Origin of the sequence: Flavobacterium sp. YJ01 (assembly GCF_029320955.1) — a bacterium.
Taxonomy (GTDB): domain Bacteria; phylum Bacteroidota; class Bacteroidia; order Flavobacteriales; family Flavobacteriaceae; genus Flavobacterium.
The window spans coordinates 2,595,215-2,652,885 of record NZ_CP119757.1 but is presented as its reverse complement, the minus strand read 5'-3'; the positions used below and the strand labels follow the sequence as shown (position 1 = coordinate 2,652,885).

The window sequence follows — 57,671 nt, the reverse complement described above, 5'->3', positions numbered from 1 at the left end:
AAATATTTACGAAATTTATAACGTTATCGTAAAATTTAATTTTTTCTAAAATACCAGTAAAACCAGTGCTTCAGCGCTGGTTTTTTCTTTTTATATCTTTTTCCAATGTTAAGTTTTTACTCAATGTTATCAAATTGTTAAGCAAAAGTTTTTTTAATGTAAACTATTAACTATATTTGATAACAATTTGGTAACATTCAATAACATTTAATACCTAAAGATATGAAAAAGTGTGTGATTTTAGCGGCTGTGTTATTCTCTGGAATTTTAACAGCACAAGAAGGTACTCCTGAGTTAGAAACTGTTGGAAATAAAGTAAAAGCTACTTATTATTATGACAATGGTAAAATACAGCAGGAAGGCTTTTTTAAAGATGGAAAATTGGACGGTGTTTGGGTATCTTATGATGAAAGAGGAAATAAAACTGTAGAAGGTGAATATACTGAAGGATTAAAAACTGGAAAATGGATGTTTTTCAATGATAAAAATCTTACTGAGGTAGCTTTCGCTGACAGTAAAGTGAGTTCCGTTAAGAATATACAAAAAAACGCTGTTGCCAACAGAAACTAATTAAGAGAATTTCTTAGATAAGTTAAAACCGTTCTTCTTCAGAACGGTTTTTTTTATGCTTTAACTTTTTTGTTTTTGAAATTTCTTCCATACCAAATGATAAATCCTGTCACTGGAAGTGCGGCAGCAAATAAACTCACGATAAAAGCAATAATTTTTCCGGGTAAATCTAATACTTGGCCAGTATGAATTCCATAATTCATTTCTACAACTTGCAAACCGAGACTTTTATTTTCAAAAGGTTGTTTCTGAATTAGTTTTCCATCATTTGGGTGAAAATAATAATTGCTTTGATGATCATAACGTAACGTATGCGGATATGCGCCTGTACTTATAATATCACCTTTCTGCTGCGGAATTAAAACAAACATCATTTCTGCATTTGGTTGTAGTTTTTGAGTTTGAATAAAAGCAAGATCAATTGCATTTGTAGCATTTGTTTTGAATTTTGTGGTGTCAACAACAGGAATTTTAGTTTCCAAAGCTTTGTCACCTCCAAAATTAAAGGATTTATAAATTCCGTCGCCAACCCATTCGTATGTAAAGGTAAGCCCAGTTATGGCTAAAATTAAGGCAATAGTAGAAATGTAAAAGCCAGAAGTATTGTGCCAATCGTAATTAACACGACGCCATTTTGCAGACCATTTTACAGTTAAGCTTCTTTTTAAATCAGCTCTTTTTTTAGGCCACCATTGTATAATTCCAGAAATTAATAAAAGGATAAAAATTATGGTCGCGCCGCCAATAATATGTTTTCCGATATAATCGGGAAGGAGTAAGTACAAATGAATATATTCAACAATAATGAAAAAATCAGTTTCTGGATTTTCGGTTTTTAAATATTTTCCTGTGTAAGGATTGAAATACAGATATAAGTTTTCAGAATCAGAATATGTGTAGACAATCGCAGAACGGTTTTTTCCATAATAAGAAACCATACTGATTTTATTTTTCGGAAGAATTTCTTTTGCTTTTTCTTCTAAAACGGAAGGAAGAAGAAAAGGTTTATTTTGAGGTTCAACCAAACGCCATTCTTTTCTGGTAATGTCTTTTATTTCATCATGAAAACAGAAAATGCAGCCCGTAACACTGATTATAAAAACAATAAGCCCAGAAATTAACCCGAGCCATTTATGCAGAAAACGTATTTTAGTTTTGAACCCCATTTTTTGATTAAAAGCGTAAAAGTATACGCAAAATCAATATAGGGCAAATTATTTATGCTAATTTTAATTTATTACTCAAAGAGTAAAAAAGTTAGCCACGAATTTCGCAAATTTCCACAAATTTAATTCGTGCAAATTCGTGAGATTTGTGGCAAAAAAAACAATTAAGCAACAGTTTTTTTAGGTTTTAAATGATAGGCAACATATAAAGATATTGAAGCCAAGAAAATCCAGAAAACATCAATAAAGAAAATCTGAATTTTATTTTCCATAAAAGAAGTCCAAAACCAATCTCCTGACACAATTCCGTTTGTAATTGGAATCAAGAATCCTAAAATACTTCCAGAAATCAAGCAAGCTTTATTGGTAAACGAATCGTTCTTTTTTAGGATAAAGAAGATTGTTAGCAATAACCATCCGCCAAAATAAAGCGTAAATAGATTTGATTGACTTAATGGATAGAAAATTTTACTTCCGATAAAAGCCAAAGCAGTAATTGGGTACATGCTTAAACAAATAGCCAAATAAATACGAACAACCGCTGCATTAAAACGTCTTTTCTTTTCTGGCATATTATTTTTCTGTCTGGCAACCAGCCAAATCATAACTCCGGAAATGATTACAAAACAAGTTATAATTCCTAAAATGAAACTTACGATTTTTAAAGCATATCCGCCATAATCTCCAAAATGAATTCTGTATAAAACATTTTTTACAACATCTAAATAACTCGTTTGTGCGATTGGATCTTTTTTAGCGATTTCTTTTCCGTCAGAGATTCGATAAACCACTTTTCCGATTCCGGTAAATTTTTTGTGGCTTAATAATTCACCTTCCACTAAAACGTGCATATTAGCGTCGCCGTAGTTTTGAATGAAAACACGCGTAATTTCAAAATCAGACCAATTCTTTTTTGTTTTAGCAACCAATTCGTCAATATTAAATGGATTGGCTAATTTTTTATTTTCAAATTTATAATCTGGATCGGTGTATTCTAATTCTTTATATAATTTATCTTGATCGCCATTGTATAAAGCCATTACGGCTGGCGCGACAATTAGAAGTTTGATCATGAAAAATGCACCAGTAACCGCATATACAAATTGAAAAGGCAAACCAATCATTCCTAAAGCTGTGTGTGCATCAGTCCAAAGTGTTTTTAGTTTTTCTTTTGGACGGAAAATATAAAAGTTTGAAACAATTTTATTCCAGTGCAATAAAACTCCAGTTACAATCGCGAACAAGAAAAACAAAGCCACAAATCCAGATAAATAATAGCCAATCGGATACGGAATTTGGGCAAGAAAATGAAGACGATACAAAAGTTCTCCTAACGAATAAGATTCTTCATAAGTAAAAGATTTATAGTTTGTAGGATTTAAATAGAAAAACTGACCTTCTTTTTGTTTTGCTGGAGCCAAAGTATCTTTGGTTCCTTCCATATAAACGCCAACTCTTTCTTCTATAGAAGGTTTAGAAATAGTGATGTTTCTGCCGTGCAATACATATTTTTCATCAAGATGTTTTAGCGCTTTATCATAGTCCAATTGAATTTCTCTTGTGATTGCTGTAGATTCACTTCTTTCCCAATTGATGATTTCATCTCTAAAAAAAGAAAAAGATCCAGCAAAGAAAATTACAAATAGAACTACACTGATAACGATTCCGCTTACGGTATGAGTGTGAAAATAGATGTTATAATGACGGTTGTTCATATATTATTTCGCCGTGTTATAGGTTTGACCAAGATAGATTAGAAGACAGAAAAGTAAAGTTAAAAGAATGTATACTCCCCATATTTTCCAGCCGCTTTTAGCTAAAAATGCAATTACCATTAAAGCAACCCAAAGAATAAAACCGCTGAAAGCCATTGTTATAAGCACATTTGCACGATTAAACCAAGAAGCTAAAGCCAAATGAAAAGTAACAGAAACAAAGTAACCTCCTAAAATTGCCGCTGTAATTTTAGAAAAGCGTGGCCAAAATGCTGGATTTAAATATTTTGAATTTGCTGGCATATTGTAAAAAAATCTTAATGATAATAAAACTCTAATAGTGCAATTATAATCAGCAAGGCTAAAAGTGCTTTACTGTTTACTTTTTTTAATGGTTGAAGAATAACGATTAAACTTCCGATTGTCATTAATTGAATAAAAAACATCAAAGTGCCACAGCCTAGAGATTGTGTAAAAAGCCACATTAAGTATGCTGTTAACAATAAGAATAGTCCAATAAATTTTGTTGGTTTTGGATTGTTTTTCATCCATTTTTCAAAACCTAAATCATACGACAATACAGCTCTTTTTGAGGTATAGTAAAGTGTATAAAAAGCTAAAAAAACAATAAGACTGGCAATTGTAATCATAATCTTTAAAATTTAAAAAACACCTTTCCTGTTGAAGAAAGGTGTTTTTAATGATTTTTTATTAGAATCTATACGAGAAGTTTGCCGCAACAGTTCTCATATTTCTTGGATGAATTGTTGACCAACCATCGTAAGTATCAACATTAGCAATATTGTCTAATTTTAATGTCAATGTGTATTTTTCTGTACCGTAGAAAATTGAAGAATTTAAAACAGTATAAGAAGGTAATGCAAACTGACCTACAACATTTCTGTTCATAATTAAGTTTTTGTCAGCATAGTTCCCTCCAAAACCTAAACCAAAGCCTTGTAAATCTCCTTCTGGGAATTTATAACTTGCCCAAAGATTTGCTAAGTTTCTTGGGCCAGAACTTTCTGGTCTATGTCCTACAAAAGAAGGATCTCCAGCGTTTAATACAGCATCAACATAGCTATAACCTGCAACGATGTTTAAACCTGCAACTGGATTTGCAATAAACTCTGCTTCAAAACCTTTATTTCTTTGCGCTCCATCTTGAAATGCTGTTTGAGTTGTTGCAGTATAAACTACATAAACTTGATCTTTTACTTGAATATCGTAGTAGCTGAATGTAGCATAAAGTTTATCTCTAAAGATGTTTAATTTTGTTCCAATTTCGAATTGGTTAGCGTGCTCTGGTTTAAAAGTTCTTGGACGACTAGTTCCGTCTTGTAAAATTTCTGTTACCGGAGCAGAATTTGCAAAACCATCCATGTAGTTTGCAAAAATCGAAACTTTATCCAAGATTGGCTGATATACTAAACCGAATTTAGGAGAAAAAGCAGTTTGGTTAAAGTCGTCATCTTTTGTCGCTACATTACCAGCAGTCATAAAACGGTCAACACGTAAACTTGCCATTGCAGACAAAGCAGGAGTAAAGTTGAATACATCAGAAACGTATGCGCTATAAACTTCTTGTTTTGTTCTGTTGTTGCTCATACCAGCAGAAGCGATAAGAGCATCAGTTCCAGCTTTAGTTAGATTTCCGTTATCTCCGTTTGTAATATATTTAGCTGGATCTGTAATTCCGTAAAGATTTTCGTTTACAGTTTTTAAATCTAGATTACCAATATAAATATTACCATTCGATACATAATTAGAACTGTTGTCAATTACTCCTCTATTAAAGTAATCCAAACCAGCAACAATTCTATTTCTCATGTTTCCAATTTTGAAATCACCAATAAAGTTTTGTTGAATATCTGTTGTAAGCGTTGTAGAATTTTGATAATTCATAAAACGTCCTAAAACAATTCCTTGGTTGATTGCAGCTGGAGCGTATTGTGTGCCTTCATAGATATAAGAATAATATCCGTCAGATGAAGAAGAACCTCTTGAAACTACAGTCTGAGAACTCCATTGATCATTGAATTTATAATTCATCTGAGCTTGTAAGTTGTATGAAGGAGTTTCGATTGCCAATTCGTTACTTGTGTAAGAACGTTTATTATCATAACCTAATTCATCCATATTATGAACTCTTAATGGCGCACCTCTATCTAAGAATAACATAGTAGCATTAGTCTGCTTGTTATTCATGAATTCTGTATTAACAAAAAACGATAGTTTATCATTTACTTGGTAAGATAATGATGGAGCAAAAAAGAATGATTTTTTGAATCCAGCATCTTGAAAACTATTTTCTGTGTGGTAAGCTGTGTTTACACGGAAATTAATTTTGTGTTCATCATCAACAGGAGTATTAACATCGGCAGTAACTCTGTTTAAACCGTTGCTTCCTGCAGTATAACTAACCTCTCCGCCAAAATGATCGTAAGGTTTTTTAGTTGTTAAGTTGATTAAACCTCCGTAAGAGATCAAACTACTTCCGAATAAAGTTCCAGATGGTCCTTTAATTACTTCAATTTTATCGATGTTAGCAGGATCTAAACCTCCGTTTGATAATCCTGGTAATCCGTTAATCATAGTTGGCTGTACAGCAAATCCTCTTAAAGAGAAATATCCAGCTCCGTCACCTCCACGTCCTGTAGAAGCCCAAAGCGGAGTTAAACCTGGAGCATTTTTAAGTGCATCGTCAATGTTTGTAACAACTTGTTCTTTTAAAAGTTCCGCAGTAATAGTAGTGTAAACTTGTGGGTTTTCAAGATTTTTAAGAGGCAATCTTGATACTTGCTGTGTTTCTTTACGAGCTAATGGATTTTTTTTGTTTCCATTTACCACGATTTCATTTAATTCTTGAGAATTTTCACTAATTCTAAAATCTTCAATAATTGAATCGCCGCCATTTAAACTAACACTTTTCTCTTTAGAAGAATATCCAATTCCAGAAACTTTAATTACATAGTTGCCTGGTTTGATGTTTTTAATTTCATAGAAACCATTTGCATCTGTACTAGTTCCTATTTTTGTTCCCTTTAATACCACAGAAACATTGTCTGCAGCTTGATTATTCGTTAAGCTAATTTGACCTTTAATAGTTGCTTTTTCTTGTGCAAGTGCAGATACGCTTGTCAATAAAGCAAAACAAAAACTCAAAAAAGAAATTGTAAATCTATATTTCATTTTATTTAGAATTGATTTTAATAGCGCAAATGTAACAGTTGAATGCTAATAATACAAGTTATCCTTATTTATTCTAAATAAAATTTTTTTTAAAGGGTAAAATTTACGTTTATTTAAAAAATTAACATCTTAAGCTAAAATTAAGACGATATTAAGAAAAAAAAGCCTGTTCAAACAAATGAACAGGCTTTTAAGTATTGTTGAAAATTATTACAATTACAATTCTAAAGCACGTTTAGCATCGCCATTCATTAATAATTCTACTGGATTTTCTAGAGCTTCTTTTACAGCAACTAAGAAACCAACAGACTCACGTCCGTCGATAATTCTGTGGTCATAAGAAAGCGCAACGTACATCATTGGGTGAATCTCCACTTTTCCGTTTACTGCAATCGGGCGCTCAATAATGTTGTGCATTCCTAAGATTCCTGATTGAGGAGGGTTGATGATTGGAGTAGATAACATACTTCCGAAAACACCACCGTTTGTGATTGTGAAAGTTCCGCCAGTCATATCGTCAACTGTAATTTGACCATCGCGAGCTCTTAAAGCTAATCTTTTGATTTCAGCTTCAATTCCACGGAAAGTTAACAATTCAGCATTACGAACAACAGGAACCATTAATCCTTTTGGTCCAGAAACTGCGATTGAGATGTCAGCAAAATCGTAAGCGATTTTGTAATCACCATCCATCATTGAGTTTACATCTGGATATAATTCTAAAGCTCTTGTAACTGCTTTTGTAAAGAATGACATGAAACCTAAACCTAAACCACCGTGTTTAGCTTTGAAAGCATCTTTATATTCGTTACGAATTTGGTTGATTGGCGTCATGTTTACTTCGTTAAAAGTAGTAAGCATAGCTGTTTCGTTTTTAGCCGAAACTAATCTTTCTGCTACTTTACGACGTAACATTGATAATTTTGTGCGCTCAGTTCCACGGCTTCCACCAGTTGGAGTTCCCATTGACGGTACTGCATTTACAGCATCATCTTTAGTGATTCTTCCTCCTTTACCAGTTCCTGAAACTGTTGCCGGAGCTATATTTTTTTCGTCTAATATTTTTCTTGCTGCTGGAGATGGAGTTCCTGCTGCATAACTTGTAGCTGCTGGAGCTGCTTTTGGAGCCTCAGCTTTTACTTCTGCCTTTGGAGCTTCAGCTTTCGGTGCTTCAGCTTTTGGAGCCTCAGCTGCTGGAGCTGCTGGTGCATCACCTGCAGGTTTTGCAGCATCAGTATCTATTAAACAAACTACAGCACCAACTGCAACTGTATCACCTTCTTCAGCTTTTAGTGTAATTACACCGCTCATTTCAGCAGGTAATTCAAGAGTAGCTTTGTCTGAATCAACTTCAGCAATTGCCTGATCTTTTTCTACATAATCTCCGTCTTTTACTAACCAAGTTGCAATTTCAACTTCTTTTATTGATTCCCCTGGTGATGGGACTTTCATTTCTAAAATCATCTTGTTTTTGTTTAAGGTTTTTATGGTTTCATGTTTTATGATTCAGGTTGTTACACTTGAAACTTGAAACATGAAACTTGAAACATTTTTTTAATTATCTAAATAAGTTTTTATCGAATACCATTCTAATTGCATCTGCGTGACGACGTTTTGCACGTGTGTAACTTCCTGATGCAGGAGCAGAATATGCTTTTAATGATGCCAATCTCCATTTTACAAGGTCAAAGTTCATTAACATAAAGCTGTAAGCTCCCATGTTTTTAGGTTCTTCTTGCGCCCAAACATAGTCATCAGCATTTGGATATTGTGCAATGATTTCTTTGATCTGCTCAACTGGGAAAGGGAATAATTGCTCAATACGAACAACTGCAACGTCATTTCTTCCGTTATTTTCTCTTTCGGCAACAATATCATAGTAGAATTTACCAGTAACAAAAACTAGTGTTTTTACTTTCTTTTTATCTACTGTATTGTCATCAATTGTTTCTTGGAAACTTCCGCTTGCGATTTCTTCAACTGTAGATACACATCTTGGATCACGCAATAAACTTTTTGGAGAGAAAACAACCAAAGGTTTACGGAAATTCGTTTTCATTTGTCTTCTTAACAAGTGGAAGAAGTTAGCTGGAGTTGTACAGTCTGCAACATACATATTATGTCTTGCGCAAAGTTGTAAATAACGCTCCATTCTTGCAGAAGAGTGTTCTGCACCTTGTCCTTCGTATCCGTGAGGTAATAATAAAACAATACCGTTTTGGTTGTTCCATTTATCTTCTCCACAAGAAATATATTGGTCAATCATGATTTGGGCTCCGTTAGAGAAATCTCCAAATTGTGCTTCCCAGATTGTTAAGGCTTTTGGGTTTGCTAATGCATATCCGTAATCAAAACCTAAAACACCATATTCTGATAATAAAGAGTTGAATACACCAAAGTTTCCTTTTTTGTTTTCAATAGCATCTAATAGAATTACTTCTTCTTCAGAATCTTCTACTTTAACAACGGCATGACGGTGAGAGAAAGTTCCTCTTTCAACATCCTGACCAGAAATACGAACATCAAATCCTTCTGTTAAAAGCGAACCGTAAGCTAAAGCTTCTGCAGTTCCCCAATCAACAGTATTGTTATCGTAACCAGTTTTTCTGTCTGTAACAATTTTAGTTATTTTATTGATAAACTTTTTATCTTCTGGTAAAGTTGAGATTGTATTGATAATAGAATCTAATCCTTCTTTAGCAAAAGTAGTATCCACTTTTTGAAGCATTTGCGTATCAGTTACTTGAACAAATCCATCCCATTCGTTTTTCATAAATGGAGTAATGATTGTCAAATCTTTTTTACGAGAAGCTTCTAAGTTTTCTTCTAAAGCAGTTTTGTATTGCTTTTCTAAACCGTTTACATAAGATGCATCGATTACGCCTTCAGAAAGTAATTTCTCAGCATAGATGTCTCTTGGGTTTTTATGTTTAGCAATAATTTTATATAAAACTGGTTGAGTGAAACGAGGTTCATCACCTTCGTTGTGACCGTATTTTCTATATCCTAATAAGTCGATAAATACGTCACGTCCAAATTGCATTCTATAATCTAATGCAAAAGATACAGCGTGTACGACAGCTTCAGCATCGTCAGCATTTACGTGTAATACTGGAGATAAAGTTACTTTAGCAACGTCTGTACAATAAGTAGAAGAACGAGCGTCTAAGTAGTTAGTTGTAAATCCGACTTGATTGTTGATTACAATATGGATTGTTCCTCCAGTTTTGTAACCATCAAGTTGCGCCATTTGAATAATTTCGTATAAAATACCTTGACCTGCAATTGCAGCATCTCCGTGTACCGCGATTGGCAATACTTTAGAGAAATCGTCAGCATAATATTTATCTTGTTTTGCTCTTGTGATACCTTCAATTACAGCTCCAACCGTTTCTAAGTGAGAAGGGTTTGGTGCTAAATTGATGTTGATGCTTTTTCCAGATCTTGTTTTTTTGTCGGCAGTAAGACCTAAGTGGTATTTTACGTCACCGTCAAAATATTCCTGATCGTAATCTTTTCCGTCAAACTCACCAAAGATATCTTGAGTAGATTTGTTAAAGATATTTGCTAAAACGTTCAAACGACCACGGTGAGCCATTCCCATTACGAATTGTTCAACACCTTTTTCTGCAGCTTGCTCGATTAAAGCATCTAAAGCTGGAATGATAGATTCTCCACCTTCTAATGAGAAACGTTTTTGTCCAACATATTTAGTATGAAGGAAATTCTCAAAAGATACAGCTTCGTTTAATTTATTTAAGATTGTTTTCTTTTCTTCTGAAGAGAAATTTGGCTGATTAACATTTACAGCTAATTTATCTTGAATCCATTTTACAACGCCAGGATTTCTAATATACATATATTCAATACCGATGTGCTGGCAGTAAATAGCTTTAAGGCGATTTACGATATCTTGTAAAGAAGAAGGAGCCAGTCCAATTGTTTGAGCAGCATCAAACACTGTAGAAAGATCAGCAGTCGTTAATCCGAAGTTTTCAATGTCCAAAGTTGGAGATGAAGTTCTACGGTCACGAACTGGATTTGTTTTTGTGAATAAATGTCCGCGCGTACGGTATCCGTCAATTAATTTTAAAACGTTGAATTCTTTCTTTAGTTTTTCTGAAACTTGACTGTAATCTGTATTGTCGCTAGTCACGTACTCAACGATCGTTTGCACAGGGTTTTCGTCGTTATAAGTTGTTTGTCCAAAGTCAAAACCTTGAAAGAAACTTCTCCAGCTAGGCTCAACGCTGTCTGGGTTTACTAAATATTGATCGTATAATTGTGCAAAAAACTCGGTATGCGCTGCGTTTAAAAATGAAAACCTATCCATAATATGAGTGAATATACTTTTTGTTATATAGAAAGGCAAAAGTACAACAATCACATTTATTTAAATCTTTTTTTTACGTACTTTTACGTAAAAATTTGTTAAAATAAACGTTAACTATGAATAAAATTCATTTTTCAATCGATTGCAGATATTATTTTGTGATTTTGACCGTCTTTTTCTCAAGTTATTCCTTTGCACAGCAAAATTATGTCATAGACAACAGTAGCCATTTCTGGGATAAAGTTCAGTTTGGAGGAGGTTTAGGTCTCGGATTTGGTTCTGGTTATACAGATATTTCTGTAATGCCGAGTGCAATTTACAATGTTAACGAAATTGTTGCCGTTGGTGTCGGTTTACAATTTGGTTACTTAAACTCAAGAAATTATTATGAATCGTATGTTTATGGAGGAAGTTTAATAACGCTTGTAAACCCGATTCCAGAAATTCAATTATCGGCAGAATTAGAGCAAGTTCGAGTAGATACCAGATACGAGTCCAATTTTAATAGACCTTCTTATTCTGATAGTTATTGGAACACTGCGCTTTATCTAGGAGCAGGTTACAGAACTGGAAGTGTAACAATCGGCGCACGTTACGATGTTTTGTATAATCCGAACAAAAGTCTTTATGGTTCTGGATTTATGCCTTTTGTGAGGGTTTACTTTTAGAAGGTTCAAAGGTACAGAGTTGCAAAGGTTCAAAGGTTTATAATTTGATTTTAAAGTTGATCTCAAAGAAAGAAAACCTCTGTAGCTTTGCAACTCTGTACCTTTGTACCTTTTCTATTTATAATAATTTCGAAACCACACTTTCTGCCATTCTCTTTTTAAAATCAAAAACGCAACTTGTTCTGCTAAAATAACTAAATCAGATCCATCAAGACTTTTTATCTCATTTTCAGGAACATCAATAATATATAGAAGATTTAAATATTCAGCAAATTTGTACTGAATCATTCTGTAGATTTTTTCGTGAAGCTGGATTTTTAATTCATCTGGCGAAATGCTTAATGGAAAATCAATTCCTTCATTGGCAAGATTAAAATCTTTATTAATCTGCTCAATTAGGTTTAAATATAAAGTCTCTGCTTGCGCTTGCGCTAATAAAGCTTCGGTATTTATGGGTGCTACAAACATGAGATTTTAGATTTTAGATTGCTGATTTATGATTGTAGATTTTTTTTTCTGAATACTTTTTTTCTGAAAACTGAACACTAAACCTTACGTCCCATTAAATTCTCTCCGAAAGTTCTCAAAACATCTTTCTTTTCAGAATTAATTTCCATTTTTTCTAAAGTTTCAAAAGCTTTAAAAGTGTACATTTCGATAGCTTCTTGCGTTGCTTTTGAAGCACCAGATTCATTAAAAATAGTTTTAGCTGTTTCTATTTTTTCGATATTATTTTCTAATTGAAGCGTAAATAATTGCTCTAATTCTGAGGCTTTTTCTTTAGAAGAAAATTCTAAAGCTTTAAGATATAAATATGTCTTTTTATTTTCTATAATATCGCCTCCAACTTGTTTTCCAAAAGTTTCTGGATCTCCAAAAGCATCTAAATAATCGTCTTGCAATTGGAAAGCTAAACCTAAATTCAGTCCGAAATCGTAAATTAAATCAGCTTCTTTTTCAGAAGTTTTGGCAACAATTGCACCCATTTTCATAGCAGCAGCAACCAAAACGGCTGTTTTATACTCAATCATTTTCAAATATTCCGGAATCGTAACATCTTTACGAGTTTCGAAATCAACATCCCATTGTTGTCCTTCGCAAACTTCAAGAGCTGTTTTACTGAATAATTTGGCTAGGTTTCTAAAAACATTTGGTTCGTATTGTTCAAAATATTGATACGCCAAGATCAACATGGCATCGCCAGAAAGGATTCCGGTGTTTAGATTCCATTTTTCATGAACCGTTACTTGACCTCTTCTCAAAGGCGCATCATCCATTATATCATCATGAACAAGAGAAAAATTATGGAAAACTTCAACAGCCATTGCCGCGGGAAGCGCAGTAGTGTAATCAGTATTAAAAACTTCTGCAGCCATTAAAGTCAAAACCGGACGAATGCGTTTTCCGCCAAGTCCTAAAATATATTCAATCGGCTCATAAAGGTTTATAGGCTCTTTGTGAATATTTTGCTTTTTTAAATAATCAATAAAAAAATCCTGGTACTGACTAATATCGTGCATAAAATGAAATTCTGATTTACGAGGCTCAAAGATACAATTCAATTATGAATTATTTCCTGATAAATATCAAATGCTGTTAAACATTTAAACTTTCATGCTAAACGAACTCAAAATTAATTCATTAAAAAACGAAAAAAAACTTGGAAACTTTTTTGGTATTCTTAGTTTTCTGTTTATATTTGCAGCATTAAATGGAAACTCGAAACACTAAAAAAGTTTCCATAGTAAGTTTTTAATGATTTATAAACTTAATTAAATCAGGTTTTTATGAGAACAACATGGACTTTAGATTCAGCGCAATCAGACGTTTTATTAAAAATGAGACGATCAAGAACGGCTTATGTAGGAGGAACTGCCAATAAATTTGATGGTTATGTAAATATTGAGGATAATGAGATTGAAGATGCTTCGGTTGAATTCTCATTAGATATCAACAATAAAAATGAAAGTTTCCAATCAATAGATGCTTATTTACAGCTTCAAGATTTTTTTGAAGAAGATGAGCATCCGATAATTCGTTTTAAATCGACTTCATTTCAAAAAGTAAATCAAAATATTAATTTTTTCAAAGGAGATTTGACTATCAAAGACGTTACAAGAGTAGTTGAATTGGATGCAGAATTTCTAGGAGAGAATATGCACAACGGACAGAAAAAAGTTGCTTTTGAAATAAAAGGAAATGTTAAACGAGAAGATTTTGGTTTAGAATACGGTTCTTTTAATCATGCAAATGGTGCAGCTTTAGGAAAAGATATCAAAATTATAGCAAATCTAGAATTTAGCATATAATTCTTACTAAATCAATAAATTAATGTAAAATTATTACAAATAAAGCGGAAACTATTTTTTTTGATTTGAGTTTCCGAGGTATATTTGTAATGCAATTTGAGGAGTTTAAGATGAAAGAGAAAATAATTTCAAAAGCAAGCGAGTTGTTTTTAAAGCTTGGTTTTAAGAGTGTTACTATGGATGACATTGCAGGAGAAATGTGTATTTCTAAAAAAACGATTTACAAATATTTCTGCAATAAAGAAGTTCTTATTGAAGAAAGTACTTCGATGGTTCACGGACAAGTTCACGAGATTATGGATACCATTATTGCTAAGAATTATAATGCGATTCATGAAAATTTTGAGATTAGAGAAATGTTCCGCGATATGTTTAAAAATAACATTGATACTTCGCCAATTTATCAGCTTAAAAAACATTATCCAGAGATTTACCAAAATATCCTTTCTATAGAAATTGATCAATGCACTCAATGTTTTAGAGATAATATCGAAAAAGGAATTCGCGAAGGACTTTACAGAAGTGATTTAAATATTGAGGTTTATGTGAAATTTTATTACACATTGGTTTTTCATATTAACGAAAATACAGTTTCTGAAAGCGAAGCCCAAAGAATAGAATTAGAAGCATTAGAATACCATACTCGTGCAATGGCTACTCCAAAAGGAGTTGAGGAATTAGAAAAGCAATTAAAAAGAATCCAAAATTAATCATCCATATATTCAATCGTCATTTTTCTGAGTGAGGAATAGGAAATGACGATACTATCTCAAAATTTAAAAATAAATATTTAACTACTTATGAAAAGAATCCTTCTTATATTTTTGTGCACCATTGGCTTGTCTGCCAACGCGCAAACCACTTTAACCCTGAAAGACGCAGTAAATTACGCGCTTCAGAATAAAGCGGATGCAAAAAAAGCAAAACTTCAGGTTGAAAATAGTGAGTATCAAATTCAAGAAGTACGCTCTAGAGCTTTGCCTCAAATTAGTGCAAACGGAAATTTAACTCACAACCCAATCATTCAAACAACCGTTATTGACGGAGCTGGATTTGGACAGCCGGGAACTACAATTCAGGCTGCATTTGGTCAGAAATGGACATCTACTGCGGGACTTTCTCTAACTCAAGCCATATTTGATCAATCTGTATTTACAGGATTAAAAGCAGCAAGAACTACGCGTGAGTTTTATCAAATAAACGATCAATTGACAGAAGAACAAGTTATTGAGAGAGTTGCAAATAACTACTATTCGGTTTATGTACAGAAAGAAAGACTGATTTTGTTAGACAGTAATTACGTAAACACTACAAAAGTTCGTGATATCGTAAAAGGTCAGTTTGACAATGGATTGGCTAAAAAAATCGACTTAGATCGTATTGTTGTTAAAATGTCTAACATTGATACTGAACGTCAGCAAATTAAAAATCAGATTACTTTACAGGAAAATGCTTTGAAGTTTTATATGGGAATGCCAATTGAAACTCAAATCACTATGCCAAAAGAAGAATTTGAAGTTGTTCCAGCTGCTTTAACTCAAGAGCCAAATGTTGAAAACAGAACAGAATATTTGCTTTTGAAGAAACAAGAAGAACTTTTAGTTTTTAATAAAAAAGCGGTTGAAGCTGGATATTATCCTACGCTTTCATTATCTGCAGGTTACAACTATATCGGTCAAGGTCCTGAATTTCCTTGGTTTGCAAAACCAGAAAAAGGAGTTTACTGGTCAGATTTCTCAGCTATTGCTTTAAACTTACATGTGCCAATATTTACAGGTTTTGGAACTCGTGCAAAAGTGAGACAGGCAGATGTTCAAATTAGAGAACTTCAGGAAGATATTAAAGACACTAAATTGTCTCTTGATTTAGATTACAGAAATGCAATGGCACAAATCGAGAACAACTTGGTAACAATCGAAAATCAGAAAGAAAACATGCGTTTAGCAACTGAAATTCTTAGCAATACCAAAAACAATTATCTTCAAGGCTTAGCATCTTTAACCGATTTGCTAGATGCAGAAAACGCATCTCTTGAAGCTCAAAATAACTTTACAAGAGCAGTTTTGAATTATAAAATTGCCGAAATATCTCTAATCAAATCGAAAGGCGAACTAAAATCTCTTACTAAATAACAAATTATTACAATGAAAAAAATAATTATAACAATCGTAATCATAGTCGTGGCACTTGTCGGGATTAACTTCATTCTAAATAAGAACAAGGCTGAAAATGAAGGGAAAACTGCAATTGTAGCAGAAAAAAATGCGGCGGTTTCTGTAAAAGTAGCAACAGTAAAAACAGAAGATGTTAATCTTGGTTTTACTGCAAACGGAAACTTTGCACCAATTCAGGAATTGACATTCTCTGCTGAAAAATCTGGAAAAGTAATCAGTGTTTTAGTTAAAGAAGGTGACTACGTAAGAGTTGGACAAACACTTTTAACAGTAAGAGGTGATGTTATTAATGTAAATGCACAACAAGCTCAAGCGGTGTATCAAAATGCAAAATCTGATTATGCTAGATACGAAAATGCTTTTAAAACAGGCGGTGTAACAAAGCAACAATTAGATCAGGCAAAATTGGCAATGACTAATGCGCAATCTAATTTAACTCAAGCAAACATTAATGTTGGAGATACTAAAGTTAAAGCGCCAATCAATGGATATATCAACAAAAAATACATTGAACCAGGATCTATTTTAGCAGGAATGCCTGCAACTGCTTTGTTTGATATTGTAAACGTTTCTAAATTAAAATTGACTGTTACAGTAAACGAAAGCCAAGTTGCAAGTTTAAAATTAGGAAACACAGTAAACATTACTGCAAGTGTTTATCCTGATAAAACTTTCTCTGGAAAAATTACATTTATCGCTGCAAAAGCAGATGCTTCTTTAAATTTCCCTGTTGAAATTGAAATTACAAATAACGCTAATAATGACTTAAAAGCAGGTATGTACGGAACAGCAAACTTTGGTTCAAACAACCAAAAACAAAACTTAAAAGTGGTTCCTAGAAATGCTTTTGTTGGAAGTGTGAGCAGTAACGAAATCTTTGTTGTAGAAAATAAAGTAGCAAAATTGAAAAAAGTAGTTGCTGGAAGAATTTTAGGAGATAAAGTTGAAATTATCAATGGTTTGAATGATGGTGACGTAGTAATTACTACAGGTCAAATCAACTTACAAGACGGAAATACAGTAGAAATTATTAAATAATTTTAAGCTTTAAGCCGTAAGCCGTAAGCTTTAAGCCTTTAAAAAAAGCCTAAAGCCTACAGCGTATAGCCTACAGCAAAAAACAACAAATATGAAATTAGCCGAAATATCCATAAAACGTCCGTCGTTAGTAATTGTATTGTTTACAATTCTAATTCTAGGTGGATTGTTCAGCTACAGCCAGTTAGGCTACGAGCTGATTCCAAAATTCGAAACCAACGTTATTACGGTTTCAACTGTTTATCCAGGAGCTTCTCCAAGTGAGGTTGAAAATACGGTAACAAAGAAAATTGAGGATGCGATTGCATCTCTTGAAAATATCAAAAAAATTGACTCTAAATCTTATGAGAGTTTATCTGTAGTATCTATCACATTGCTTTCTACTGCAAATGTTGATATTTCGATGAATGATGCTCAGCGTAAAATCAATGCGATTTTGAGTGATTTGCCAGATGATGCCGATCCGCCTTCGTTAACCAAATTCTCTTTGAGTGATTTGCCAATTATGACGCTTGGTGCGAATGGTAAAATGGATGAAGCCGCTTTTTATGATTTGATTGATAAAAAGATTGCACCAGTTTTATCTCGTGTACAAGGGGTTGCTCAGGTAAACATTATCGGTGGTCAAGAGCGTGAGATTCAAGTAAACCTTGACGCAGTAAAAATGCAAGGTTACGGACTTTCAGTTCCTCAGGTTCAACAAACTATTTTGACTTCGAACTTGGATTTCCCTACAGGAAATATTCAAACTCGTAACCAAAAAATCTTAATCCGTTTAGCGGGTAAATATAAAAATGTTGAAGAATTAAGAAACTTAGTGGTTTCTTCTCAAAACGGAATTCAAGTTCGTTTAGGAGATATTGCTGATGTTCAAGATACACAAAAAATCGCGGAGAAAATTGCGCGTGTTGATCAAAAAAGTGCGATTGTACTTCAAATTGTAAAACAATCAGATGCAAATGCCGTTGCAGTAAGTGAGCAGTTAATCAAAACAATTGCAACTTTAGAAAACGATTATAAATCTTCGCAATTAAAATTGGAAGTTGCAAAAGATAGTACAGTCTTTACGCTTGAAGCAGCAGATTCTGTTGTACACGATTTATTAATTGCCGTTATTCTGGTGGCATTTGTAATGTTGTTCTTCTTGCATAGTATTAGAAACTCGTTGATTGTAATGGTTTCTATTCCTGCCTCTTTAATTGCTACATTCATCGGAATCTATTTATTAGGTTACACGCTTAACTTAATGTCTTTACTTGGTTTATCTCTTGTTGTTGGTATTCTTGTGGATGACGCGATTGTGGTATTGGAGAACATTTACCGACACATGGAAATGGGTAAAAGCCGAATCCGTGCGTCTTATGATGGAACTGCCGAAATTGGAGGTACTGTAACTTCTATTACTTTAGTAATTGTGGTGGTGTTCTTGCCAATCGCAATGAGTACAGGATTGGTATCGAACATTATTACACAATTTTGTGTTACGGTAATTATTTCTACGATGTTCTCATTATTGGCTTCATTTACTATTATTCCTTGGCTGTCTTCACGTTTTGGAAAATTAGAGCATATTGAAGGTAAAAATTTATTTGGAAGAATCATTCTTGGATTCGAAAGCTACTTAACTCGTTTTACAGATTGGATTTCAAACTTACTGAACTGGTGTTTAGATCATTATATCAAAACTATGGGGATTATCCTAGTTCTGTTCTTTGGAACGATCTTCTGGTTAATGGGAGGTGGATATATTGGAGGAGAATTCTTCGCATCATCTGATAGTGGTGAGTTCTTAGTTCAAATTGAGATGCCAAAAGACGCTTCTTTGGAACAGACTAACTTTATGACGCAAAAAGCAGAAGCTTTCTTAAAAGGAGAGAAATATGTTTTCAGCCAAATTACAACAGTAGGACAAACAAGTGAAGGTTTAGGTGCGGCTCAAGCAACAGCTTACAAAGCAGAGATTGACGTTAAAATGATCGAGCAAAAAGATCGTACAGATGATGCCAACGTTTATGCAGCTAAAACAAAACGTAAACTGGAGAAAATTTTAGTTGGTGCTAAAGTAAAAACCGTTCCTGTAGGTATCTTAGGAACAGCTGAAGATGCAACTTTAGGTTTGATCGTAACAGGTCCAAACGTAGAAAGTGCCATGAAGTTTGCTAAAATGGCAGAAGCTGAATTACGTACAATTCCTGGAACAACTGAGATTAAACTAACAGTTGAAGACGGAAATCCAGAAATCAACGTTCAGGTTGACAGAGATAAAATGGCTGCGTTAGGTTTAACGTTACAAACAGTAGGTTTAACGATGCAGACAGCTTATAGTGGTAATACTGATGGTAAGTTTAGAGCTGGTGAATACGAATACGACATCAACATCAAATACAACGAATTTGATAGAAAAAATATTACCGATGTTAGTAATTTGATTTTCATCAACAACGCTGGTCAGCAGATTAAATTAAACCAATTCGCGACTATCACTGAAGGTTCTGGACCAAGTAAATTAGAGCGTAGAGATAAAACGGCTTCTGTAACTGTACAAGGTCAGAACGTTGGTGTGCCGGCAGGAACAATCGTTACACAATGGCAAGAAAAATTAGACAAACTGAAAAAACCAGTTGGAGTTAACTACATCTGGGGAGGTGACCAAGAAAACCAATCTGAAGGTTTTGGTACTTTAGGAATCGCATTATTAGCCGCTATTATTTTGGTTTACCTTGTAATGGTGGGATTGTATGACAGTTTCGTTCACCCGTTTGTGGTATTGTTCGCGATTCCGCTTTCGTTCATTGGGGTTTTATTCGCACTAGCGTTGACAAACAATACCTTAAATATCTTTACCATTTTAGGGGTAATCATGTTGATTGGTTTGGTGTGTAAGAATGCCATCATGCTTGTCGATTATACAAATCAGCGAAGAGCGGCTGGAGAATCAATTAGAAATGCCTTGATTCAAGCAAACCACGCTCGTTTGCGTCCGATCTTGATGACAACAATTGCGATGGTATTTGGTATGTTCCCGATTGCATTGGCATCTGGAGCTGGAGCAGAATGGAAAAATGGATTGGCTTGGGTAATTATTGGAGGTTTGATTTCTTCATTATTCCTAACGTTAATTGTAGTTCCTGTGATCTATGATATTATGGAGAAAATTATTAGAAAATTCTCTAAAGGAGAAAAAATCGATTACGAAGCTGAAATGGTTGCCGATTATGAGCATACAGAATTAAGCGAAGACGGTTTTAATCCAAAACATACCCATTAATAGTTTTAATTTTTGATAGAAATTCCAAAGTCCGAATTTGGAATTTCAAAATGAAAAATCCCAGATTCCTTTATATTGGAATTTGGGATTTTTTTTTTGATTGAGAATAAATTTTTTTCACGCAGATTTTAAAGATTTTCTATTCATTATTAAAATATAGCCCGTGGTTTCAACCATGGGAGACGTTATGGATGTATTTTGTACCCGTGGTTGAAACCACGGGCTATGTTGAGCAAAATGATAAATATTTCAACAGATCAAATTAAAAAAGAGATGCATCTATCTGTCTAAATCTTTATTAAATCTGTGTAAAAAAACTATAGACAGTTTTAATTATTTAACAATGAAATTATAAGTTCATTTAATTGGAGTTTGGAATTTTTTTATTGTGAATTGAAAAGATGACATTAAAAATGTCATCTTTTTCGTTTATTTGTATCTTCTTACAAAAACAATTATGCTACAAAAAGATAAATCTGCAGCCATTGGTTTTATTTTCATAACCATGTTAATTGATATTACAGGATGGGGAATTATCATTCCTGTAGTACCAAAATTAATCGAAGAATTGATTCATGGTGATATTAGTGAAGCAGCAAAAATAGGCGGCTGGTTAACTTTCGCGTATGCGATAACTCAATTTGTTTTTGCCCCTGTAATTGGAAATTTGAGTGACAAATTCGGAAGAAGACCAATTATCTTAATTTCGCTTTTCGGGTTTTCATTAGATTATATTTTATTGGCATTTTCACCAACTATTGTTTGGCTTTTCATCGGAAGAATTATTGCTGGTGTCACTGGCGCTAGTATTACAACAGCTTCAGCTTATATTGCCGATGTGAGTACGCCAGAAAACAGAGCAAAAAACTTCGGATTAATCGGCGCCGCTTTCGGATTAGGATTTATAATCGGACCTGTTATTGGAGGACTTTTAGGTCAATACGGATCAAGAGTGCCATTTTACGCAGCGGCAGTTTTGTGTATGTTGAACTTTCTTTATGGATTTTTCATTCTGCCAGAATCACTTAAAAAAGAAAACCGCAGAGCTTTTGACTGGAAACGCGCCAATCCTGTTGGAGCCATTTTAGGTTTGAGAAAACATCCAACTTTAATTGGTTTAATCTCAGCGATATTTTTGTTGTACGTAGGTTCTCATGCCGTACAAAGCAACTGGAGTTTCTTTACAATCTATCAATTTAATTGGGATGAAAGAATGATCGGAATTTCTTTAGGAATAATTGGTCTTTTGGTTGGCGTAGTACAAGGTGGATTAATTAGATATATTAATCCAAAATTAGGAAATGAAAAAAGTATTTACGTTGGTTTAGCTTTATACACAATCGGAATGTTGTTATTTGCCTTCGCAACAGAAAGCTGGATGATGTTTGTCTTCTTAATTCCATATTGCCTTGGCGGAATTGCCGGCCCTGCCTTACAATCTGTTGTAGCAAGTAAAGTAGATCCAACTGAACAAGGAGAAATTCAGGGAACTTTGACCAGTTTAATGAGTGCTTCTTCTATTATTGGTCCTCCAATGATGGCGAATACTTTTTACTTTTTTACTCATAATGATGCGCCATTTAAGTTTGCAGGAGCACCCTTTATTTTAGGAGGTTTTTTAATGTTATTGAGTACAATTGTGGCTTATTTTTCGTTGAAAAAACATGCTGTTCCAAAAGTAGAAATTGATAATAAGGAAATAATATAAAGGTAAAAGTTTCCCAAGAGGTATTACACAAACAATAATCAGCTTCGGAGAAGCAAAATATTTATAGAAAATCAATTACAGCAATTATAAAGCTCCAGCGGAGCGACATGTATTAGATCGTTAGAAAACATGTCGCTCCGCTGGAGCTTTATTGTAAACGTTTATTCTTTTCTATAAATATTTTGCTCCGCAGGAGCAGTTTCAGAAAAAAAGGCTGTCTAAAATTTTGAGACAGTCTTTTTTGGAATTTGGAATTTTTTAATTGGAATTTCTACTTAAGGTACAAATAATGATTAAAATAATCAATAATCGCTTTTCCCTCCAATAAAACATCTGCGCCAATAATGCCATGAACAGGTTTTGCTTTAAAAGATTCTAAAGCTTCATTGACATGAGAAAGATCAAAAATTACGATACTAAAATCTTTATTTTTCCAGCTTCCTAATTGTAATTTATTTTGAGAAGAAATCTGCGTTGTCATTCCGGTTCCGCCAGCGCCAGAAGCTTTTGTTTTTGAGTTTTTTGCAGCCAATTCAAAACGTTCAATGCTTTCAAAACCTACGCAGGTATTAGATGCACCAGTGTCTAAAATAAAATTGCCAGAAATGCCGTTAATTTTGGCTTTAATCTGTAGATGCTGTGTTTTAGTGATTTTGAATTTTATTTTTTTATAATTCTCTTTTTTGAGAATCTCGTGAAGATTTTCCATTTCTGTACTGATTGAAAACCAAAAATAAGCCAATTACAATCAATAAACTAACGATATAAGCGATATAATTTCCTGATTTTTCTTCAGTAGAAATAGAACCATAATACACAAAAGAACTCCAATAATATGGCGATTTTTTTGCATTCGGAATCGATTTATCGTTCAAATAATCTCGTTTTGCGTTGGCATTGGCTTCAAAATAAGAAACATCATTCTTAATGTTTTTATAAAAATCAGCCATAAAAACCGAAGTCGTAAAATCGTTTACTTTCCATAAAGAAAAAAGCAAATTCTGCGCTCCGGCAAACTGAAAACCTCTTGCAATACTCATCGCGCCTTCTGCTTTGTACAATTTTCCAATTCCAGTTTCGCAAGCGCTTAAAACCACTAAATCTGGATTAATATGCAGATTATACAATTCAGAATACAAAATTTCCTGATCGTAAAATTTAATGCTTGCCGGAGTTTCAATATCGCCAGAAGAAGCGTGTGTACTCAAATGTAAAATAGAAAAATTGGGTGCATTATTTTTAAAATTAGAAAAACTCGCTTGAGCATTTTCTAAATATTTCCCTTTAAAATTACTTCGAATCGATTCTAATTCTTTCTTAGAATAACGCAATTCAAAAGCTGATTTTTCGAAGACTGGAAAAACTCCCAAAACCGTTTTCTCTGATTTTGAAACAGGTTTTGAATTCAGATAAATATTTGCCGAAGTATTATAAGCGATTTTAAAATCGTTCATTAAATAATTCATTTTCGCAAAATTTGTCGTATTCGATTCTCGGGTAATTAAAGCTTCAAAAGGAAGAAAATTCAAAATTCCGTCGGGAACAATGATGAGGTTTTGATTGACATAATTAGTCGGTAATTTTAATAAATCATAAGCGATTTTTCCAGAATTAACATAACCAGAAATATCATTAGTAATGGCATTCGCATTGTTGAAATAATCTATAAAGTGAATAATATTATAGATTTTTCCATCTCCAAAAGAAAGGCGATTTAATGAAATACGGTTATTTTGTAAAGTGAAGTAATATTGATTCTCAAATCCCATAAAATAATAAACCATCATCGCTTTATCATTTTCGAGTTTCTTAAATAATCCTTTCAAATCACATTTTTCAGTAATATAATCTGGATTTTCAGCTTGGATTTTTTTAAGTGAAATCACCAATTCATTTTGCTTTTTTATGAACTGATTAATTTTTAAAATGTCAGCAGAATCTCCTTTTTGCTGTTCTTTTAAAATGGCATTATTTAAATTTTGAAGTTCTTGTAAAAGCTTTTTTTCTTCCGCGGAAGCGTTTTTAATATTGGAACGATAACTTTTTAAAATTCCAGATTTTGTACTTTCAGCCAATTGAAAAGCTTTTTCTAAATAAGAAGTTTTGCCTTCTTTTTTAAATAATTCATTATAAATCGAAATGCATTTTTCGGTACGATTTCGAGATCGCAATTGCATTAAGATTTTAGAATTTTCATAAACTAAACCACTCATCACTAAATCTTCGATGTAAAAAGAAAGCTCAAAAGCTGAAATCGCCTTTTGAGGTTGATTGATTCTTAGAATTTCTCCACACAAATCGAGCGCATCCGTTAAAACAGTTTCTGCATACAATTGATTTTGGTTTGGAAGAATATCTTTCGAATTATAATTTGGAATCAATGTTTTAAAAACAACTGAAATTTGCTTTCTGCTTTCGTCATATTTTCTTTCATCAAAGAGAAGCAAAGCTTTTTCGTAATACAGTTTGGCTAGTTTTCGAGGCTGCTGATTTTTAGTTTGCAAAAATAGTTTTTCAGCTTTTTCCAGATAAGAATTTGCGGTTTCAAAATTCATCCTTTGACGGTTTAGCGTTGCCAAATTCCGATACGAATTTGATAAAGTTTCCGATTGTTTTTTTTCGTTTTCAAGAAGTTTGATAGAAGATTCAAATGCTTTTGTCGCACTTTGATGAGTTTCTGGTCTCATCAAATCTCCTGTTGAACTCAATAAATAATTATTTCCCAAATTATTCCATAAAATTCCCTTTTGTAAATTGGATAATTGCTCCGTTTTTAAAGTTTTTTCTAAAAGTTCAATTGCCAAAGAAATCTTGCCCGAACTCTGATAAACATTCGATAAATTTAGAATTGCAGCAAACTTTTGTTTTTGCGCTTCAGGATAATTTTTGGAAGTATTTACAATAAAAAAATACTGTTTTATAGTATTTTCTGCACTGTCGTAATCGCCTAAAACGGTATATAAATTACCGAGCGGTTTTAAGCAAAACTCAATTATATCATAATTTGAAAGTTTATTTTTCTGATAGATTTGCCAAGCTTTTTCATAGCTGGAAATTGCATTTTGAGTTTGCCCAAATTGGTTTTCGTAATACGCTTTATTACAATTTAAAATGACAATCGCCAATAACTCATCTTTTGTTTTGGGCTTTGTACTTTTCCAAAAATCACTTTCAGTATTTCTTAAATTTTGTAACGCTTTCGCGGAAGGATGAGCCACAAAACCATCAATCGCATTATAAATTTGATCTTCCTGATTTTGTCCGAAAACATTCAGATTTATGAAGAGAAAGATTAAACCATATAAGTGATACAAGTTCATATTAATTTGTTTGTTCTGTTAATGTCAGTCTGTGCAAAGTCGAAGACCTATTTCGTTATAAGCCTTCGACTTCGCTCAGGGTGGCAGCTGTATTTCATAAGGCAATGTAGGGAATATGAACTTACATCACTTATATGGTGAAAAAATCTTAAAACTTCCAAATTCCATAAACCTGAATATAATTAAAATTCTGTTCAAAATTAATCACATAACGCGCGCCTAAACTCGGACCGATTCTAGCAAAACCAGCCGTCAAATCAAATAAAAGACCTGTGTTTACATTTGTAAAACTGTTTTTTACTTTATTGGTAGTGGCGGTCGAACTAATTAAAAAGTTTTCTTTGTCACCTTCATATAAATCCGTTTGAACGCTTTGATTTTGCTCGGAAGAAACATTAATATTTGCTTGAATTCCCGCGCCAACACCAATGTAATTATTGATGTTGTATCGAATCAGAACAGGAACTTCCCAATTAATATTCTTATTTTCTATGTTAGTTGTAGTGCGCTGCAGCTGTCTTGTTCCGTTGGCGTTGGTTACAAATTGGTCAGCAACTATAGTTTCGCTATTATATTGATTTAAAGCATTTACCCATTCAACCTGCCAATAAAAACGATACGATTTAAAAGGCGAAAGCGTTGCGCCCACAAAATAACTCGTCGATTTATCTAAATCCGGATAAAAATTGTAACCCGCTTTTGCGCCAATCGAAATTCCGGGCATAAATCGAGTAGTGGCGTAGTTGGTGATTATGGGTTCGTTTTTATCAAAAATAATTGCCGTTCGGCTTTTGGTTTTTACTTTGTGAAAATCTTCGCCAAACTTCATCGAGTATTTTACAAAACCTTTTGTCGAGTCTTTTTCTTGTACATTTTTCTGTTCGCTTCCGGGAAGATAAATATTTTTGAAAGTAAAAATAAACTGTTTTTGTTTGATAATCGTATCCAAACAGCTCACAGTCGGTTCTTCGCCTTTTGGACAAATCGGACATTCGGGATACATACTTTCAATCTGAAATGTTTTTTTGTCGAACATATCTGGAACATCGGTTTCTAAACGAATTTTTCTTGCCGGACCTTCACCATTATTCTGAAAACGAGTTTTAAAATTAACTCTTTTAAAACGCACTAATCTATAATTCATAAATCTTCCGTTAGATCCCATTTTGTTTGGATCGTGAGACGTTACGATTTCCATTTCCAAATTTTTTACTTTATGATTTTTGTAGCTTCTATTAGGAACAAAAATACCACGCATCGTAACTGTTGCGCTCGTATCTTTAATCATTTCTGGAGTGGTTTTGAAAGTGTAAAAAACATTACGCGTTTCGCCTGGATTAGCATCATCAAATTCTAAAACAGAAACATTATGATAGGTTTTATTGGCATCTAAAAGCGAAGCGTCAAGATCTTCTTCGGTTGTCGTATTTCGGTATTTTTTGGTTTTGAAATTCCCTTCGGCGGAAGCCAAAAGAGTATTCGAATCGTTTAGATCGTCAACCGCAGCAACTAAATTTTCTTTTACTTCACGTTCACCTGCGTATGTTCGAAAATCGCTTAATTCGAAATTATTGTGTTTGAATTGCTTTTCATTATAAAACAAATAAAGCTTTCCGCTTGAAACATAATTTTCAAGATTTTGATAACTCACTACGACTACCATTTCTTGTTCTGGAATTGGATCACAGTTTTTAATAATCGCAAAACCATTCTGATCGGCAATCGAAGCAATGTCTTTATAATTGTTGTCTGTAATGTCGTTTACAGCCACTTTTTTCGGACGTGTTGCTGGCGGTTTTCCGTTGTCGTAGTTATTCGTTACGGCAAGTCTTGCAGTATAAGTGCCTTTCTTTTTATAAACGTGTTTTGGCTCGGCTTCTTTGCTGTAATGTCCGTCTCCCAATTCCCACAAATACGAATAACTCGGTTTTGGCGCACCTGCAATCGGAATCAAAGGTGGCGTTTCGGGTTTATAAGAAACCTGATTTCCGTTTTGAATAAAACTGATATTCGCTCTTCGGGTTATGGTGTCTTTTACTTTGGTTTGCCCTATTGAGAGAATAGAAAATAGAATAAAGAAAATAGACAAATGTGGTTTCATAACTAGATAGTTTTGAGGCTTAAAATTTTTGGAAAAAATTTCAAACAGGATTAAATGTAAAAAAAAGTGATGAGCAAATCATCACTTCTTCTTAAAAAAAGCGTTTGTAAGTTACTGAATGGCATTAATTGCAGCAACCAATTGAGCTTCTGTACCGACTGTTGTTTCGGCTAGTGTAAAGGTGTAAACGGCATTTGCGGCTGTCGTTACTCCTTTTATTGCATATCTCCAGTTACCATTGTCTTCGGTTGCAAAAATAATGTGACAGGCAAGACCAACTGGAATTTGACCGTAGTGTTCGCTAAATAATCCTGCCGCAGTGTAAGTGTCTAATTTTGCAAGAGCATTATTTCCTTCACCATCATAAGAAAGATAAACAGCACTATTTGTGTTATCGTAACCTTCAGGAACATCAACTAAAATCGTTGTTTTTGGTCTCGGATCGCTATAAAAACGGTCTACGTTTGTCCAACCGAAGTTTCCAAAAGTTACATAATAATTGTTTCCTTCGCCTTGTACACCACCTTTTCCGTCTGCGCCTCTGGCATCTTTCCATGCCAATTCTCCATCTTCATCAATAACTCCAGTCCATAAAGTCATTAAATTATCGTAACCATCCGTTAAAGCTGTTGGAACAATCATACTTAACGAACAAGATGTTTTTAATTCGACTCCCCCCTGAGTTGCTTTGATGAAGAATTCTCCGCCAGAAATTAAAAGGTTTTTCTTTCCGTCAGGCATAATTCCCATTGTTGGTTTGTTGGTTACCAACATATTTCCTTTGTCAAAAAGTTCTATAAATTCAATATCAACTTGACCTGTTACGGCATTTCCGTTTTTTGTCAAACAATCTCCGTTAATGTAAAGCTTCACGCCCTTTGCTGATGTTAGGGTGACAACACCGTTTCCGGCAGTCATGGTAAAATTTTGAGTATTTCTTTTTACTCCTTTTTCATTAATACTTTTAAAAGCTGCTGCCGTTGGAGGAGAAAGTTTGATATCATTTCCATCTGTATTGTCGCAGCTTGCGAAAGTTGTCATTGCTACTATTAAAAGTCCGATTTTTTTAAAATTTGTTTTCATAATTTCTAGTTTTTATAAATCTGGCTTGATTGTTTTCAAGTAGTTTTTCAGATTTGGTTATTAATTATATGGTTAAATCAATTTGGTTTTTATTTTGTTACCCCGTTTTCAAAAAATAATTTTTAAAGGCGTTTATATCGTTATATCAATTGGTTTGAAAATTTGTTACCCCTGTTTTTGTTTTTTTTTATTTAAGCCGAAAGACATTTATCTTCAAACAGATTTCCGTCTTCGTCAACGGCGACTAGAATGTCTTTTTTGCGAGAGAAATTCAGAATCAGATAAATCCAAAAGAAAATCCAAAAACCTAAAGTCATTAATGTGATGAATAAATGAAGTGCGTGGTTTATTTCTTTTTTTTCTTTAGATAAAACCACATAAGGCAGTTTCTCATTATGCTCTGTTATAGTAAAACCATTTCGAGTTTTGGCTGCAATTATTTCGTAAAATCGATCTAGATTTTTTTCGTTGGTTAAGGAGTAATTTTTCATTTCTTTTAATTTTTTAAGAGTTTTTAAAAGACTTTTATTTTGATAGATACAATTGAATGCAATATTGTTACCTCTTGTTTTTGAAATTTTTTGAGATACTTTTTTTAAATTAGCTGAAAATGTCTTTTTATGAGTCAAAATAAAATTCATCCTGATCAAAAATATATCGACGGACTTGCCGCAAATGATTCGGTTGTTATAGAGATGATATACAAGAAATTTGCTCCAAAAGCAGTATTGTTTATAACCAATAATTCAGGCGATAAAGACCAGGCGCAAGATGTAATTCAAGAAGTCTTAATCTTGCTTTTTAATCAGGCGAAAGCCAAAACACTTCAATTAACTTGTCCGTTTGATGCGTACTTTTTCCTTTTGTGTAAAAGACGCTGGCTAAACGAATTGAAAAAATCATCTAATAAAGGGGTAACAATTTATGAGAATGTAGTATCTATCAATGAATCTGCCCATGAACTGATCGGACAAGCGGAAGAATTTGATGAAAAACAGAAACTTTTTGATACCATGTTTCAAAAACTGGGAGAAAAATGTCAAGAAGTTTTAAAGCTCAGTTTTACGCTAAAATCGATGGAAGAAGTGGCCGAAAAACTTAATGTAACTTATGGTTATGTTAGAAAAAAGAAATCATTGTGCGTCGGACAGCTGACAGAGTGGATTCAGGAAGCGAAAAATTTTAACTATTTAAAAAACAATTAATCATGAACGAAGAACGCTATATATTATTTGACCAGTATCTTCAAGGCGAACTGACCGTTGATGAAAAAAACAATTTTGAGAAACAATTATCTGAAGATCCAGCATTGGCATCGGCATTTGAGAGTTTTAAAGAAATGCATTTTCAACTAGATAATAAATTCGGACAAGAAGCAGAAAGAGAAATTTTTACTCAAAATCTGACTCGAATTTCAGATAAGTATTTCAATAAAAAGAAAACCAAAGTCGTTTCGCTTAAACCGTGGTATTTTGCCGCAGCAGCTTCTGTAGCCATTATGTTCGGATTGTTTTTCTTCGATTATAATCATTATCCAAATTTTGAAGATTATAATCATCCAGAAAGCGCTTATTTTACAGAAAGAGGCGTTTCTGAAGAAACTTTGAAAAAAGCCGAAGATAATTTTAACGGAAAAAGATATGAAAAGGCAATTCCGCTTTTTGAAGCTATTTTAAAAGAAAATAATTCGTTGGAAATTCAGTATTTCTATGGCATTTCATTATTGCAAGTTGGAAAATATGTAAAAGCAGAAGACATTTTTAAAGAATTAGAAACTGGAAATTCTGTTTATAAAGAAAAAGCAAAATGGAACTTGGCTTTATCAAAACTAAAACAAGGAAAATACGAAGAATGCAAAGAAGTTTTGCAGACTATTTCTCAAGATTATGAAGATTATGATGAAGTAGAAAGACTTTTAGAAGAACTGGAATGATTTAATATTTTAAAAAAATTTTATCCCATTGTGGAAAACCTCAATCGAATTTGGAATTTTAGTTCTAAATTCGATTTTCTTTTTAAAAGAATTGTCCCAAAACAATTTAAATTTAACCGAAGTAAGCTAATGCAAAAAATTATTTTATTAATTTTTATTTTACTTTCTCAAGCTATTTTTAGTGCTTCTAAAATCACTGAAACAGAGAAGCTTGCGGTAACTTGTAAAGTTTGGGGATTCTTAAAATATTATCATCCAGAAGTTGCGGGCGGAAAAGTCAATTGGGACGATCAGCTTTTAGAAAAATTACCCAAAATCGAAAAAGCACAAACCGAAGAAGAGTTTTCATTAATCTTAGAAAATTGGATTGACGAACTTGGTCCCGTAAAAGAAATTGCGCCAATTGCTACACCAAAAGAGGTTAAGTTTTTTGATAAGAATTTCGATTTAAATTGGTTTAATGATAAATTGTTTTCTAAAAAACTTTCTAAGAAATTAAAATTTATTGAAGAAAATAGATTTCAAACTACCGAAGAATTTGGACCAGACTTTGATGGTTTTAAAAACTACAAAAATTATTTCGATCTTAATTATAATACTAAAGATTCGAGAATCTTAATGTTATTTACGTATTGGAATGTTATCGAGTATTTTTTTCCGTACAAATATGCAATGGATCAGAAATGGGATAATACTTTAAAACAAAGTTTACCATTAATTTCTAGTGCCAAAAATTCAGATGAATTTTTATTAGCTATGAAAAAAATGTTAACTCACTTAAATGATGGACATGTTATGTTTCATATTTATCCAACTGAGGAAACAGCGCAAATTCCGCTTTATTTTCCCGCCACGGGCAAAATTATAGATGAAAAATTAGTTGTTACAGAGATTTTAGGAGATAGTCTGGCAGAAGCATATGATATCAAAATTGGAGACGTTATTACTAAAATAAACGATAAATCTATAAAAGATTGTATTGAAGAAAACAGAGATTTAATAAGTGCATCAAACGGAGCTCTATTTTTAAATAAAGTTGTAAATCCCATTCTTACTTCCTATTCTGAAAATGTTAAAGTAGAATTTCTAAAGGATGGAAAAAGCGAAATCAAGAAAATGATATGGTTTAATTATCATGATTCTCATCGAAATCAATTTAAAAAAGGAGCCTTAAAAAAGAAAGATAAATTTAAACTTCTAGACAATAACATAGGCTATGTTAACATGGGAGAAATAAAAAAAAGAAATATTTCTGAGATGATTGAGGCTTTGAAAGCTACAAAATCAATAGTTTTTGATTTAAGAAATTATCCGAAAACAACATTTAAGGAAATTTCAGATTTTATAAATCCGAAAGAAGAAAGATTTGCGATTTATACCTATCCTTATTTAAATTATCCAGGGAAATATGAATGGAAAGAAGGTGTAAAAGCCGGATTTGATAATAAAAACAATTACAAAGGAAAAGTAATCGTATTGGTTAATGAAGATTCTTTCAGCCAGTCAGAATGGACGGCAATGAGTTTTCAAACATCAGGTAATACAACAATTATTGGAAGTCAGACCGCAGGAACAGACGGAAATGTTTTTGAATTTGATTTTAGAGGATTTCATACAGGTTTTTCAGGAATTGGAGTTTATTATCCAGACGGAAGAGAAACCCAAAGAATTGGCATCATTCCTGATATAGAAATAAAACCAACAATCAAAGGCATTCAAGAAGGAAAAGATGAGGTTTTAGACCGAGCTTTATTGTTTATTGAAACAGGCAAATAATATATTTTAAGTATGTCATCATAAGGAACGAAGGATCACACTAGCTAATTTGCGGAAAAAATGGGGGTTTTCTTTGCGAAGCTGCTTGTGAGGTTCTTCGTTCCTTAGGTTGATAAAAAACACAGCAACCTTTGTCAAAGTTTCAAACTTTGACAAAGGTTTTTTCTTTTTTAGAGATCAAACTAAAAAGAAAAATCTGTTTTATCAGCGTTTTCACGAAGTGAATCCATGTCATCCGCGTACTGTAATCTCTACAAAATTGGTATTCTTTTAATATTGTCGTAATTTTGACAGCTTTAAAATTATACCATTGAATTCAACACCTATAATTACCGATACCCACACGCACTTATATTCTGAAGAATTTGATCAGGATCGTGACGAAATGATTCAGCGCGCTATTGATGCCGGAATTACCCGCTTCTTTATTCCTGCAATCGATGCTGCCGCAACGCAGTCTATGTACGATTTAGAAAAAAATTACCCCGAAAATGTATTCTTAATGATGGGTTTGCATCCCACTTACGTGAAAGATAATTATCTGGACGAATTGGCGCATGTAGAAACAGAACTGTCAAAACGAAAATTCTATGCTGTCGGCGAAATCGGAATCGATTTGTATTGGGATAAAACACATTTAAAAGAACAGCAAATTGCTTTTAAAAGACAAATTCAGCTCGCGAAACAATACAAATTACCAATTGTAATTCATTGCAGAGAAGCATTTGATGAAATCTTTGAAGTTTTAGAAGAAGAAAAATCTAAAGATTTATTTGGGATTTTTCATTGTTTTTCCGGAACTTTAGAACAAGCACAACAAGCCATTTCTTACAATATGAAACTCGGAATTGGTGGTGTTGTAACTTTCAAGAACGGAAAAATCGATCAGTTTTTAAATCAAATTGATTTGAAACATATCGTTTTGGAGACAGATTCGCCTTATTTAGCGCCAATTCCGTACAGAGGAAAACGAAATGAAAGCAGTTATTTAGTCAATGTTATAGCTAAATTAAGCGATATTTATAATGTTTCTGTAGAAGAAATTGCAGCAATAACGACACAGAATTCAAAGGACGTTTTTGGGATTTAACCCTAGCCTTACAAAACTTTAAAATTTTTTTTGTTCTTTTGCCCACTTAAACCCAAATAAATAATGCAGAGATTTGATGCCATTCGACCGTTTTATGATTCCGAAATAAATGAAGCCCTTCATAATGTTGTAAATCATCCTATGATGAAAACTATGATGAACTTTACTTTTCCGGAAGTAGAAGATGAGGTTTGGAAGGAACAATTGAAGAAAACACATTCTATTCGTGATTTTCAATGCAATTTTATTTACAATACAATCCAGAAAGTATTAGAGAAAAGTTCTGAAGGTTTAACGACTTCAGGTTTTGAAAAACTAGAACCTAATACATCTTATTTATTTATCTCAAATCATAGAGATATTCTTTTAGATACAACTTTACTTAATGTTTGTTTGTTCGAACATGGTTTAGTAATGACTGCTTCTGCAATTGGAGACAATTTAGTGAAAAAAGCTTTCTTGGCCACTTTAGCAAAATTGAACAGAAACTTTTTGGTTTTAAGAGGATTAACACCTCGTGAAATGCTGCAAAGTTCTAAACTGCTTGCAGAATATATGGGACAATTATTGCTTCGCGAAAATCGTTCGGTTTGGATTGCACAAAGAGAAGGAAGAACAAAAGACGGAAATGACGAAACTAATCCGGGAGTTTTAAAAATGATCGGAATGGGTTCTGACGAAGAAAACTTAATGGATTATTTTAAGAAATTAAAAATTGTTCCAGTTTCTATTTCTTATGAATATGATCCAACGGATGTTTTGAAAATGCCGCAATTAATGGCAGAAGCTAATAACGAAGTTTACGTAAAAGATAAAAACGAAGATTTCATGACCATTTTAAGCGGAATTATGGGAACTAAAAAAAGAATCCATATTTCTGTCGGCGACGTTTTAGACACTCAAATCGATCAAATTGTAGCAGAAAATGACAATGCAAACAAGCAAGTTCAAGCTTTGGCACAAACAATTGATGATGTCATTTTGAAAAACTACCAATTATGGCCAACTAATTTTATTGCTTACGATATTTTAAACGAAACAAACCGTTTTGCTGATAAGTATAAAGAAAGCGAAAAATCACTTTTTGAACGTCGTTTAGAAATGAGAATCGGAAGCGATAATCCTATTACAAGACAAGGATTTTTGGCAATGTACGCCAATCCTGTTGTCAATAAATTGAAATACCAAGATGTCATCTAAAGCAAAAATACTATTGATTTATACCGGAGGAACCATCGGTATGAGCAAAGACTTTGAAACTGGAGCGCTTAAAGCATTCAACTTTGGTAAATTAATTCAGAAAATTCCAGAAATCAAACAATTGGATTGCGAAATCGAATCAATTTCATTCGAACATCCAATTGATTCTTCCAATATGAATCCTCAAATGTGGACAAAAATCGCCACTATTATCGAGGAAAATTACGCTTCTTACGACGGATTTGTGGTTCTTCACGGATCAGATACAATGTCGTATTCGGCTTCGGCTTTGAGTTTTATGCTCGAAAATCTGGCAAAACCAGTTGTGTTTACAGGTTCGCAATTGCCAATTGGAGATTTGCGTACCGATGCAAAAGAAAACCTGATCACAGCGATTCAGATTGCTTCACTTTTAGAAAACGGAAAACCCGTTATTACAGAGGTTTGTTTGTATTTTGAATACAAATTGTACCGCGGTAACCGAACTTCTAAAGTAAATGCAGAACATTTTAGAGCTTTTACAGCGCCAAATTATCCTGAATTAGTTGAATCTGGCGTTCATTTAAAATTAAACAAACATTTATTTCTTCCTATAAATAAAGATTCAAAACTTATCGTTCATAAAAACTTAGATAATCATGTTGCGATTATCAAAATGTTTCCTGGAATGAGCGAAGTAGTTTTGTCTTCAATTCTTTCTACCAAAGGTTTACGAGGAATTATTCTAGAAACTTACGGTTCTGGAAATGCACCAACCGAAGATTGGTTTTTAAACTTAATTGAAAAAGCCATCAAATCTGGAATGCACATTGTAAACGTAACACAATGTTCTGGCGGTAGCGTAAATATGGGACAATATGAAACCAGTACCGCTTTAAAATCTCTCGGAGTTATTTCTGGAAAAGACATTACAACAGAAGCTGCAATTACCAAATTAATGTATTTGCTTGGACACGATATTCCGCAAAACGAGTTTAAGGATATTTTTGAGACTGCACTTCGCGGGGAAATTTCTTAAGAACGAATTTCAATATAAAAAATCCCAAATTCCAAAATTAAAAGATGGAATTTGGGATTTTTGTTTTTAATGCATTTATCAGCATAGTTTGTCATTTCGAGGAACGAGAAATCTCCGCAAGTAACTCCGTTCCAATAAGCCAATCTTTGTAGAGTTTCTCGCGAAGATTTCTCCTTCGTCGAAATGACAAGATTGTGTGCAATTGGAATTTGGAATTTCTTTTTTGGAATCTTTAAAATTTGGAATTTCTATACTCAACAGGACAAGTTTCCAAGTTTTCCTCAGTAGCTTTATGTTTTTTATAGTATACATAAACCAACACAGAAAGAATACAAATAATTCCTTGAATCGCAACCGTAGTTCTTACGCCAAGCGAATGAGAAACATAACCAATTATTAAACTTCCAACAGGAATCATTCCCTGATAAGCCATCATAAAATAGCTGATGCTTCTAGAACGCATATTGACAGAACTATGTGTTTGAATGTAAATATTAATAGATGACGTTTGTCCCATCATTCCGATTCCGCTTAAAGTCATACAAACCAAAGCAACCGTGATGCTGTTTGAAAGGGCTAATATTATTACGCTAAAACCAAGAAGCAAACTTGCTGCAATCATCAACTTACTCATATTTTCAGCAGATTTTAAATTGGCTAAATAAATGGCAGATAGAACAGATCCTATTCCGGCAGCACTTTCGAACCAGCTGAAAGTTTCGGCATTTCCGCTAAAAATATCTTTGGCAAAAACGGGCATTAAAGTATTAAAAGAAATAACAAATAAACTGCTGCAAGTAAGCATCATTAGCATTCTCGCCATTTCGGTTTCTTTTTTAACGTAATCCAAACCCTCCAAAAGATCATCCACCATATTAAGTTTATTTTCAGCTTTAATATGTGGCGTTAATTTCATTAATAGTAATGAAATTAAAACAGGAATATAGCTCAAGAAATTCCCAATAAAACAAATGTCTTCTCCATATTCGTGTAGAATAATTCCCGAGAGCGCAGGACCAGCAATACGAGCAAAATTGTTCATTGTAGAATTAAGAGCAACTGCGTTTGGAAGATCTTCTTTATTGTCGACAATATCAATCATCATGGTTTGACGGCAAGTCATATCAAAAGCATTGATAATTCCCTGAATTAAACTTAATGCTAAAATGAAGTTGATATTATATATTTTGAGATAAATCAGCAAAGCTAAAGTTGCCGCCTGAAGCATAGCAAGGGACTGTAAAAAAAGTAATGTTTTGTGTCTGTCGTATCTTCCGATTATACTTCCTGCCAAAGGCGCTAAAAACAAGGACGGAATCATACTTAAAAAAGTAGCCAATCCCAATAAAAAAACAGAACCCGTTATACTATAAACCATCCAGCTCACGGCAGTTTTCTGCATCCAGGTACCAATAACTGAAACTGATTGTCCGTAAAAGAACAATTTGAAATTTTTAGATTTTAAGGCTTTAAACATGATCTTAATTATTTGATACAAAGTTCGGGATTATGATTTCATTAGAAAAATTAATAATTTTACTTATAATAAGTAGTAAAACTTATCAATATGGAAATTTATCAATTACAGTATTTTATTAAAACAGCTGAGGTTTTGCACTTTACCAAAGCAGCAGAATTGTGTTTTGTAACCCAATCGGGACTTTCGCAGCAAATAAAAAAACTCGAAGAAGAGTTAGGCCTGCCGTTATTTAAGCGAATTGGTAAAAAAGTACAATTGACAGAAGCGGGTTCTGTGTTTTTAGTTCACGCCAAGAAAGTAGTCGAAAACATAGAAAACGGAAAGCAGGCAATCGAAGATTTAAACGAAATGATTGGCGGCGAACTTCGAATTGGCGTTACCTATATTTTTGGATTATTGATTTTACCAATTGTTCATGCATTTGCAAAACAATATCAAAATCTTAAAATTGTCGTGGAATACGGAACAACAGAAGCATTAGAACAAAAACTTCTTAATAATGCATTGGATGTTGTTTTGGTTATTTCATCGCATCCGATTGAACCTCCAATTCAGAAAGTGCCTTTGTTTATTTCGAATATGGTAATGGCAGTTTCTAAAACACATCCTTTGGCACATTTAGACAAAATCGCTTTCAAAAAAATGGATGAAATTGAGTTGGTTTTGCCAGGAAAAGGTTCTAATTCGAGAGAATTTGTAGAAGAGTTGTTTCAGAAATTTAATATGACGCCAAAAATCTCGATTGAACTACATTCTATTCATGCATTATTGCAAATGGTAGAAAACAGTGATTGGGCAACCATTGTAGCAGAAAAAGCGTTAAAAGGTTGGGATCAGCTTAAATCGATTCAGATTACAGGTGTGGCGACTAAAAGAGAATCTTTTATGCTGACAATAGGAGGATACCAAAAAAAGGCGGTAAAATTGTTTATGGAAGAATTTAGAAAAAGCATAAACGAATCTTAAAAATTTACTTTGTGTAACTCAATTTTTTTCGTGTTATTTGCAGACCAAAATAGAAAGGTGTCCGAGTGGTTTAAGGAGCTAGCCTGGAAAGCTAGTATATGGGTAACTGTATCGAGGGTTCGAATCCCTTCCTTTCTGCTAAATAAAACCGCGATTTCAATTAATTGAAATCGCGGTTTTTTATTTTTATCCTTTTTATAAAAACAGCTTTATTCTGGTAAAAGCGGATTTCTTATTTGTTCAAAAACAATTTTTTTTGAGGATTTTGGAATTTTTACAATATGAAAGGGCTGTGAAACGTCATTTGTGAAGCCAACTTTTAAGTTTTCTATTGTAACGATAATTTTGCCTGAGCGCATCGTAGCTTTTGTAATATCTATAGAGGTTGACATATTGTACTGTCTGTAAAAAGTGGCAATAATATTGAATTTAGAGAAATCTATATCTGTTTCTTTAAAATCTCTGGTAGTATTATTATGTTCATTCATTTTAGCCTTTAATGCCTCCCAGGTAATTTTATTTGTAATTACCATATTAGTTCGTTCGATTGTTGAAGAGGTTAAACTTCCTTGTCCGACCGATGTAATTGTAATATCTCCATTAGCACTATTGTCATCATTTGAACAGCCAATAAATAAAAATAAAGTTGCAAGTAAAATTAGGTTTTTCATTTTATTTAGGTTTAATGGTTACTAAAGTTAAAGAAGTAATGTTTTGTATTTTAATAAGATAGCAATATTTTGAAATGGTTGCGTTGTTTACTGAAATAAAGATTATATTTAAAATAGTAAACAAATAATTTATGAGAATAATAGGTTTTGCAATAGTTCTTCTTTTTTCTTCCTGTGCTTCTTTTTCAGATAAAATGATGAAAGAAAATAAAGAATCATTATCACAAAATGATTTGTCCAAACTAGAAGGAACTTACGAATTATTTCCTGATTTGAAATACAACGAAAAAGGAAACTCCGAATTGATAGTTTCTTCAGATGCTAAAGTAAGACAAGGTTTGGACTATTTTGTCTTTTCTAAAGAGATAAAATATGATGATAATGCTGTTTATTTGGTTGAAATAAAACTAGTTAATCAAAACAAATTGAGGTTTACAGCCAAAAAAGATAATGTAGAAATAGAAAACATTGAATTGAGCGGAAAACTAAAAAACGGATTCTTTTATCTCGATAACAAATATTTAAAAAGAAATGGTATTCCGTATCTTGCGGGTGGTTATACCAATCACAAAACCAGAATCGGACTCGCAAAAGACAACGGACTTTTAGTTCATTATTGTTACGATAATTCGGGCGCAATTTTATTTCTTTTCTGGGCAGGCTCTGATTATAATTTAGGTTATCATTATAAAAAAATTTCAAAACAATAGTTTCTTCTCACAAAGTAGAAAATGCTTAAAAAAACTATATCTAAATACGGTTTTCCACATTATTTTGTTACAAAAAATATTATATATTTGACTCCTGTGTAATACAAATAATTTGATGGATTTACCTCCTTATTCGCCAGGACTGCATAAACTGGTTACTTTACATGTCGACAAAACCATAAAGCTTACAGATAGTAAAGGGTTTGTTACGGTTACCAATTCCATTTTAGAAAAATACGAACTTGAAAAGGTTGGCGCTGTCGTACATGACTTTGATAATGATAGTTTTACGATTTCGTACTGTCTCAAAGAATCGCATATTTGTATACACACTTGGCCAGAATACAATCAGCTTACTTTAGATGTTTATTTGTGCAATTATCTTCAAGATAATTCAGAAAAAGTGCGTGCTGTAATGGCAGATTATATTGCCTATTTTGAAGCAGAAATTATTAAAGATTTTGAAATTAACCGTTAAGATATGAAGATTCCTTGTTACGATTGTAATGTAGAAACCGAATTAGAGGTTGGTTTTGAAGTAGTAAATTTTGTTTGCCCAATATGCCGAAGCGTATATGAAACTGACGATGAAGGAAAATTTCGCAGAAAATCAAAATATAAAGCAGAAACAGAAACGTATCCGCTAGTTATTGGCGAAAAGGGTTTCTTAAAAGGAAGCGAATATAAAGTAACGGGTATTTTAAGAAAAAAAGTGCAACCTGATTATAGGTGGACAGAATTTATTTTGCAAAATGAAGCAAAAGAATTTCTCTATCTATCCCTTTCAAACGGACATTGGATGATGCTGACCGAAATGGAAAAGATTGACGACCTAAAAAAAGGAGTTAAAGTTCTGGATTATGATGGCCAGGATTATGATCTTTTCGAACATTCTGATGCTGAAATAATTGATGCAAAAGGATTTTTTGATTTTCAGCTACCAAACAAAAAAACGCATTTAGCAGAATTTATAAATCCACCGTACATTGTTTCGGTAGAAAAAGTGAATAATGTTCAGACTGCATTTCATGGCGAATATGTCAATAAAAGCAAAATCAGAAAAGCATTTCCAGGAATAAAGTTGCCTTATCAAACAGGAACAGGTATGATTCAGCCGTCTCTTTTTGATATTAAAAATACAGCTATTATTTTCTGTCTTTTTGCTTTGTTGATTATAACAGCAAATTGGTTTATTTATAGAAATCAGTTTGAGCAAACTGTTTTTTCTCAAACCATAGAATTTAGCAAATTCGATAATAAAGAAATTACGAGTCCAACTTTTGAGCTTAAAGGCGCTTCGGCACCGATGACGATTAGCGTTTCTACTGATGTTGATAATTCTTGGGCCAATCTTAATATTGCCTTGATTAACGAAGATACAAGTGACGAAATTTATGCGAATAAAGACATTGAATATTATTCGGGCTACACAGATGGAGAATATTGGAGAGAAGGAAGCAGTTCTGAAAAATTTAATATCTGTGGTGTAAAACCAGGAAAATACCATCTTGTAATTACGCCTATGAAAGCGCCTGAAGATGTTAAAAATAACGCCATGCGCATTAATGTGATTTGGAACGAACCTTCTAGTCGAAACGTCTGGCTGGTTATTATCGCAATGGTTGTAATTTTCTTTATTATACGATTCTTTAAAAATCAATTTGAAAAAAATAGATGGGCAGATAGTTCCTATTCAACTTACGACTATGAATAAAATTTCTGATTTCTTTAGTAATAACTGGGCTTCATTGGCAATTGGATTCTTTTGCTTTGGAGTGTATATGTACTTTGCTCTCGCAGGAAACCGAATCTGCGATTGCGAAACCACCGAAAAATATAGCACGGCAGGAAGCCGAACATCTTATAACCGTTTTTATCACAAATAAAAAAATCAATTAGTATGGAATTAATTCACGCGCAGCCAATAGTAAATTCGATTATTTATTCTCTTTTAGGAATTGTAATTTTATTAATCGGTTATTTTATTATCGAAAAACTCACTCCAGAAAATACTTGGAAAGAAGTGGTAGAAAAAAACAATGTTGCTGTTGCGATTGTTCTGGCAGCATTTATCATTGGGATCTCAATGATTATTAGTGCCGCAATTCATGGGTAAAAAGTTTCTTAGGTTCGAATTTCTGTTACTCTTTGCTGTATTTATAATTGCCACTTGCGGACTTATTTATGAATTGGTTGCAGGAACTTTGGCGAGTTATTTATTAGGCGATTCGGTAAAACAATTTTCGTTTATCATTGGCGTATACCTATTTTCTATGGGAATAGGTTCTTTTTTTTCGAAGTTTTTTCACAAAAATCTGCTGAACACTTTCGTAGAAATCGAAATTTTAGTGGGACTTATCGGCGGATTAAGTTCTGTTGTTTTATTTCTATTGTTCGAAAATGTTGGTTCATTTCAGTTCATTTTATACTTATTTGTTTTTGTAACCGGTTTTTTGGTCGGTTTAGAGATTCCGCTTTTAATGAATATTCTAAAAGACAGAGTTGAGTTTAAAGATTTGGTTTCTAATGTTTTTACGTTTGATTATATCGGAGCTTTATTGGCTTCAATCTTATTTCCTTTGGTTTTAGTGCCAAAATTAGGCATCATGGGAACGTCGCTTTTCTTCGGAATGATAAACGTAAGTATTGCTATTGCTTTATGTTTTTTGTTAGAAAAAGAATTGAAAAAGGTTTATTTTTTAAAAGTAAAAGCCATTTTTTCATTTGTATTGCTTTTAGCAGTTTTTGTTTTTTCGAATGATATTCTCGCGTATTCAGAAGGGAAATTGTACGGAGAAAACATCATTTATACCAATTCAACACCATATCAGCGTATTGTTTTAACGCACAATAAAAGCGATTACAGACTTTATTTAAATAATAATTTACAATTTAGTTCGGCAGACGAATACCGTTATCACGAAGCCTTAGTGCATCCTGCTTTGTCAATGGCAAAAAGCGTCAAGAACGTTTTGGTTTTGGGCGGAGGAGATGGTTTAGCGGTTCGTGAAATCCTGAAATACAAAGATGTTGAAAAAGTAACTTTGGTCGATTTAGATCAAGGAATGACGAAGCTGTTTAAAACCAATACAGTTTTAACCAATTTCAATCAGAATTCATTGAATAGCCCAAAAGTTACTGTTATTAATACCGATGCTTATATCTGGGCAAAAAGCTGCAAAGAAAAATATGATGTGGCAATAATCGATTTTCCAGATCCTTCCAATTACAGTTTAGGGAAATTGTATTCGCTTAATTTTTATCAAACTATCAAAACCATTTTACAGCCAGATGCAGCAGTTGTTATACAAACCACTTCGCCTTATTTTGCGCCAAAATCTTTTTGGTGTATCAATAAAACGGTTATGCAGGTTTTTCCTCAGGTCGATGCCTATCACGCCTATGTTCCGTCGTTTGGAGAATGGGGTTATACCATTGCAATTAACGGTTTCGGAACTACTTTTAATACTGTAAACCGAAAAGCAGATAAATTGAAATTCTATAATTATCAATTCGACCGTTTTAATTATTTTACCAATGATATGATTTCAAATCAAGTTGAAATCAATCGTTTAGATAACCAAATTTTAGTACGCTATTTTGATGAAGAGTGGGGAAAACTGCAATAAATCCAGAAGAAGTTTCTTAAAAGTAGTTGGCGCGGCTTTAATTGCGGTTCCTTTTCTTCAATTTTGTTCTGATAAAATTGCGGTTTTGATGATTCGTTTATCGGGCACTAAACATTTGCTCGGACATCGTTTATGGATAAAAGATTTTCCTAAACCAACAAAAAAAATCCAGATTCCGTATCTAATTGTTGGCGGAGGAATTTCTGGTTTAAGCGCGGCGCGTCAGTTTCATAAAAAAGGAATTTCCGATTTTTTGATGGTAGAATTAGAAAATCATTTGGGTGGAAATTCTTCTAACGGAGAAAATAAATATTCTAAATATCCTTTAGGCGCGCATTATTTGCCTTTGCCGAATTTTCAAGACAAAGAATTGCTTCATTTTTTGGAAGAAGAAAAAATAATTTTGGGTTACGATTCAAAAGGATTTCCTGTTTTTGACGAATTGCAATTGACTTTTGCGCCAGACGAGCGTTTATTTTATAAAAATAATTGGCAAGAAGGCGTGGTTCCAAAAGAAGGAAATTCGGTTTCTGATGATTTGGAATTTGATAAATTCTTCAAACAAATGGATGTTTTCAGAACAGGAAAAGGAGAAGATCAGAAATATTTGTTTGATATTCCGCTTTACCTTTCTTCTTCAGATCAAAAAACGAGAGCTTTAGATAAAATCACGATGAAAAAATGGTTTCAAGAAAATCATTTTACTTCTGAGCCTTTGTACAATTATATCGATTATTGCTGTAAAGACGATTTTGGTCTAGGAATCGAATACGTTTCGGCTTGGGCTGGAATTCATTATTTTGCAGGAAGAAAGCAGGATTGCACGCCCGAAAAACATGACAGCGTTTTAACTTGGGCAGAAGGAAATTCTCGATTAGCCAATCATTTGAAAAAATATACCAAAGACAAATCGCTGAAAAATCATTTGGTTTACGAAGTCAAAACAGATGGAAATAAAGTAATCGCAAAAGCTTTTGATGATGTCAATAAAACTTCTATCGAAATTATTGCAGACAAAGTTATCATGGCTTCTCCGCAGTTTGTAAATCAGTATTTGATTCAAGACAGAAAAACATTTACCAAAGATTTTCATTATACGCCTTGGCTTTTGGCAACTTTAGTTGTTAATGATTTATTTGATAATTATAGTTTTCCACTTTCGTGGGATAATGTAATTTACGATGCAAAGGGCTTGGGTTACGTTTACGATCAGCATCAGACGGTGAATCAGGTTCAGGACAAAAAGGTGATTACGTATTATTATAGTTTTTCGTCTGCTGATTTGAAGAAAACCAGAAAAGAGCTTTATAAAAAAGATAAAGAATATTGGAAACAGTTTGTTTTGAACGATTTAAAAGTCGCACATCCAGATATTGAAGAATATGCAGAAGACATTGAAGTTTTTCTTTTAGGTCACGGAATGATTTCGCCTGCGCCAGGATTTATTTTTGGTGAAGCGAAAAAACAGGCAAAACAGAATATCGAAAGAAAGATTTATTTCGCACACAGCGATTTATCTGGAATTTCAATTTTTGAAGAAGCTTTTCATCAGGGAATTAATGTTGTAAATGAAATTGTAGATGGAACAACCTTGGATTCATAAAGCCAAAACCGATTTAGCTTTTATAATTGGACCGTCATTTTTTGTATTGGCAATCATTTTCGTTTTTCAGGATTATATTAGTGAAATAGAAGATCATTATTCTTTTTATACTTGGCTTTTTCTGATTGTTTTTATTGATGTCGCCCACGTTTATGCCACATTATTCAAAACTTATTTTGTTGCAGATGAATTCCAAAAACAGAAAACGAGATTAATTCTATTGCCGCTAATTTGTTTTGTAACCGGAATTGTGCTTTTCTCTTTCGGAAGTTTAGTTTTTTGGTCGTTTCTGGCTTATGTAGCTGTTTTTCATTTTATAAGACAGCAATATGGTTTTATGAGATTGTATGCCAGAAAAGAAACGAAGACGAAGTTCTCGGTTTGGATTGATAATCTTGCGATTTATGCTTCGACTGGATATCCGATGTTATATTGGTTTTTTTCGTCTAAGCGAAAGTTCAACTGGTTTGTAGAAAATGAATTTTTTAGATTTGAAAATCAAAAAATTCTGGAAATCCTGTTTTTGATTTATATCGGAATCTTGATTTTGTATATAGTTTATACAGCAATAAAATCCTTTCAAAATCGATTTTTTAATATTCCAAAAAACAGCATTATTTTAGGAACTGCTTTGTCTTGGTATTTCGGAATTGTATATTTTAATGACGATCTGATTTTTACTTTATTGAATGTCGTTTCGCACGGAATTCCGTATATGGCTTTGGTTTATTTTAAAGAAATTGATGGAAAATCAGCTTTAGAATTGGGAAGTTTGTCTTTCTTAAAACAATATAAAGGTATTTTGATTTATATTGGAATTCTGCTGTTAATTGCTTTTTCTGAAGAATTTCTCTGGGAATTTTTTGTCTGGAATGAAAATATCAGCGTTAGCCATTTTGATTTTTCGAGTTGGCAGATTTTGTTAGTTCCATTGTTGAGTGTTCCGCAGTTTACGCATTATTTGCTGGATGGTTTTATTTGGAAGTCTAAAAAATAATTTCTTCTGAAAACAAAAATTTCTACTCTAGCCCCGATAGGAACGATATCCTTTTGTTCTGGGGTTCAGAACAAAAGATATAGTGGATAGCGGGACTAAAGGTGTTTTGAAAACGAAAATTTCTGCTTCAAAAAATAAAAACATTAATTCTGCAACGCTATTTTGACTTTCGGCATCATTCTATCGACAAATAGTTTATAAGCAGATTCGGAAGGATGCAAACCATCTGAGGCCACAAGATTTGGACTATTAAGTCCTTCACGCGTAATATCTGTAATCGAGACGAAAGCGATTTGATTGGTGTTGCAATAGTTTTCTGCGAAAGAATTGTATTTGGTTATTTCTGCCGAAATTTTCGCGCTTTGATCGCCTGCAAGATTTTTTCCGTAAGGCGTGTAGGCATAATCTGGAATAGAAATTACGACTACATTTTTTTTATCATTTTTGGCAAGCATAACGGCTTTGTTGACTAATTCTGGAAATTCTTTTTCGTAAACAGAAAAATCTCTTCTCTGATATTGATTATTAACTCCAATTAAAAGTGTGACTAAATCATAATTAGATTCTGGTTTTTGAGAATCAATTGCCGCCAATAAATTAGAGGTTGTCCATCCGGTAGTTGCAATTATTTTGAGTGAAATCGTACTCGAAAACATTGTTCTTAAACTCGATTTGAGCTGTTCTGGAAAACGGCAAGTTTCGCAAACGCTTTGCCCGATGGTGTAACTATCGCCTAAAGCCAAATAATTTATAGAACTCGGAATAGTTGTTGGCGGACTTACAACAGGTGGATTTACAACTGGTGGAGTAGTAGTAATTGGAGTAGAATTGCTTTCTTCGGTCGTACAGCTTAGAAGAAAAACAGAAAATATAACGGTAGCTATTTGTTTAAAATGTAGTTTCATAATTTGTTTAAATTAGAGTAATGGCTTTAAACAAATAGTTACGTTAAATAGGCGGGTTTGGATTTTAAACCATTTCGGTTTTCATCACGATTTCTTCTTCGATGGCATTCCAAAGTCCGATACGTTTTTCTAAGGCAAGAATAGAAACTTCTTCTACTTCTTTCCATTTTTGAGCATCGTCTTCGCATAATTCTGTAATCATCTGCATTGCCATTGGACCGTGTTCGTCAGCGTCCAATTCGATATGTCTTTCAAAATAATAAAGTAATTTTGTTAAATCGATGTCCGGAAGATTCTTTTGGAAGTTTTTCAGTATTTGCGTGAACATACTCGGAATCAAATCTTCTCTTCCGAAAGTAAATGCAGCGGCAATTTCGTGTGGTTTTCCTTCTTCAATTACTCTAAATGTAAAATCTAAAAAGGCTTTTACGTTTGGATGCAATGAACTTTGTTTGATTGCCACAAATATATTATGAAGAGAAGTAACTTCTGATAAGAATTTTAAAACACCAGTTGTATCTGCTCCGCAATCTTCCATTGCTTCTAGATACATTTCGTAATGGCTTTGTCTTCTTCCGTCAATAGTCAAATCTGTTTCTTCTGCAAGAACAATTTCATTAATTAAATATCGTGTTTCTGGATTTTTAGTCGCAAACCAAGGTGTTGTTGTGCAGGTAAGTTTGGCTTGTAGAGCTTTTAATAAAGACATAAAATCCCAAACAGCAAAAACGTGAGTTTCTAGAAAACTGTGCAGATCGTCTAGGTTTTGAATCTTATTATATAAAGCGTGGTTTAATAATTGGTCTTTCTGTGGTTGGATGCTTTTGTTTATCGCTTCGATATTCATTTTAAAAAAATTTTGATGCAAAGATAAAAAGCTTCTCTGTTAGAAGAAGCTTTTTAGATTGATTTTGTATATATTTTAATAAATATCAATTATTTAAATGCAGGAATTCCAGTTACGTCCATTCCGGTTATAAGTAAATGAATGTCGTGAGTTCCTTCATAAGTAATAACACTTTCAAGATTCATCATATGGCGCATTATGGAGTATTCGCCAGTAATTCCCATGCCTCCGAGCATTTGTCTTGCTTCTCGAGCAATGGTAATCGCCATATTGACGTTATTGCGTTTTGCCATCGAAATTTGTGCTGTTGTTGCTTTTCCTTCGTTTCTTAAAACACCTAAACGCCAAGTTAATAATTGTGCTTTTGTGATTTCGGTAATCATTTCTGCCAGTTTTTTCTGCTGTAGTTGAGTTCCTCCAATTGGTTTTCCGAACTGGATTCTCTCTTTAGAATAGCGTAAAGCAGTATCATAGCAATCCATTGCGGCACCGATTGCGCCCCAAGCAATTCCGTAACGAGCAGAATCTAAGCATCCAAGCGGAGCACCCAAACCAGATTTATTAGGAAGAAGATTTTCTTTTGGAACTTTCACATTATCAAAAATTAATTCTCCTGTTGCAGATGCACGAAGCGACCATTTATTATGAGTTTCTGGAGTCGAAAAACCTTCCATGCCACGCTCTACGATTAAACCGTGAATTCTGCCTTCTTCATTTTTTGCCCAAACAATGGCAATATCTGCAAACGGCGCGTTAGAAATCCACATTTTAGCACCATTTAAAAGATAATGATCTCCCATGTCTTTAAAGTTGGTAATCATGCTTCCGGGATCAGAACCGTAATCGGGTTCTGTTAAACCAAAACAACCGATAAATTCTCCCGTTGCCAGTTTTGGCAGATATTTCATTCTTTGTTCTTCGTTTCCGTATTTCCAAATAGGATACATTACCAAAGAAGATTGAACAGATGAGGTTGATCTTACGCCAGAATCTCCTCTTTCTATTTCTTGCATAATTAAACCATATGAAATTTGGTCTAAACCAGCTCCTCCATATTCAATAGGAATGTAAGGACCAAAACCGCCAATCTCGCCGAGACCTTTTATAATTTGTTTAGGAAATTCTGCTTTTTGTGCATATTCTTCTATAATAGGAGAAACTTCTCTTTTAACCCATGCACGAGCTGATTCTCGAACTAATTTATGTTCATCGCTTAGCAAATCGTCTAAGTTATAGTAATCTGGAGATTGAAATAGGTCTGGTTTCATGTTTTTTAATTTTTAACAAACAAATTTACGTAATAAAAATATAACAAATAGTGTATTAATTGTTATATTTTTTCGGAACAAAAATAAAATTAATAGGAATTTGGCAAATTAATTGTAGTTTATTGATAATTTATAGACTATTTTTGAATACCAAAAACTAAATTAAATGAGGCTGATCATCTCTTTTTTATTTTTCTTGATACTTAATACCGGTGTGGCTCAATCAAATAAGGGGCTATCCGAGCAAAAATATATAGAGTTACAAGATAAGATACGTTTCAGCATCAATGGAAATTACGATGAGGGTTTAACATTTGTTAAAGAATTATTAAAATCAGATAATCCAGAACATTTGACGTTCGCTAGCGGAGCAGCTTCGTATCTCTATCAATTAAAAGGTGATAGCATAAATTCAGATAAAAGCTATGCGGAGGCATTAATTCACCTTAAAAAAATTCCAGAATCTAATAAGAAAATAAAAACTCATTCCTATTTATGTAATTTTCATGGTCTTGTTTTTTGGAAAAGACATAATTACAGTCAGGCGTTAAGTGCTTATCAAGAGGGAATCAAACTTTCTTCTCAAATAAACGATGTTATACAGATGGTAAAGTTCAAAGCTAATATGGCTTTGATAAATGAAAGTGTTGGAAATTATCAGCTGTCGATCAAAATTTTAAAACAAAACGATGTTTTTTTAGATAAGAATGAAAATCTTTATGAGAAAGATCAATTTCAAAATGCAAAAAGTAACACTTATACCAATCTAGGAAATGCTTTTGAAGGCTATTATGGCAAAAATCGGGATAAAGCATATTTGTTGGATTCGGCAGAGTACTTCTATAAAAAGGCAATAGCTTACTCAGAAAAATTTGAGGACAATAAAATTACTTCCAAATTAAGTTTAGGAAATATCTACTCATTCAAAAAAGACTTTAGTAATGCAGAAAAGATTTATTATGATATCGCTATTTATGCGAAGCAAAGTAACAATGCTTTTTTATACCAAATTTCCAATTTTAATTTAGGTGATTTATACTTTACGTTAAAGAAATACGATCGAGCTCTTATTTTTTTAAAGAAAGTAGATTCGATAAGTATAAAAAATAAGATGATGGATAATAGCTATTTTAAATCCAATTATCTTCAGGCAAAAATTTACAGTATCAAAAATGAACCTGAATTGGCTTATAAGCATTCTAAGTTATATTTAGATTCCTACGAAAAGTATGAGGGAAATATGAGAGAAGAAGCTCTCGAAGTAAATTATAAGCTCGGTACGGCGGATCTTAGCGAAGAAATGTTAGACGTTCAGGAAAAGTATAAATACGAGGTGTTTTGGAATAAAGCTTTAAAAGTATTTTATGTAATTCTAGTTATTGGAATTGTATTTTTCTTGATTAAAAGTATTCGAGACAAAAATAAAGCACATAAAAAAATGAATGCTTTAATTGAGGAATTTAAAGCTAATCTGGAGAAAAAAGAAATTGAAAATACCGAAATTGATAAAGCTGTAATTGAAGAAGTTTTTGCCGAAACGCCAGAATTAGATGAAATTCAGCTTAAGAAAGAAAATGCAAATCTTAGCATTGATGAAGCAAAAGAAAATAAAATCGTAGAAAAATTATTGGCATTAGAAGAAAAGCTAGAATATTTAAACGCCGATTTTACCCTATCGTATGTTGCTAAAAAAATAAAAACAAATACGACATACTTATCTTATGTAGTAAATAAAAGATTTGGTAAATCTTTTGGGGAATATTCTAATGAACTAAAAATAAATTATGTTATTAACCAGATGATTACGAATCATTTGTATCGTAAATATTCTACTCAGGCAATAGCAGAAAGCGTTGGTTTTAAAAATGCAGTTTCTTTTGCAAAATCATTTCGCAAAAGAACTGGGGTATCCCCAGCTCAGTTTGCAAGTAATATTTAGACCTTTTTTTAAGTATTTCCGTTTCCGCCGTTATTTTTTCCAGGATCTACAGGTGGTTCTGTTGGATTTGGATTTGCAGGAGGAACTCCATCACCGCCACGAACCACTTTTAATTGAGTTGCTACTAATTTTTCATTCTGGAAATTTTCGAAATTTGATTTAGGATTTTTCATGATGCTTATTTTTTGATGTCTTTAGTAATTGATTTTTTGGATGCTTTATATATTATAGGTAGAAATAATTTAAGTATTTCCGTTTCCGCCATTATTTTTTCCAGGATCTACAGGAGACTCTCCGTCACCGCCACGAACCACTTTTAATTGAGTTGCCACTAATTTTTCACTCTGGAAATCTTCGAAATTTGCTTTAGGATTTTTCATGATGCTTAATTTTGATGTCTTTAGTAATTGATTTTTTGGATGCTTTATATATAGGTAGAAATAATTTAAGTATTTCCGTTTCCGCCATTATTTTTTCCAGGATCTACAGGAGACTCTCCGTCACCTCCACGAACCACTTTTAATTGAGTTGCCACTAATTTTTCGTTCTGGAAATCTTCGAAATTTGCTTTAGGATTTTTCATGATGCTTATATTTTGATGTTTTTAATAATTGATTTTTCGGATGCTTTATAGGTAGAAAGGATTTATGTATTTCCGTTTCCGCCGTTATTTTTTCCAGGATCTACAGGAGGAACTCCGTCACCGCCGCGAACCACTTTTAATTCGGTTGCCACTAATTTTTCGTTCTGGAAATCTTCTAAATTTGCTTTATAATTTTTCATGATGCTTAATTTTGATGTCTTTAGTAATTGATTTTTCGGATGCTTTATAGGTAGAAAGGATTTATGTATTTCCGTTTCCGCCATTATTTTTTCCAGGATCTACAGGAGGAACTCCGTCACCGCCACGAATCACTTTTAATTCAGTTGCCACTAATTTTTCGTTCTGGAAATCTTCGAAATTTGCTTTATAATTTTTCATGATGCTTATATTTTGATGTCTTTACTAATTGATTTTTCGGATGCTTTATAGGTAGAAAGGATTTATGTATTTCCGTTTCCGCCATTATTTTTTCCTGGATCTACAGGAGGAACTCCGTCACCTCCGCGAATCACTTTTAATTCAGTTGCTACTAATTTTTCATTCTTGAAATCTTCGAAATTTGATTTAGGATTTTTCATTTTCTTTTCTTTTTTAGGTTATATTTTAATACAAATAATCTTTCATAAATATTTTTAAGCGATATTTAGAAATGCGATAAAATCGATAATTTTAAATTGGCTACGCTAAAATTTTTGGTTTATTTTGATTAAAAAAAGCTGTAAAATTGAACTTCTTTTTATAAGTTAAATCTCACTTTTAAAGATTTGATTTTGCTTTTTTTGAGAGGTAATTTTGGTGCAATTAAGGATTTTTTTTGATCAATTTTTGAGTGATTTTTTTTACTCTTCTGACCACTTTTTTTCTTTAAAATAATTGAGTTTTTATCGCTTCTTTTTCATGTTTTTTGATGTTTGAATTATTTCTATTCCAAAACTAGACAAAAACATAAACCGTTAATCGAAAAATGGCTTTCTGGGTTTTTTATCGAAAAAACCACAATGTAAATAACTGTAAATCAATAAATTAAAACACGCACTATACTTGGTATAATTTATAAATTGTATGTGGTATAATTAATAAAATGTATGCACGTATGCGATATTTATCAATAAAAACCCCAATCTTTGCATTGTAATCATGATTTAAAAACGATCGAAAACGATGTTAAAACTGGTCCAAAAATTTCTTCAAATCAACAAATACTCAGACATAAAAAATGAGTTCAAGGATCTGTTTTTGTCTCATCCAAACTATCCGAGTTTATTTGCGATTACAGACTCGTTCGATTTGCTTTCTGTAGAGAATGCAGCGGTCAGAGTTTCGAAGGAACAAATTGTAGATCTGCCATCAAATTTTTTGGCCTATTTTAAAGATGAATTAATTCTAGTCGAAAAGATTAAAAATGGTGTTCGAATTACGACGACAAAAAAAGGAAGCCAAAAATTATCTTATGATAAATTTCTTTTAGACTGGAACGGAGTAATTGTTGCCATAGAACCAAATAATGTTGTTGCAAGAGAAAATTTGAAAGTAGAATACAATTGGTTGAAATATTTCCTACCACTTGTTCTTTTAATCGGATTATCATTTTTCTATAACGACTTTGATTTATTTAGTGGCTCATTTTTAATTACGTCGATAATTGGTTTAGTGGTGAGCATCTTTATTATTCAGCAGAAATGGGGTGTTAAAAACACTGTAATTTCAAAATTTTGTAATTTAAGTTCTAACTCTTCTTGTCATTCTGTAATAAGTTTCAACGATGATATTGCAAATAAGTGGTTAAGCTTTTCAGATTTACCATTATTATTCTTTAGCGCAAGCATAATTGCCATTTTGATACAGCCATTAAATTCTGCCATTTTTGTCGGTTTTTTAAGTCTGTTGGCAATTCCAGTAGTAGTTTGCTCTATTTGGATTCAAAAATTTGAAATTCAAAAATGGTGCGTTATGTGTTTAGCAGTATCATTCTTGATTTTAGTTCAGAGTGTAATATGGTTTTCATCAGACTTATTTACTTTGAGTTTCAGTTTAAATACAATTTTTCCTTATGTATTTTCTTTATTGCTTTTAATTCCAATTTGGGCAGCAGTAAAAGTGATGATTAAAAATATTTTGGATAATGAAAATTCATTAAAAGAACTTAAAAAGTTTAAAAGAAATTATTCGCTATTAAACTTCTTATCTAAAAAAGTAAAATATACTAAGGGATTTGAAGAATTAAGAGGTCTAAATTTTGGAAATAAAAATGCAGTAGTAAGACTTTCAATAATTCTAAGTCCAAGCTGTGGACATTGTTACAAAACATTTCAAGAAGCTTTTGATTTGGTATTGAAGTTTCCAGACAAAATATATTTAAACGTTCTTTTTAATATTAATCCAGAAAACAACGACAATCCATATAAAACTGTTGTTGAAAGATTGTTAACCATAAATAGAATAACTCCAGGAAAAACTGTCGAAGCGATTTCTGATTGGTACATTAAAAGAATGGTACACAAAAAATGGTTAAAAAAGTGGGCTGTAGATTCTGTTAGTATGATGATCAGTCAGGAAATTCAAAAACAATACGATTGGTGTTCGATGAATAATTTTAATTATACACCAGTAAAAATTGTAAATGAGAGATTATTTCCAAATGAATATGAATTGAATGAATTAAAATATTTCTTGAATGATTTTGTTGATGAAGTTCAAGTTTTAGAAAAAACAGCCTAAAATTAAAATAATAAAAACCCCAAAAACCTGCAGTTATGTTAAAGAATATTTTGAAATTGAAAGGTGCAGTAGAATTGACTGCGAGTGAGCAAAAAACAATAAATGGAGGAAATGCTCCTATTTGTGATGACGGATTTAAAGCTAAAAGATGTACAGAATTTGGAACTGTTCCGGCATATTGGAGTTGTTTGCCAAATAGTTACGTTGGAAGCTGTTAACAGAAAAAAAACTTAAGCATCAAGTTTTTACAGATTTGAGGCTTAAACCCAGAAAACGTAAATAACCAGTTATGTTAGAAAAAATTTTAAAAAGTAAAGAGACAAAGAAGCTGACGAAGAAAGAGCAGAAAAACATTTTAGGTGGCGAATCATCGGAACCAAACTGTTACAATGCTACAGCTGATAAATTTTATGCTTGCTAATTTGAATATTTAAATAGTAACAGAGTTAAAAGCTCTGTTACTATTAAAAAAAAGGTATTAGTTATGTTGAAAAAAATTTTAAGTCTTAAAGATGCTCACACTATTAATAAAAGTGAGCAGAAAACCATAAAAGGAGGAATTCCTCAATGTTGGGTTTATGCCTTAGAAGCGGGATGCATTTTAATACGATCAGACGAAACTTGTCCGATAAATACAGTACCGGGTATTTGTGATACAAGTCGTCTTTGTTGTTGATTTTTTAACTTTTTTAGAGTAATACGATATAGCCTTATTTAGAATTTAGTCATGTTTTTTTTGAATGTATAGGCGCTCGATCGTGGAACATTGAGCATTTTCTTAGTATTGATGATTGGTACTAAGATTCTTAGGAGTTGGCCGCTGTGTTTAATTTTAATTGGTTAGGGTAAAACCACGGCCATGTCCTAAAGAAATTGTGTTGCTAGAAAATTTGTTTATGAATAGCCAAACAGAGAAGATTTATGTCTTCTCTGTTTTTTTTATGGATTAACAAGAATTTTTTTTCTTAAATTGCTCGTGAAAATCAAAATAAATTGAAAAAATTCATTCATTACAGACAAGCCGATAATAAAGATTGCGGGCCCACATGTTTAAAAATTATAGCTAAATATTACGGCAAAACAATCAATATTCAGGAGTTGCGAGATTTTAGCGAAACAACTCGTGAAGGAAGTAATCTGCTTTTTTTGAGTGATGCCGCCGAAAAAATTGGTTTTAGAACTTTAGGCGTAAAATTGTCTGTAACAAGAATTGAAGAAGCGCCTCTTCCGTGTATTCTTCATTGGAATAAAGATCATTATGTTGTTCTTTATAAAATAAAAAAAGGAAAATTTTACATATCAGATCCTGCGTTTGGACTTCTAGAATATAATAAAGAAGAATTTGTCAAGTTTTGGATTGGAAATAATGCAGATGATGAAACAAAAGAAGGAATCGCACTTTTAATAGAAGCAACACCAAATTTCTTTCAATCTGATTTTGATAAAGAAGAAAATTCAGGTTTAGGTTTTAGATTTCTTTCTCAGTATTTATTTCAATATAAATCTTTTTTAATTCAGCTAGCAATTGGTCTTCTTGCCAGCAGTTTACTTAATCTGATTTTTCCGTTTTTAACGCAGAGTATTGTCGACGTCGGAATCCAGAATCAGAATATTAATTTTATCTATCTAATTCTTTTTGCAATGCTTTTTATTTTTGCCGGAAGAACAGGTTTAGAATTAATCAGAAGCTGGATTTTACTTCATCTTTCCACAAGAATTAATATTTCGCTGATTTCAGATTTCTTTATAAAATTAATGAATCTGCCGATTTCCTTTTTTGATGTCCGAATGACGGGAGATATTATGCAGCGAATTAATGACCATCGAAGAATCGAAAAAATTCTTACCACATCTTCTTTAAATGTGCTTTTTTCTGTAATTAATATGTTTGTCATGGGCGCAGTTCTGGCGTATTTTAACCTACAGATATTTTTAGTTTTTTTTCTAGGAAGTTTGTTTTATTTCGGATGGATAACTTTGTTTCTAAAAAGAAGAGAAGTATTAGATTATAAGCGTTTTGCTGAAGTTTCTAATGAGCAAAATAAGGTTATGGAGCTTATAAACGGAATGCAGGAAATAAAACTCCACAACGCAGAAAAACAGAAACGCTGGGGATGGGAATATGTGCAGGCAAGACTTTTTAGAGTTTCAATAAAAGGTTTGGTTTTAGAACAATCTCAGACAATTGGCTCTTCTGTAATTAACGAATTAAAAAATATTTTCATCATTCTTCTTTCTGCCAAGTTAGTGATTGAAGGCTCTATTACGCTGGGTATGATGTTGGCCATAAGTGCTATTGTAGGAAGTTTAAATGGACCAATTACACAATTAATAGAGTTTGTAAGAGAATTGCAAGATGCCAAAATTTCGCTTGCTAGATTGTCAGAAATTCATCAAAAAGAAGATGAGCTGCAGCAAGAAGCTCATCAGACAAATGAAATTCCGCATGATGCTGATATTGAAATTAAAAATCTTTCTTACCGATATTTAGGCGCAGATGCTCCAGTTTTAGATAATTTGAATTTAATAATTCCAGCCAATAAAGTAACCGCAATTGTCGGTGTCAGCGGAAGCGGAAAAACAACTTTGATGAAACTTCTTCTAAAGTTTTATGAACCCGAAAAAGGAGAAGTTACAATCGGAAATGCACAGCTAAAAAATATTTCTCAAAAAGCTTGGAGATCAAATATTGGAGCCGTGATGCAGGAAGGATTTATTTTTAGCGATACAATTGCCAATAATATTGCTTTTGGCTCAGATAGAATTGATAAAGAAAGATTGGTTTATGCCGCTGATGTGGCCAATATTAAAGAATATATAAGCGGATTGCCTCTTGGATATAATACAAAAATCGGTGCAGAAGGATTAGGAATGAGTACGGGACAAAAACAACGTTTGCTTATTGCGAGAGCAGTTTATAAAAATCCGGAAATTTTGTTTTTTGATGAAGCGACATCGGCTTTAGATGCCAACAATGAAAAAGAGATTATGAAAAAGCTGGATATATTTTTCAAGGATAAAACTGTAGTTGTAATCGCACATCGATTAAGTACTGTTATGAATGCCGATCAGATTGTGGTTTTAGATAAAGGAAAAATTATCGAAATGGGAAGCCACTCTGCATTGGTAGCGCAAAAAGGAAATTATTTTGAACTGGTTAGAAATCAATTGCAATTAGGAAATTAATCATGAACGAAGATACATTTGAATTAAGAAGCGAAGAGGTTCAGGACATTCTGACCAAAGTACCGCATTGGATGATTCGATGGGGAACGGTTTTGATTTTTGCTATTATCATGATGCTGTTTTTTGTTTCTTGGTTTGTAAAATATCCAGATGTTGTTAAAACAGAAATTGTGATAACAACGAATATTCCGCCAGAGAGAATTGTTTCAAAATCTTCTGGCCGTATAGAAGCTATTTTGGTTAAAGATAAAACGCCTATTGCAAAAAACAGCACATTGGCAATTATTGAAAATACGGCAAGTTACAAAGATGTTTTTCTGCTCAAAAGTATTGTAGATAATTACGATATAAATAACTCAAAAAAGGCTTTTCCTTTTGCATCACTAAAGAATACGCAGTTAGGAGAAATTGAAAGCGCTTTTGCTGTTTTTCAAAAAGATTATCAAGCGCAACAATTGAATGAAAGTCTGCATCCTTTTGAAATTG

The 57,671-nt window shown here is 32.9% G+C and carries 54 protein-coding genes and 1 tRNA gene (2 of these 55 running past the window's edge); 30 read left to right on the top strand and 25 right to left on the bottom strand.

Going from position 1 to position 57,671, the window contains the following annotated elements:
- Window position 1 carries a 1-nt sliver of a TlpA disulfide reductase family protein gene (locus P0R33_RS11610; RefSeq protein WP_276175592.1) on the top strand. 995 nt of this gene lie to the left of the window's left edge, so only 1 of the gene's 996 nt is visible here; its start codon lies beyond the left edge, outside the window; only part of the stop codon is in view: it crosses the left edge, with 1 base visible at window position 1.
- A 221-nt stretch (window positions 2-222) separates the two neighbouring features.
- Complete coding sequence (locus P0R33_RS11605) at window positions 223-570, top strand: membrane-binding protein (protein WP_276175591.1); 348 nt, start codon at window positions 223-225, stop codon at window positions 568-570.
- A gap of 53 nt (window positions 571-623) precedes the next feature.
- Here the strand turns inward: P0R33_RS11605 and P0R33_RS11600 are convergent, their stop codons facing one another.
- The 7 genes from P0R33_RS11600 to P0R33_RS11570 form a co-directional block, all read right to left on the bottom strand.
- Entirely contained in the window at window positions 624-1,736 is a 1,113-nt protein-coding gene (locus P0R33_RS11600; protein WP_276175590.1) for a PepSY-associated TM helix domain-containing protein, read from the bottom strand.
- 164 nt (window positions 1,737-1,900) lie between these two features.
- Window positions 1,901-3,451: a PepSY-associated TM helix domain-containing protein gene (locus P0R33_RS11595; protein ID WP_276175589.1), complete on the bottom strand. Its 1,551-nt coding sequence runs from the start codon at window positions 3,449-3,451 to the stop codon at window positions 1,901-1,903.
- Window positions 3,452-3,454: 3 nt separating this feature from the next.
- On the bottom strand, window positions 3,455-3,754 hold the full coding sequence (locus P0R33_RS11590; RefSeq protein ID WP_276175588.1) for a hypothetical protein: 300 nt from the start codon (window positions 3,752-3,754) through the stop codon (window positions 3,455-3,457).
- A 14-nt stretch (window positions 3,755-3,768) separates the two neighbouring features.
- Window positions 3,769-4,101, bottom strand: a complete 333-nt coding sequence (locus tag P0R33_RS11585; RefSeq protein WP_276175587.1) for a hypothetical protein — start codon at window positions 4,099-4,101, stop codon at window positions 3,769-3,771.
- A 61-nt stretch (window positions 4,102-4,162) separates the two neighbouring features.
- Window positions 4,163-6,643 carry a TonB-dependent receptor gene (locus P0R33_RS11580; protein ID WP_276175586.1) on the bottom strand — a complete coding sequence of 827 codons (2,481 nt, stop codon included), beginning with the start codon at window positions 6,641-6,643 and terminating at the stop codon, window positions 4,163-4,165.
- A gap of 216 nt (window positions 6,644-6,859) precedes the next feature.
- Window positions 6,860-8,107, bottom strand: a complete 1,248-nt coding sequence (gene odhB, locus P0R33_RS11575) for a 2-oxoglutarate dehydrogenase complex dihydrolipoyllysine-residue succinyltransferase (protein WP_276175585.1) — start codon at window positions 8,105-8,107, stop codon at window positions 6,860-6,862.
- A gap of 94 nt (window positions 8,108-8,201) precedes the next feature.
- Window positions 8,202-10,976, bottom strand: a complete 2,775-nt coding sequence (locus tag P0R33_RS11570) for a 2-oxoglutarate dehydrogenase E1 component (RefSeq protein WP_276175584.1) — start codon at window positions 10,974-10,976, stop codon at window positions 8,202-8,204.
- Between the two features lie 116 nt (window positions 10,977-11,092).
- Between P0R33_RS11570 and P0R33_RS11565 the strand changes: the two genes are divergently transcribed.
- The gene (locus tag P0R33_RS11565; RefSeq protein WP_276175583.1) at window positions 11,093-11,644 is read left to right on the top strand and encodes a hypothetical protein; all 552 of its coding nucleotides are present in this window, start codon (window positions 11,093-11,095) and stop codon (window positions 11,642-11,644) included.
- A gap of 114 nt (window positions 11,645-11,758) precedes the next feature.
- On the opposite strand, the gene P0R33_RS11560 is transcribed toward P0R33_RS11565, so the two are convergent.
- Together P0R33_RS11560 and P0R33_RS11555 are read right to left on the bottom strand one after the other, a co-directional pair.
- The gene (locus P0R33_RS11560) at window positions 11,759-12,112 is read right to left on the bottom strand and encodes a hypothetical protein (protein ID WP_276175582.1); all 354 of its coding nucleotides are present in this window, start codon (window positions 12,110-12,112) and stop codon (window positions 11,759-11,761) included.
- A 77-nt stretch (window positions 12,113-12,189) separates the two neighbouring features.
- On the bottom strand, window positions 12,190-13,164 hold the full coding sequence (locus P0R33_RS11555) for a polyprenyl synthetase family protein (protein WP_276175581.1): 975 nt from the start codon (window positions 13,162-13,164) through the stop codon (window positions 12,190-12,192).
- 267 nt (window positions 13,165-13,431) lie between these two features.
- Here P0R33_RS11555 and P0R33_RS11550 point away from each other — a divergent pair, with 267 nt between their 5' ends.
- From P0R33_RS11550 to P0R33_RS11525, 6 genes are all read left to right on the top strand, one after another.
- Window positions 13,432-13,953: a YceI family protein gene (locus P0R33_RS11550; RefSeq protein WP_276175580.1), complete on the top strand. Its 522-nt coding sequence runs from the start codon at window positions 13,432-13,434 to the stop codon at window positions 13,951-13,953.
- Window positions 13,954-14,063: 110 nt separating this feature from the next.
- Window positions 14,064-14,663 (top strand): TetR/AcrR family transcriptional regulator, encoded by a 600-nt coding sequence (locus P0R33_RS11545; protein ID WP_276175579.1) that lies wholly within the window; start codon window positions 14,064-14,066, stop codon window positions 14,661-14,663.
- A 90-nt stretch (window positions 14,664-14,753) separates the two neighbouring features.
- The gene (locus P0R33_RS11540; RefSeq protein WP_276175578.1) at window positions 14,754-16,085 is read left to right on the top strand and encodes a TolC family protein; all 1,332 of its coding nucleotides are present in this window, start codon (window positions 14,754-14,756) and stop codon (window positions 16,083-16,085) included.
- A 12-nt stretch (window positions 16,086-16,097) separates the two neighbouring features.
- On the top strand, window positions 16,098-17,165 hold the full coding sequence (locus P0R33_RS11535; protein ID WP_276175577.1) for an efflux RND transporter periplasmic adaptor subunit: 1,068 nt from the start codon (window positions 16,098-16,100) through the stop codon (window positions 17,163-17,165).
- A 91-nt stretch (window positions 17,166-17,256) separates the two neighbouring features.
- Window positions 17,257-20,433 carry an efflux RND transporter permease subunit gene (locus P0R33_RS11530; protein WP_276175576.1) on the top strand — a complete coding sequence of 1,059 codons (3,177 nt, stop codon included), beginning with the start codon at window positions 17,257-17,259 and terminating at the stop codon, window positions 20,431-20,433.
- Between the two features lie 457 nt (window positions 20,434-20,890).
- Complete coding sequence (locus P0R33_RS11525) at window positions 20,891-22,141, top strand: TCR/Tet family MFS transporter (RefSeq protein ID WP_276175575.1); 1,251 nt, start codon at window positions 20,891-20,893, stop codon at window positions 22,139-22,141.
- Between the two features lie 271 nt (window positions 22,142-22,412).
- Here P0R33_RS11525 and P0R33_RS11520 read toward each other — a convergent pair whose 3' ends face one another.
- The 5 genes from P0R33_RS11520 to P0R33_RS11500 form a co-directional block, all read right to left on the bottom strand.
- Complete coding sequence (locus P0R33_RS11520) at window positions 22,413-22,850, bottom strand: retropepsin-like aspartic protease (protein WP_276175574.1); 438 nt, start codon at window positions 22,848-22,850, stop codon at window positions 22,413-22,415.
- Complete coding sequence (locus tag P0R33_RS11515) at window positions 22,810-25,461, bottom strand: CHAT domain-containing protein (protein WP_276175573.1); 2,652 nt, start codon at window positions 25,459-25,461, stop codon at window positions 22,810-22,812. The genes P0R33_RS11520 and P0R33_RS11515 overlap by 41 nt, the downstream gene beginning before the upstream one ends.
- Before the next feature lie 148 nt (window positions 25,462-25,609).
- Window positions 25,610-27,562 (bottom strand): PKD domain-containing protein, encoded by a 1,953-nt coding sequence (locus P0R33_RS11510; protein ID WP_276175572.1) that lies wholly within the window; start codon window positions 27,560-27,562, stop codon window positions 25,610-25,612.
- Window positions 27,563-27,673: 111 nt separating this feature from the next.
- A complete protein-coding gene (locus P0R33_RS11505; RefSeq protein WP_276175571.1) occupies window positions 27,674-28,645 on the bottom strand; it encodes a hypothetical protein in 972 nt (323 codons plus the stop codon).
- 191 nt (window positions 28,646-28,836) lie between these two features.
- Window positions 28,837-29,136 (bottom strand): hypothetical protein, encoded by a 300-nt coding sequence (locus tag P0R33_RS11500; protein WP_276175570.1) that lies wholly within the window; start codon window positions 29,134-29,136, stop codon window positions 28,837-28,839.
- A gap of 129 nt (window positions 29,137-29,265) precedes the next feature.
- Here P0R33_RS11500 and P0R33_RS11495 point away from each other — a divergent pair, with 129 nt between their 5' ends.
- The 6 genes from P0R33_RS11495 to P0R33_RS11470 all read left to right on the top strand — a co-directional run bounded on the left by P0R33_RS11495 (window position 29,266) and on the right by P0R33_RS11470 (window position 35,662).
- A complete protein-coding gene (locus P0R33_RS11495) occupies window positions 29,266-29,850 on the top strand; it encodes a sigma-70 family RNA polymerase sigma factor (protein WP_276175569.1) in 585 nt (194 codons plus the stop codon).
- A gap of 2 nt (window positions 29,851-29,852) precedes the next feature.
- Window positions 29,853-30,578, top strand: a complete 726-nt coding sequence (locus P0R33_RS11490; RefSeq protein WP_276175568.1) for a CDC27 family protein — start codon at window positions 29,853-29,855, stop codon at window positions 30,576-30,578.
- A gap of 129 nt (window positions 30,579-30,707) precedes the next feature.
- Window positions 30,708-32,354 (top strand): S41 family peptidase, encoded by a 1,647-nt coding sequence (locus P0R33_RS11485; RefSeq protein WP_276175567.1) that lies wholly within the window; start codon window positions 30,708-30,710, stop codon window positions 32,352-32,354.
- A gap of 310 nt (window positions 32,355-32,664) precedes the next feature.
- Complete coding sequence (locus P0R33_RS11480; RefSeq protein WP_276175566.1) at window positions 32,665-33,444, top strand: TatD family hydrolase; 780 nt, start codon at window positions 32,665-32,667, stop codon at window positions 33,442-33,444.
- A 63-nt stretch (window positions 33,445-33,507) separates the two neighbouring features.
- A complete protein-coding gene (locus P0R33_RS11475; RefSeq protein WP_276175565.1) occupies window positions 33,508-34,644 on the top strand; it encodes a 1-acyl-sn-glycerol-3-phosphate acyltransferase in 1,137 nt (378 codons plus the stop codon).
- Entirely contained in the window at window positions 34,634-35,662 is a 1,029-nt protein-coding gene (locus P0R33_RS11470) for an asparaginase (protein ID WP_276175564.1), read from the top strand. The genes P0R33_RS11475 and P0R33_RS11470 overlap by 11 nt, the downstream gene beginning before the upstream one ends.
- Before the next feature lie 232 nt (window positions 35,663-35,894).
- Here P0R33_RS11470 and P0R33_RS11465 read toward each other — a convergent pair whose 3' ends face one another.
- Complete coding sequence (locus tag P0R33_RS11465; protein WP_276175563.1) at window positions 35,895-37,139, bottom strand: MFS transporter; 1,245 nt, start codon at window positions 37,137-37,139, stop codon at window positions 35,895-35,897.
- Window positions 37,140-37,229: 90 nt separating this feature from the next.
- Here P0R33_RS11465 and P0R33_RS11460 point away from each other — a divergent pair, with 90 nt between their 5' ends.
- A complete protein-coding gene (locus P0R33_RS11460) occupies window positions 37,230-38,108 on the top strand; it encodes a LysR substrate-binding domain-containing protein (protein WP_276175562.1) in 879 nt (292 codons plus the stop codon).
- Window positions 38,109-38,159: 51 nt separating this feature from the next.
- A tRNA-Ser gene (locus tag P0R33_RS11455) sits at window positions 38,160-38,246 on the top strand.
- Between the two features lie 71 nt (window positions 38,247-38,317).
- Here P0R33_RS11455 and P0R33_RS11450 read toward each other — a convergent pair.
- Window positions 38,318-38,779: a hypothetical protein gene (locus P0R33_RS11450; RefSeq protein WP_276175561.1), complete on the bottom strand. Its 462-nt coding sequence runs from the start codon at window positions 38,777-38,779 to the stop codon at window positions 38,318-38,320.
- A gap of 131 nt (window positions 38,780-38,910) precedes the next feature.
- Here P0R33_RS11450 and P0R33_RS11445 point away from each other — a divergent pair, with 131 nt between their 5' ends.
- The 8 genes from P0R33_RS11445 to P0R33_RS11410 all read left to right on the top strand — a co-directional run bounded on the left by P0R33_RS11445 (window position 38,911) and on the right by P0R33_RS11410 (window position 45,718).
- The gene (locus tag P0R33_RS11445) at window positions 38,911-39,489 is read left to right on the top strand and encodes a hypothetical protein (protein WP_276175560.1); all 579 of its coding nucleotides are present in this window, start codon (window positions 38,911-38,913) and stop codon (window positions 39,487-39,489) included.
- A gap of 115 nt (window positions 39,490-39,604) precedes the next feature.
- The gene (locus P0R33_RS11440) at window positions 39,605-39,967 is read left to right on the top strand and encodes an S-adenosylmethionine decarboxylase (RefSeq protein ID WP_276175559.1); all 363 of its coding nucleotides are present in this window, start codon (window positions 39,605-39,607) and stop codon (window positions 39,965-39,967) included.
- Window positions 39,968-39,970: 3 nt separating this feature from the next.
- Window positions 39,971-41,203: a DUF4178 domain-containing protein gene (locus P0R33_RS11435; protein ID WP_276175558.1), complete on the top strand. Its 1,233-nt coding sequence runs from the start codon at window positions 39,971-39,973 to the stop codon at window positions 41,201-41,203.
- Entirely contained in the window at window positions 41,196-41,375 is a 180-nt protein-coding gene (locus tag P0R33_RS11430) for a hypothetical protein (RefSeq protein ID WP_229353191.1), read from the top strand. Before P0R33_RS11435 ends, P0R33_RS11430 begins: the two co-directional genes overlap by 8 nt.
- 14 nt (window positions 41,376-41,389) lie before the next feature.
- Window positions 41,390-41,605: a DUF350 domain-containing protein gene (locus P0R33_RS11425; RefSeq protein WP_223707051.1), complete on the top strand. Its 216-nt coding sequence runs from the start codon at window positions 41,390-41,392 to the stop codon at window positions 41,603-41,605.
- Window positions 41,598-43,118, top strand: coding sequence for a polyamine aminopropyltransferase (locus P0R33_RS11420; protein ID WP_276175557.1), 1,521 nt, complete (start codon window positions 41,598-41,600; stop codon window positions 43,116-43,118). Before P0R33_RS11425 ends, P0R33_RS11420 begins: the two co-directional genes overlap by 8 nt.
- A complete protein-coding gene (locus P0R33_RS11415) occupies window positions 43,093-44,721 on the top strand; it encodes an NAD(P)/FAD-dependent oxidoreductase (protein WP_276175556.1) in 1,629 nt (542 codons plus the stop codon). Before P0R33_RS11420 ends, P0R33_RS11415 begins: the two co-directional genes overlap by 26 nt.
- Window positions 44,699-45,718: a hypothetical protein gene (locus P0R33_RS11410; protein WP_276175555.1), complete on the top strand. Its 1,020-nt coding sequence runs from the start codon at window positions 44,699-44,701 to the stop codon at window positions 45,716-45,718. Before P0R33_RS11415 ends, P0R33_RS11410 begins: the two co-directional genes overlap by 23 nt.
- A gap of 143 nt (window positions 45,719-45,861) precedes the next feature.
- On the opposite strand, the gene P0R33_RS11405 is transcribed toward P0R33_RS11410, so the two are convergent.
- From P0R33_RS11405 to P0R33_RS11395, 3 genes are all read right to left on the bottom strand, one after another.
- Entirely contained in the window at window positions 45,862-46,623 is a 762-nt protein-coding gene (locus tag P0R33_RS11405) for an SGNH/GDSL hydrolase family protein (RefSeq protein WP_276175554.1), read from the bottom strand.
- A gap of 64 nt (window positions 46,624-46,687) precedes the next feature.
- Complete coding sequence (locus P0R33_RS11400) at window positions 46,688-47,470, bottom strand: DUF3050 domain-containing protein (protein ID WP_276175553.1); 783 nt, start codon at window positions 47,468-47,470, stop codon at window positions 46,688-46,690.
- 89 nt (window positions 47,471-47,559) lie between these two features.
- Window positions 47,560-48,738 carry an acyl-CoA dehydrogenase family protein gene (locus P0R33_RS11395; protein WP_276175552.1) on the bottom strand — a complete coding sequence of 393 codons (1,179 nt, stop codon included), beginning with the start codon at window positions 48,736-48,738 and terminating at the stop codon, window positions 47,560-47,562.
- A gap of 166 nt (window positions 48,739-48,904) precedes the next feature.
- On the opposite strand from P0R33_RS11395, the gene P0R33_RS11390 reads away from it, so the two are divergent.
- Complete coding sequence (locus P0R33_RS11390; protein WP_276175551.1) at window positions 48,905-50,677, top strand: helix-turn-helix domain-containing protein; 1,773 nt, start codon at window positions 48,905-48,907, stop codon at window positions 50,675-50,677.
- An 8-nt stretch (window positions 50,678-50,685) separates the two neighbouring features.
- Here P0R33_RS11390 and P0R33_RS11385 read toward each other — a convergent pair whose 3' ends face one another.
- From P0R33_RS11385 to P0R33_RS11360, 6 genes are all read right to left on the bottom strand, one after another.
- Complete coding sequence (locus tag P0R33_RS11385) at window positions 50,686-50,850, bottom strand: rSAM-modified peptide (protein ID WP_276175550.1); 165 nt, start codon at window positions 50,848-50,850, stop codon at window positions 50,686-50,688.
- A gap of 69 nt (window positions 50,851-50,919) precedes the next feature.
- Entirely contained in the window at window positions 50,920-51,057 is a 138-nt protein-coding gene (locus P0R33_RS11380; protein ID WP_276175549.1) for an rSAM-modified peptide, read from the bottom strand.
- 65 nt (window positions 51,058-51,122) lie between these two features.
- A complete protein-coding gene (locus P0R33_RS11375) occupies window positions 51,123-51,260 on the bottom strand; it encodes an rSAM-modified peptide (protein ID WP_276175548.1) in 138 nt (45 codons plus the stop codon).
- Window positions 51,261-51,322: 62 nt separating this feature from the next.
- Window positions 51,323-51,460, bottom strand: a complete 138-nt coding sequence (locus tag P0R33_RS11370; protein ID WP_276175547.1) for an rSAM-modified peptide — start codon at window positions 51,458-51,460, stop codon at window positions 51,323-51,325.
- Window positions 51,461-51,521: 61 nt separating this feature from the next.
- Complete coding sequence (locus tag P0R33_RS11365) at window positions 51,522-51,659, bottom strand: rSAM-modified peptide (protein WP_276175546.1); 138 nt, start codon at window positions 51,657-51,659, stop codon at window positions 51,522-51,524.
- 62 nt (window positions 51,660-51,721) lie between these two features.
- Complete coding sequence (locus P0R33_RS11360) at window positions 51,722-51,859, bottom strand: rSAM-modified peptide (protein WP_276175545.1); 138 nt, start codon at window positions 51,857-51,859, stop codon at window positions 51,722-51,724.
- A 583-nt stretch (window positions 51,860-52,442) separates the two neighbouring features.
- On the opposite strand from P0R33_RS11360, the gene P0R33_RS11355 reads away from it, so the two are divergent.
- From P0R33_RS11355 to P0R33_RS11340, 4 genes are all read left to right on the top strand, one after another.
- The gene (locus P0R33_RS11355) at window positions 52,443-53,999 is read left to right on the top strand and encodes a vitamin K epoxide reductase family protein (RefSeq protein WP_276175544.1); all 1,557 of its coding nucleotides are present in this window, start codon (window positions 52,443-52,445) and stop codon (window positions 53,997-53,999) included.
- Between the two features lie 35 nt (window positions 54,000-54,034).
- Window positions 54,035-54,217, top strand: coding sequence for a hypothetical protein (locus tag P0R33_RS11350; protein ID WP_184158327.1), 183 nt, complete (start codon window positions 54,035-54,037; stop codon window positions 54,215-54,217).
- Window positions 54,218-54,992: 775 nt separating this feature from the next.
- Complete coding sequence (locus P0R33_RS11345; protein ID WP_276175543.1) at window positions 54,993-57,185, top strand: peptidase domain-containing ABC transporter; 2,193 nt, start codon at window positions 54,993-54,995, stop codon at window positions 57,183-57,185.
- Window positions 57,186-57,187: 2 nt separating this feature from the next.
- Window positions 57,188-57,671: the 5' portion of an HlyD family efflux transporter periplasmic adaptor subunit gene (locus tag P0R33_RS11340; protein WP_276175542.1), read on the top strand. It continues 806 nt past the right edge of the window; the window shows 484 of its 1,290 coding nt (coding positions 1-484); it begins with the start codon at window positions 57,188-57,190; its stop codon lies beyond the right edge, outside the window.

Bases quoted from the DNA above. Each gene is read 5' to 3' on its own strand.
- P0R33_RS11605 (WP_276175591.1), top strand. From the start codon at position 223: ATGAAAAAGTGTGTGATTTTAGCGGCTGTGTTATTCTCTGGAATTTTA.
- P0R33_RS11600 (WP_276175590.1), bottom strand. From the start codon at position 1,736: ATGGGGTTCAAAACTAAAATACGTTTTCTGCATAAATGGCTCGGGTTA.
- P0R33_RS11595 (WP_276175589.1), bottom strand. From the start codon at position 3,451: ATGAACAACCGTCATTATAACATCTATTTTCACACTCATACCGTAAGC.
- P0R33_RS11590 (WP_276175588.1), bottom strand. From the start codon at position 3,754: ATGCCAGCAAATTCAAAATATTTAAATCCAGCATTTTGGCCACGCTTT.
- P0R33_RS11585 (WP_276175587.1), bottom strand. From the start codon at position 4,101: ATGATTACAATTGCCAGTCTTATTGTTTTTTTAGCTTTTTATACACTT.
- P0R33_RS11580 (WP_276175586.1), bottom strand. From the start codon at position 6,643: ATGAAATATAGATTTACAATTTCTTTTTTGAGTTTTTGTTTTGCTTTA.
- odhB (WP_276175585.1), bottom strand. From the start codon at position 8,107: ATGATTTTAGAAATGAAAGTCCCATCACCAGGGGAATCAATAAAAGAA.
- P0R33_RS11570 (WP_276175584.1), bottom strand. From the start codon at position 10,976: ATGGATAGGTTTTCATTTTTAAACGCAGCGCATACCGAGTTTTTTGCA.
- P0R33_RS11565 (WP_276175583.1), top strand. From the start codon at position 11,093: ATGAATAAAATTCATTTTTCAATCGATTGCAGATATTATTTTGTGATT.
- P0R33_RS11560 (WP_276175582.1), bottom strand. From the start codon at position 12,112: ATGTTTGTAGCACCCATAAATACCGAAGCTTTATTAGCGCAAGCGCAA.
- P0R33_RS11555 (WP_276175581.1), bottom strand. From the start codon at position 13,164: ATGCACGATATTAGTCAGTACCAGGATTTTTTTATTGATTATTTAAAA.
- P0R33_RS11550 (WP_276175580.1), top strand. From the start codon at position 13,432: ATGAGAACAACATGGACTTTAGATTCAGCGCAATCAGACGTTTTATTA.
- P0R33_RS11545 (WP_276175579.1), top strand. From the start codon at position 14,064: ATGAAAGAGAAAATAATTTCAAAAGCAAGCGAGTTGTTTTTAAAGCTT.
- P0R33_RS11540 (WP_276175578.1), top strand. From the start codon at position 14,754: ATGAAAAGAATCCTTCTTATATTTTTGTGCACCATTGGCTTGTCTGCC.
- P0R33_RS11535 (WP_276175577.1), top strand. From the start codon at position 16,098: ATGAAAAAAATAATTATAACAATCGTAATCATAGTCGTGGCACTTGTC.
- P0R33_RS11530 (WP_276175576.1), top strand. From the start codon at position 17,257: ATGAAATTAGCCGAAATATCCATAAAACGTCCGTCGTTAGTAATTGTA.
- P0R33_RS11525 (WP_276175575.1), top strand. From the start codon at position 20,891: ATGCTACAAAAAGATAAATCTGCAGCCATTGGTTTTATTTTCATAACC.
- P0R33_RS11520 (WP_276175574.1), bottom strand. From the start codon at position 22,850: ATGGAAAATCTTCACGAGATTCTCAAAAAAGAGAATTATAAAAAAATA.
- P0R33_RS11515 (WP_276175573.1), bottom strand. From the start codon at position 25,461: ATGAACTTGTATCACTTATATGGTTTAATCTTTCTCTTCATAAATCTG.
- P0R33_RS11510 (WP_276175572.1), bottom strand. From the start codon at position 27,562: ATGAAACCACATTTGTCTATTTTCTTTATTCTATTTTCTATTCTCTCA.
- P0R33_RS11505 (WP_276175571.1), bottom strand. From the start codon at position 28,645: ATGAAAACAAATTTTAAAAAAATCGGACTTTTAATAGTAGCAATGACA.
- P0R33_RS11500 (WP_276175570.1), bottom strand. From the start codon at position 29,136: ATGAAAAATTACTCCTTAACCAACGAAAAAAATCTAGATCGATTTTAC.
- P0R33_RS11495 (WP_276175569.1), top strand. From the start codon at position 29,266: ATGAGTCAAAATAAAATTCATCCTGATCAAAAATATATCGACGGACTT.
- P0R33_RS11490 (WP_276175568.1), top strand. From the start codon at position 29,853: ATGAACGAAGAACGCTATATATTATTTGACCAGTATCTTCAAGGCGAA.
- P0R33_RS11485 (WP_276175567.1), top strand. From the start codon at position 30,708: ATGCAAAAAATTATTTTATTAATTTTTATTTTACTTTCTCAAGCTATT.
- P0R33_RS11475 (WP_276175565.1), top strand. From the start codon at position 33,508: ATGCAGAGATTTGATGCCATTCGACCGTTTTATGATTCCGAAATAAAT.
- P0R33_RS11470 (WP_276175564.1), top strand. From the start codon at position 34,634: ATGTCATCTAAAGCAAAAATACTATTGATTTATACCGGAGGAACCATC.
- P0R33_RS11465 (WP_276175563.1), bottom strand. From the start codon at position 37,139: ATGTTTAAAGCCTTAAAATCTAAAAATTTCAAATTGTTCTTTTACGGA.
- P0R33_RS11460 (WP_276175562.1), top strand. From the start codon at position 37,230: ATGGAAATTTATCAATTACAGTATTTTATTAAAACAGCTGAGGTTTTG.
- P0R33_RS11450 (WP_276175561.1), bottom strand. From the start codon at position 38,779: ATGAAAAACCTAATTTTACTTGCAACTTTATTTTTATTTATTGGCTGT.
- P0R33_RS11445 (WP_276175560.1), top strand. From the start codon at position 38,911: ATGAGAATAATAGGTTTTGCAATAGTTCTTCTTTTTTCTTCCTGTGCT.
- P0R33_RS11440 (WP_276175559.1), top strand. From the start codon at position 39,605: ATGGATTTACCTCCTTATTCGCCAGGACTGCATAAACTGGTTACTTTA.
- P0R33_RS11435 (WP_276175558.1), top strand. From the start codon at position 39,971: ATGAAGATTCCTTGTTACGATTGTAATGTAGAAACCGAATTAGAGGTT.
- P0R33_RS11430 (WP_229353191.1), top strand. From the start codon at position 41,196: ATGAATAAAATTTCTGATTTCTTTAGTAATAACTGGGCTTCATTGGCA.
- P0R33_RS11425 (WP_223707051.1), top strand. From the start codon at position 41,390: ATGGAATTAATTCACGCGCAGCCAATAGTAAATTCGATTATTTATTCT.
- P0R33_RS11420 (WP_276175557.1), top strand. From the start codon at position 41,598: ATGGGTAAAAAGTTTCTTAGGTTCGAATTTCTGTTACTCTTTGCTGTA.
- P0R33_RS11415 (WP_276175556.1), top strand. From the start codon at position 43,093: ATGAAGAGTGGGGAAAACTGCAATAAATCCAGAAGAAGTTTCTTAAAA.
- P0R33_RS11410 (WP_276175555.1), top strand. From the start codon at position 44,699: ATGGAACAACCTTGGATTCATAAAGCCAAAACCGATTTAGCTTTTATA.
- P0R33_RS11405 (WP_276175554.1), bottom strand. From the start codon at position 46,623: ATGAAACTACATTTTAAACAAATAGCTACCGTTATATTTTCTGTTTTT.
- P0R33_RS11400 (WP_276175553.1), bottom strand. From the start codon at position 47,470: ATGAATATCGAAGCGATAAACAAAAGCATCCAACCACAGAAAGACCAA.
- P0R33_RS11395 (WP_276175552.1), bottom strand. From the start codon at position 48,738: ATGAAACCAGACCTATTTCAATCTCCAGATTACTATAACTTAGACGAT.
- P0R33_RS11390 (WP_276175551.1), top strand. From the start codon at position 48,905: ATGAGGCTGATCATCTCTTTTTTATTTTTCTTGATACTTAATACCGGT.
- P0R33_RS11385 (WP_276175550.1), bottom strand. From the start codon at position 50,850: ATGAAAAATCCTAAATCAAATTTCGAAAATTTCCAGAATGAAAAATTA.
- P0R33_RS11380 (WP_276175549.1), bottom strand. From the start codon at position 51,057: ATGAAAAATCCTAAAGCAAATTTCGAAGATTTCCAGAGTGAAAAATTA.
- P0R33_RS11375 (WP_276175548.1), bottom strand. From the start codon at position 51,260: ATGAAAAATCCTAAAGCAAATTTCGAAGATTTCCAGAACGAAAAATTA.
- P0R33_RS11370 (WP_276175547.1), bottom strand. From the start codon at position 51,460: ATGAAAAATTATAAAGCAAATTTAGAAGATTTCCAGAACGAAAAATTA.
- P0R33_RS11365 (WP_276175546.1), bottom strand. From the start codon at position 51,659: ATGAAAAATTATAAAGCAAATTTCGAAGATTTCCAGAACGAAAAATTA.
- P0R33_RS11360 (WP_276175545.1), bottom strand. From the start codon at position 51,859: ATGAAAAATCCTAAATCAAATTTCGAAGATTTCAAGAATGAAAAATTA.
- P0R33_RS11355 (WP_276175544.1), top strand. From the start codon at position 52,443: ATGTTAAAACTGGTCCAAAAATTTCTTCAAATCAACAAATACTCAGAC.
- P0R33_RS11350 (WP_184158327.1), top strand. From the start codon at position 54,035: ATGTTAAAGAATATTTTGAAATTGAAAGGTGCAGTAGAATTGACTGCG.